The organism is Bacillus sp. S2(2019) (genome assembly GCF_005144805.1).
Taxonomy (GTDB): domain Bacteria; phylum Bacillota; class Bacilli; order Bacillales; family Bacillaceae; genus Bacillus; species Bacillus altitudinis.
Genome location: NZ_SWFL01000002.1, coordinates 862,458 through 920,128, shown reverse-complemented (window position 1 = coordinate 920,128; position 57,671 = coordinate 862,458). Strand labels below are relative to the sequence as shown.

56 protein-coding genes, 4 tRNA genes, 1 riboswitch and 1 other annotated feature (2 of these 62 cut by a window edge) are annotated in these 57,671 nt (G+C 39.4%); of the genes, 43 read left to right on the top strand and 17 right to left on the bottom strand.

The genetic code is table 11. The annotated features are described in order from the left end of the window. Positions 1–869: the 3' portion of a DUF418 domain-containing protein gene (locus FBF75_RS09795; protein ID WP_136944688.1), read on the top strand. Its footprint begins 265 nt before the window's first position; only the last 869 of its 1,134 coding nucleotides appear in the window; its start codon lies beyond the left edge, outside the window; it ends in the stop codon at positions 867–869. 14 nt (positions 870–883) lie between these two features. Then, positions 884–1,093 (top strand): hypothetical protein, encoded by a 210-nt coding sequence (locus tag FBF75_RS09790; protein ID WP_017368446.1) that lies wholly within the window; start codon positions 884–886, stop codon positions 1,091–1,093. 29 nt (positions 1,094–1,122) lie between these two features. Here FBF75_RS09790 and FBF75_RS09785 read toward each other — a convergent pair whose 3' ends face one another. Further along, positions 1,123–1,647: a peroxiredoxin family protein gene (locus FBF75_RS09785; RefSeq protein ID WP_007497396.1), complete on the bottom strand. Its 525-nt coding sequence runs from the start codon at positions 1,645–1,647 to the stop codon at positions 1,123–1,125. 334 nt (positions 1,648–1,981) lie between these two features. On the opposite strand from FBF75_RS09785, the gene FBF75_RS09780 reads away from it, so the two are divergent. The 11 genes from FBF75_RS09780 (at position 1,982) to FBF75_RS09730 (ending at position 10,116) form a co-directional block, all read left to right on the top strand. Beyond that, a tRNA-Lys gene (locus tag FBF75_RS09780) sits at positions 1,982–2,057 on the top strand. Positions 2,058–2,063: 6 nt separating this feature from the next. Then, positions 2,064–2,135: transfer RNA gene (locus FBF75_RS09775), tRNA-Glu, on the top strand. Positions 2,136–2,216: 81 nt separating this feature from the next. After that, positions 2,217–2,293, top strand: a tRNA-Asp gene (locus tag FBF75_RS09770). A gap of 26 nt (positions 2,294–2,319) precedes the next feature. Continuing rightward, a tRNA-Phe gene (locus tag FBF75_RS09765) sits at positions 2,320–2,392 on the top strand. A gap of 348 nt (positions 2,393–2,740) precedes the next feature. Further along, positions 2,741–3,448, top strand: coding sequence for a response regulator YycF (gene yycF / locus FBF75_RS09760; protein WP_017359978.1), 708 nt, complete (start codon positions 2,741–2,743; stop codon positions 3,446–3,448). A gap of 7 nt (positions 3,449–3,455) precedes the next feature. Continuing rightward, positions 3,456–5,294: a cell wall metabolism sensor histidine kinase WalK gene (gene walK, locus FBF75_RS09755; protein ID WP_007497390.1), complete on the top strand. Its 1,839-nt coding sequence runs from the start codon at positions 3,456–3,458 to the stop codon at positions 5,292–5,294. Beyond that, positions 5,284–6,663 (top strand): two-component system activity regulator YycH, encoded by a 1,380-nt coding sequence (gene yycH / locus FBF75_RS09750; protein ID WP_017359976.1) that lies wholly within the window; start codon positions 5,284–5,286, stop codon positions 6,661–6,663. The genes walK and yycH overlap by 11 nt, the downstream gene beginning before the upstream one ends. Next, positions 6,650–7,513, top strand: coding sequence for a two-component system regulatory protein YycI (locus FBF75_RS09745; protein WP_024718467.1), 864 nt, complete (start codon positions 6,650–6,652; stop codon positions 7,511–7,513). The genes yycH and FBF75_RS09745 overlap by 14 nt, the downstream gene beginning before the upstream one ends. Before the next feature lie 6 nt (positions 7,514–7,519). After that, positions 7,520–8,314: an MBL fold metallo-hydrolase gene (locus tag FBF75_RS09740; protein WP_035704178.1), complete on the top strand. Its 795-nt coding sequence runs from the start codon at positions 7,520–7,522 to the stop codon at positions 8,312–8,314. 81 nt (positions 8,315–8,395) lie between these two features. Beyond that, the gene (locus FBF75_RS09735) at positions 8,396–9,583 is read left to right on the top strand and encodes a S1C family serine protease (RefSeq protein WP_035704177.1); all 1,188 of its coding nucleotides are present in this window, start codon (positions 8,396–8,398) and stop codon (positions 9,581–9,583) included. Positions 9,584–9,651: 68 nt separating this feature from the next. Beyond that, positions 9,652–10,116 carry a GNAT family N-acetyltransferase gene (locus tag FBF75_RS09730; RefSeq protein WP_136944687.1) on the top strand — a complete coding sequence of 155 codons (465 nt, stop codon included), beginning with the start codon at positions 9,652–9,654 and terminating at the stop codon, positions 10,114–10,116. Positions 10,117–10,154: 38 nt separating this feature from the next. Here FBF75_RS09730 and FBF75_RS09725 read toward each other — a convergent pair whose 3' ends face one another. Then, on the bottom strand, positions 10,155–11,036 hold the full coding sequence (locus FBF75_RS09725) for an ABC transporter ATP-binding protein (RefSeq protein ID WP_136944686.1): 882 nt from the start codon (positions 11,034–11,036) through the stop codon (positions 10,155–10,157). Then, entirely contained in the window at positions 11,037–11,726 is a 690-nt protein-coding gene (locus FBF75_RS09720) for an ABC transporter permease (RefSeq protein WP_136944685.1), read from the bottom strand. Positions 11,727–11,918: 192 nt separating this feature from the next. Further along, positions 11,919–12,189, top strand: a binding site (T-box leader). Between the two features lie 111 nt (positions 12,190–12,300). Here FBF75_RS09720 and FBF75_RS09715 point away from each other — a divergent pair. The 9 genes from FBF75_RS09715 to FBF75_RS09675 all read left to right on the top strand — a co-directional run bounded on the left by FBF75_RS09715 (position 12,301) and on the right by FBF75_RS09675 (position 23,195). Then, positions 12,301–13,161, top strand: coding sequence for an SAM hydrolase/SAM-dependent halogenase family protein (locus FBF75_RS09715; protein WP_007497378.1), 861 nt, complete (start codon positions 12,301–12,303; stop codon positions 13,159–13,161). A gap of 14 nt (positions 13,162–13,175) precedes the next feature. Beyond that, positions 13,176–13,733, top strand: coding sequence for an ECF-type riboflavin transporter substrate-binding protein (locus tag FBF75_RS09710; protein ID WP_041508071.1), 558 nt, complete (start codon positions 13,176–13,178; stop codon positions 13,731–13,733). A 19-nt stretch (positions 13,734–13,752) separates the two neighbouring features. Next, the gene (locus FBF75_RS09705; RefSeq protein ID WP_136944684.1) at positions 13,753–15,468 is read left to right on the top strand and encodes an ABC transporter ATP-binding protein; all 1,716 of its coding nucleotides are present in this window, start codon (positions 13,753–13,755) and stop codon (positions 15,466–15,468) included. Further along, positions 15,459–16,286: an energy-coupling factor transporter transmembrane component T family protein gene (locus FBF75_RS09700; protein WP_017368435.1), complete on the top strand. Its 828-nt coding sequence runs from the start codon at positions 15,459–15,461 to the stop codon at positions 16,284–16,286. Before FBF75_RS09705 ends, FBF75_RS09700 begins: the two co-directional genes overlap by 10 nt. Positions 16,287–16,450: 164 nt before the next feature. Beyond that, entirely contained in the window at positions 16,451–16,621 is a 171-nt protein-coding gene (locus FBF75_RS09695) for a CxxH/CxxC protein (RefSeq protein WP_008360116.1), read from the top strand. Positions 16,622–16,701: 80 nt separating this feature from the next. Continuing rightward, positions 16,702–17,181, top strand: a complete 480-nt coding sequence (gene rlmH / locus FBF75_RS09690) for a 23S rRNA (pseudouridine(1915)-N(3))-methyltransferase RlmH (RefSeq protein WP_079920278.1) — start codon at positions 16,702–16,704, stop codon at positions 17,179–17,181. 94 nt (positions 17,182–17,275) lie between these two features. Beyond that, positions 17,276–18,793 (top strand): HD domain-containing protein, encoded by a 1,518-nt coding sequence (locus FBF75_RS09685; protein WP_025208312.1) that lies wholly within the window; start codon positions 17,276–17,278, stop codon positions 18,791–18,793. A gap of 360 nt (positions 18,794–19,153) precedes the next feature. Then, entirely contained in the window at positions 19,154–22,246 is a 3,093-nt protein-coding gene (locus FBF75_RS09680; RefSeq protein WP_025208311.1) for a DEAD/DEAH box helicase, read from the top strand. A gap of 100 nt (positions 22,247–22,346) precedes the next feature. After that, on the top strand, positions 22,347–23,195 hold the full coding sequence (locus FBF75_RS09675; RefSeq protein WP_136944683.1) for an MBL fold metallo-hydrolase: 849 nt from the start codon (positions 22,347–22,349) through the stop codon (positions 23,193–23,195). A gap of 68 nt (positions 23,196–23,263) precedes the next feature. Here FBF75_RS09675 and FBF75_RS09670 read toward each other — a convergent pair whose 3' ends face one another. Then, positions 23,264–23,506: a hypothetical protein gene (locus FBF75_RS09670; RefSeq protein ID WP_079920268.1), complete on the bottom strand. Its 243-nt coding sequence runs from the start codon at positions 23,504–23,506 to the stop codon at positions 23,264–23,266. A gap of 14 nt (positions 23,507–23,520) precedes the next feature. Beyond that, positions 23,521–23,769 (bottom strand): hypothetical protein, encoded by a 249-nt coding sequence (locus FBF75_RS09665; protein ID WP_058336403.1) that lies wholly within the window; start codon positions 23,767–23,769, stop codon positions 23,521–23,523. Positions 23,770–23,868: 99 nt separating this feature from the next. On the opposite strand from FBF75_RS09665, the gene FBF75_RS09660 reads away from it, so the two are divergent. The 3 genes from FBF75_RS09660 to FBF75_RS09650 all read left to right on the top strand — a co-directional run bounded on the left by FBF75_RS09660 (position 23,869) and on the right by FBF75_RS09650 (position 25,484). Then, the gene (locus FBF75_RS09660; protein WP_098680398.1) at positions 23,869–24,459 is read left to right on the top strand and encodes a Crp/Fnr family transcriptional regulator; all 591 of its coding nucleotides are present in this window, start codon (positions 23,869–23,871) and stop codon (positions 24,457–24,459) included. A gap of 71 nt (positions 24,460–24,530) precedes the next feature. Next, on the top strand, positions 24,531–24,872 hold the full coding sequence (locus FBF75_RS09655) for a darcynin family protein (RefSeq protein WP_136944682.1): 342 nt from the start codon (positions 24,531–24,533) through the stop codon (positions 24,870–24,872). Positions 24,873–24,977: 105 nt separating this feature from the next. Further along, positions 24,978–25,484, top strand: coding sequence for an LURP-one-related/scramblase family protein (locus FBF75_RS09650; protein ID WP_096882109.1), 507 nt, complete (start codon positions 24,978–24,980; stop codon positions 25,482–25,484). Positions 25,485–25,567: 83 nt separating this feature from the next. Here the strand turns inward: FBF75_RS09650 and FBF75_RS09645 are convergent, their stop codons facing one another. Together FBF75_RS09645 and FBF75_RS09640 are read right to left on the bottom strand one after the other, a co-directional pair. Then, positions 25,568–25,873: a nucleotide pyrophosphohydrolase gene (locus FBF75_RS09645; protein WP_098680399.1), complete on the bottom strand. Its 306-nt coding sequence runs from the start codon at positions 25,871–25,873 to the stop codon at positions 25,568–25,570. Next, positions 25,839–27,512, bottom strand: a complete 1,674-nt coding sequence (locus tag FBF75_RS09640; protein WP_136944681.1) for a DUF2075 domain-containing protein — start codon at positions 27,510–27,512, stop codon at positions 25,839–25,841. Before FBF75_RS09640 ends, FBF75_RS09645 begins: the two co-directional genes overlap by 35 nt. 153 nt (positions 27,513–27,665) lie before the next feature. Between FBF75_RS09640 and FBF75_RS09635 the strand changes: the two genes are divergently transcribed. After that, positions 27,666–28,526: a LysR family transcriptional regulator gene (locus FBF75_RS09635; protein ID WP_136944680.1), complete on the top strand. Its 861-nt coding sequence runs from the start codon at positions 27,666–27,668 to the stop codon at positions 28,524–28,526. Between the two features lie 39 nt (positions 28,527–28,565). Here the strand turns inward: FBF75_RS09635 and FBF75_RS09630 are convergent, their stop codons facing one another. Beyond that, a complete protein-coding gene (locus FBF75_RS09630; protein WP_136944679.1) occupies positions 28,566–29,462 on the bottom strand; it encodes a PhzF family phenazine biosynthesis protein in 897 nt (298 codons plus the stop codon). Between the two features lie 327 nt (positions 29,463–29,789). Here FBF75_RS09630 and FBF75_RS09625 point away from each other — a divergent pair, with 327 nt between their 5' ends. After that, positions 29,790–30,353 carry an Imm64 family immunity protein gene (locus FBF75_RS09625; RefSeq protein ID WP_052321089.1) on the top strand — a complete coding sequence of 188 codons (564 nt, stop codon included), beginning with the start codon at positions 29,790–29,792 and terminating at the stop codon, positions 30,351–30,353. 39 nt (positions 30,354–30,392) lie between these two features. On the opposite strand, the gene FBF75_RS09620 is transcribed toward FBF75_RS09625, so the two are convergent. Next, complete coding sequence (locus FBF75_RS09620; RefSeq protein WP_017359955.1) at positions 30,393–31,103, bottom strand: GntR family transcriptional regulator; 711 nt, start codon at positions 31,101–31,103, stop codon at positions 30,393–30,395. Positions 31,104–31,258: 155 nt separating this feature from the next. Between FBF75_RS09620 and FBF75_RS09615 the strand changes: the two genes are divergently transcribed. The 9 genes from FBF75_RS09615 (at position 31,259) to FBF75_RS09575 (ending at position 42,453) form a co-directional block, all read left to right on the top strand. Beyond that, positions 31,259–33,157, top strand: coding sequence for a beta-glucoside-specific PTS transporter subunit IIABC (locus FBF75_RS09615; RefSeq protein WP_136944677.1), 1,899 nt, complete (start codon positions 31,259–31,261; stop codon positions 33,155–33,157). 9 nt (positions 33,158–33,166) lie between these two features. Then, positions 33,167–34,606: a 6-phospho-beta-glucosidase BglA gene (gene bglA, locus FBF75_RS09610; RefSeq protein ID WP_025208295.1), complete on the top strand. Its 1,440-nt coding sequence runs from the start codon at positions 33,167–33,169 to the stop codon at positions 34,604–34,606. A gap of 373 nt (positions 34,607–34,979) precedes the next feature. Next, positions 34,980–36,215 (top strand): TerD family protein, encoded by a 1,236-nt coding sequence (locus FBF75_RS09605; protein WP_025208293.1) that lies wholly within the window; start codon positions 34,980–34,982, stop codon positions 36,213–36,215. A gap of 240 nt (positions 36,216–36,455) precedes the next feature. Then, a complete protein-coding gene (locus tag FBF75_RS09600; RefSeq protein WP_136944676.1) occupies positions 36,456–38,135 on the top strand; it encodes a T7SS effector LXG polymorphic toxin in 1,680 nt (559 codons plus the stop codon). Positions 38,136–38,145: 10 nt separating this feature from the next. After that, positions 38,146–38,475, top strand: coding sequence for a hypothetical protein (locus FBF75_RS09595; protein WP_072368311.1), 330 nt, complete (start codon positions 38,146–38,148; stop codon positions 38,473–38,475). Positions 38,476–38,805: 330 nt separating this feature from the next. Continuing rightward, positions 38,806–39,345, top strand: coding sequence for a DUF2247 family protein (locus tag FBF75_RS09590; RefSeq protein WP_072368310.1), 540 nt, complete (start codon positions 38,806–38,808; stop codon positions 39,343–39,345). Positions 39,346–39,365: 20 nt separating this feature from the next. Continuing rightward, positions 39,366–40,028: a hypothetical protein gene (locus tag FBF75_RS09585; protein ID WP_136944675.1), complete on the top strand. Its 663-nt coding sequence runs from the start codon at positions 39,366–39,368 to the stop codon at positions 40,026–40,028. A gap of 465 nt (positions 40,029–40,493) precedes the next feature. Beyond that, positions 40,494–40,970 carry a YxiF family protein gene (locus tag FBF75_RS09580; RefSeq protein ID WP_136944674.1) on the top strand — a complete coding sequence of 159 codons (477 nt, stop codon included), beginning with the start codon at positions 40,494–40,496 and terminating at the stop codon, positions 40,968–40,970. Positions 40,971–41,259: 289 nt separating this feature from the next. Further along, positions 41,260–42,453, top strand: coding sequence for an MFS transporter (locus FBF75_RS09575; protein ID WP_136944673.1), 1,194 nt, complete (start codon positions 41,260–41,262; stop codon positions 42,451–42,453). Positions 42,454–42,500: 47 nt separating this feature from the next. Here the strand turns inward: FBF75_RS09575 and FBF75_RS09570 are convergent, their stop codons facing one another. From FBF75_RS09570 to FBF75_RS09560, 3 genes are all read right to left on the bottom strand, one after another. Then, positions 42,501–43,403 (bottom strand): shikimate 5-dehydrogenase, encoded by a 903-nt coding sequence (locus FBF75_RS09570; RefSeq protein WP_008344408.1) that lies wholly within the window; start codon positions 43,401–43,403, stop codon positions 42,501–42,503. Positions 43,404–43,421: 18 nt separating this feature from the next. After that, complete coding sequence (locus FBF75_RS09565; RefSeq protein ID WP_007497314.1) at positions 43,422–44,603, bottom strand: MFS transporter; 1,182 nt, start codon at positions 44,601–44,603, stop codon at positions 43,422–43,424. 648 nt (positions 44,604–45,251) lie between these two features. After that, complete coding sequence (locus FBF75_RS09560) at positions 45,252–46,268, bottom strand: LacI family DNA-binding transcriptional regulator (protein ID WP_136944672.1); 1,017 nt, start codon at positions 46,266–46,268, stop codon at positions 45,252–45,254. Positions 46,269–46,544: 276 nt separating this feature from the next. Continuing rightward, positions 46,545–46,624: riboswitch (glycine riboswitch) on the top strand. Between the two features lie 162 nt (positions 46,625–46,786). Between FBF75_RS09560 and FBF75_RS09555 the strand changes: the two genes are divergently transcribed. Together FBF75_RS09555 and FBF75_RS09550 are read left to right on the top strand one after the other, a co-directional pair. Continuing rightward, complete coding sequence (locus tag FBF75_RS09555; RefSeq protein WP_048001796.1) at positions 46,787–48,133, top strand: amino acid permease; 1,347 nt, start codon at positions 46,787–46,789, stop codon at positions 48,131–48,133. A gap of 88 nt (positions 48,134–48,221) precedes the next feature. After that, positions 48,222–49,088, top strand: a complete 867-nt coding sequence (locus tag FBF75_RS09550) for a hypothetical protein (protein ID WP_048003524.1) — start codon at positions 48,222–48,224, stop codon at positions 49,086–49,088. A 78-nt stretch (positions 49,089–49,166) separates the two neighbouring features. Here the strand turns inward: FBF75_RS09550 and FBF75_RS09545 are convergent, their stop codons facing one another. Together FBF75_RS09545 and FBF75_RS09540 are read right to left on the bottom strand one after the other, a co-directional pair. Then, positions 49,167–49,847 (bottom strand): DUF3169 family protein, encoded by a 681-nt coding sequence (locus FBF75_RS09545; RefSeq protein ID WP_048001215.1) that lies wholly within the window; start codon positions 49,845–49,847, stop codon positions 49,167–49,169. Then, a complete protein-coding gene (locus tag FBF75_RS09540) occupies positions 49,844–50,050 on the bottom strand; it encodes a helix-turn-helix transcriptional regulator (protein WP_025208285.1) in 207 nt (68 codons plus the stop codon). The genes FBF75_RS09545 and FBF75_RS09540 overlap by 4 nt, the downstream gene beginning before the upstream one ends. 170 nt (positions 50,051–50,220) lie before the next feature. Here FBF75_RS09540 and FBF75_RS09535 point away from each other — a divergent pair, with 170 nt between their 5' ends. Beyond that, positions 50,221–50,844 (top strand): NUDIX hydrolase, encoded by a 624-nt coding sequence (locus tag FBF75_RS09535; protein WP_058337144.1) that lies wholly within the window; start codon positions 50,221–50,223, stop codon positions 50,842–50,844. Between the two features lie 10 nt (positions 50,845–50,854). On the opposite strand, the gene FBF75_RS09530 is transcribed toward FBF75_RS09535, so the two are convergent. Together FBF75_RS09530 and FBF75_RS09525 are read right to left on the bottom strand one after the other, a co-directional pair. After that, a complete protein-coding gene (locus FBF75_RS09530) occupies positions 50,855–51,343 on the bottom strand; it encodes a DUF4188 domain-containing protein (RefSeq protein WP_017359934.1) in 489 nt (162 codons plus the stop codon). A 4-nt stretch (positions 51,344–51,347) separates the two neighbouring features. Next, positions 51,348–51,899 (bottom strand): PadR family transcriptional regulator, encoded by a 552-nt coding sequence (locus tag FBF75_RS09525; protein WP_008347390.1) that lies wholly within the window; start codon positions 51,897–51,899, stop codon positions 51,348–51,350. Positions 51,900–52,081: 182 nt separating this feature from the next. Between FBF75_RS09525 and FBF75_RS09520 the strand changes: the two genes are divergently transcribed. The 4 genes from FBF75_RS09520 to FBF75_RS09505 all read left to right on the top strand — a co-directional run bounded on the left by FBF75_RS09520 (position 52,082) and on the right by FBF75_RS09505 (position 57,516). After that, positions 52,082–52,975 (top strand): hypothetical protein, encoded by an 894-nt coding sequence (locus tag FBF75_RS09520; protein WP_136944671.1) that lies wholly within the window; start codon positions 52,082–52,084, stop codon positions 52,973–52,975. Positions 52,976–53,305: 330 nt separating this feature from the next. Further along, a complete protein-coding gene (locus tag FBF75_RS09515; protein ID WP_017368397.1) occupies positions 53,306–55,165 on the top strand; it encodes a beta-glucoside-specific PTS transporter subunit IIABC in 1,860 nt (619 codons plus the stop codon). 4 nt (positions 55,166–55,169) lie between these two features. Beyond that, a complete protein-coding gene (locus tag FBF75_RS09510) occupies positions 55,170–56,636 on the top strand; it encodes a glycoside hydrolase family 1 protein (protein WP_017368396.1) in 1,467 nt (488 codons plus the stop codon). A gap of 31 nt (positions 56,637–56,667) precedes the next feature. Then, positions 56,668–57,516, top strand: a complete 849-nt coding sequence (locus FBF75_RS09505) for a PRD domain-containing protein (RefSeq protein WP_008347382.1) — start codon at positions 56,668–56,670, stop codon at positions 57,514–57,516. A gap of 93 nt (positions 57,517–57,609) precedes the next feature. Here FBF75_RS09505 and FBF75_RS09500 read toward each other — a convergent pair whose 3' ends face one another. Then, positions 57,610–57,671 carry the 3' portion of a response regulator aspartate phosphatase gene (locus FBF75_RS09500; protein ID WP_025208279.1) on the bottom strand. Its footprint extends 1,117 nt past the window's final position, so only the last 62 of its 1,179 coding nucleotides appear in the window; its start codon lies off the right edge, out of view; the stop codon is at positions 57,610–57,612.

The window sequence follows — 57,671 nt, the reverse complement described above, 5'->3', positions numbered from 1 at the left end:
GTACATATTTATGGATTCTTTTATTTTTATTTATTGAAGGCTTTGTCCATTTTGCGCTAGTGATGGAATATGATGTGCTCATGAGTTACGCCGTCACGGGTTTGCTTGTGGCGTTTATTGTCCGTGGAGGGAGTCGGCGCATCAAAAAAGGCATGATTGTCTCGGGTGTCATTCATTTGTTGGTGACGGCTTTTCTCGTTGTATTTTCTTTCTCTGAATTGGAAAATGAATCCTATGACGAGAGCAGTGAACCAGCGTACGAAGAACAACTGCCGGAGACATGGATATCTCAAGTTCAAGACCGATTACAGCACTTTTTGATGTACCGAGAAGAAGCAATCTTTATTATCCCAATGAATACCTTTTTGTTTTTATTAGGTGTGCGGATGATGAGAGCCGGTGTATTTTATGCAAATGAGCGTGGGCAAACTCTGCGGAAAACATTGTTCCGAATGGGTTTGTGGATTGGACTGCCGCTGAATGCGCTCGTCTTTGTACCAAATGACATAGTGGAATTCGTGGTGCGCTATGTGTTTTCGCCATTCCTCTCTATTTTCTATATTGCTGTCGTGGCGAAGCTTCTAGCACGCACGGAGTCATGGTTCATGTGGACTTGGTTTGAATATGTAGGGAAAATGGCGCTTAGCTGCTATATCCTGCAAAATGTCATCTGCTCGCTTCTTTTTTACAGCTGGGGATTGGGTCTTGGCGGTCAAATCAACGCCCCCCTTATCGTCTTGTCATGGTTGTTGATCTCCCTGCTGCAAATCGCCATTTCAGCATGCTGCTTAAACGTCTGGGGAATCGGGCCAATGGAATATATTCGTTCACGGGCACTTCGCCGGGTGACGATGAAAAAAGCATCATAAAGGGGATAGACACAATGTTTTTTAAAAAAATGACGAAAAGAGAACAAGCGAATACACATAAAGCAGCTGTAACAGCATTTGTCTTTTATCTTCTCGCATTAGGAGGACATGCGCTGTACATGTATTTCCAGGGTAATAAACCACCTGTCACTTTTATCATTCTCATGGCGGGTCTCTTTGTTTTTTTTACCGCAGATTGGCTATATAATAAAAGGCGTTCATAAAAAAAGCCCTCATCACGAGGGCTTTTTCCTTACTTCAGGCTTTTATATTGGCCTTTTAAATTTTTACGAATGTATTGAATGATTTTGCGCAGTTCGTTGGCGTGCGGTCTGCCAAATGGACTTGTTTGTCTTTGCTGATAGAGGACTTGGCCTTTTTCATTTAATAAGAAATAGGCAGGTTCTCCGTGCACCCCATGATCTTCGTATGGGGCATCTTCCCCGTGATAGAAGACTTCATAGGCTTTCAATGATGTGAGGTCTTGGTCAGACATGATGGGGAAAGAAAGTCCCTCTTTGTCTGCAAATTCTTTCAAGTCTTCAGGGTTATCCGTTGAGATCGTCATTAAGTGAATATCCTTGTCTTGAAAATAGGATTGCTGTTTTTCCAGCTCTTTTAATTCCTCGACACATACTGGGCACCATGATCCTCTAAAGAAAACGATAAGGTGCCAGCTTTGATGCTCCTCTAAATGTTTGTAAAACTCAATGTGATCGCCCTGCACTGTTGGCAGTGAAAAATCGGGCATTTTATCTCCTAATTTAAATGAACTCATCCTATGCTTCCTCCTTTTTCAATCACCATGCTGTTTGTTTCTTGTATAACCAATATTGGTCGGAATCAAACGTTTCTGTGTGCTGGATTGGGCAGTAGCCATTGATTGAATGAAGGCGCTTGCAGGATTAGGCGGTTTAACAGAAGATATCAAATCCGACACTTTTTTTAAAAAAATGTCGAAAAACGTATTGCCATATGTAATTACTCTATGATATTATAAATCTCGTTGTTGCAAAGGTCTCTGAAACTTGTTAGGATGCGATGTTCCAGCTTTTTTAAAGCGATTGGTTTGACGCAGTACAACTTCTTCAGAATTACTTTTCACAAACCGAGAGCCATTAGCTCAGTTGGTAGAGCATCTGACTTTTAATCAGAGGGTCGAAGGTTCGAGTCCTTCATGGCTCACCATGTTTTGGCCCGTTGGTCAAGCGGTTAAGACACCGCCCTTTCACGGCGGTAACACGGGTTCGAATCCCGTACGGGTCATTGATTTACTTTAGCGTTAAGCTAATTTTTCCTCACTTGCTTGAAGGAGCACCACGATTGCTTTTTCGGGCAAGTTACTGAGGTCCGGTAGTTCAGTTGGTTAGAATGCCTGCCTGTCACGCAGGAGGTCGCGGGTTCGAGTCCCGTCCGGACCGCCATTTATACATATTCATCTTTTGATGATGGCTCGGTAGCTCAGTTGGTAGAGCAACGGACTGAAAATCCGTGTGTCGGCGGTTCGATTCCGTCCCGAGCCACTTCCAAACGCATCTGCAATCGCAGGTGCGTTTTTATTATGAAAAGAAGGCATAAAAAGGGAGAAGCCGGACCTAGGTAGGGCCCGGCTCCATAAGAAGAAGACGTTACATGTATATAGACGTTTGGTGACTGGAAAAGTTTCAATAAAAAAGGAAAAAGTCATCAAATCTTTTGGGTGAAGTTCTTCTATCCAACGTTTACTAGCAAAGAAAGCCGTTATTATTTTTATCTTTGCCTCTTAAAACGTTATAATAGACAGTGAGCCTTTTTTTTCGTAAATGAAGAAGGCGTAATGAGACATGCAAAATGGAATGACATAGATGCTAAAAATGCAGGAGGAAATCACAATGGAAAAAAAGATTCTTGTCGTAGATGATGAAAAGCCGATTGCGGATATATTGGAATTTAACTTAAGAAAAGAGGGCTACGAGGTTCATTGTGCGTATGACGGAAATGAAGCCCTTGAAATGGTAGAAGAAATTAAGCCAGACATCATTTTGCTCGACATTATGCTGCCGAACAAAGATGGCGTTGAAGTATGCCGTGAAGTGAGAAAGAAATATGATATGCCGATTATCATGCTGACAGCAAAAGACTCTGAAATCGATAAAGTCATTGGTCTTGAGCTTGGCGCGGACGATTATGTCACAAAGCCATTCAGTACACGCGAGCTGCTTGCACGTGTAAAAGCAAATTTAAGAAGACAGACGGCTGCTCCGCAATCAGAGGAAGAATCTGAATCAAATGATATCGAGATTGGTTCACTTGTGATCTACCCAGATGCGTATGTCGTGTCTAAGCGTGACGAAACGATTGAATTAACGCATCGTGAGTTCGAATTGCTTCATTACTTAGCGAAACATATTGGACAAGTCATGACACGTGAGCACTTACTGCAAACGGTTTGGGGCTACGATTACTTTGGAGATGTCCGTACAGTAGACGTGACAGTCCGCCGTCTTCGTGAAAAAATTGAAGACAACCCTAGCCACCCGAGCTGGATCGTAACAAGACGAGGCGTCGGCTACTATTTAAGAAACCCAGAGCAGGACTAAGATTCTTATGAGTAAAGTAGGTTTTTTTCGCTCGATTCACTTTAAATTGACCTTGATTTATGTGCTGCTGATCATTGTCGCCATGCAGATCATTGGCGTGTACTTTGTGAAGCAGCTAGAGCAGTCCTTAATTAATTCCTATGATAATTCCTTGAATCAGCGAATCTACTCGTTATCGTATTACCTAGAACAAGATTCATCGAAAAGCAAGGCAGAATTAAAAGAGGATGCTCAAAAGATCTTAAACGATTTTAACAACAAAGATGAGTCTAATGAAATTTCTGAAGTCAGCTATATTGACGAAAGCAGAGAGGTCATTGCCTCTGTGAATAACGGCAGTCAAGAGATTGCCGGGAAGAAAATCACAGATCAAATCATTAGCCGTATTTTCGCGGTTGGCAAAGACTACGAGAAAAAATTCTATGACCCAGAATCGAATAAACGAGTCCGCATATCAGCGACAGCCGTGAAAAATGAGAACCAAGAAACCGTTGGTGTCATTTATGTGGTCTCATCCATGGAAAGTGTTTTTAACCAAATGCGAACGATCAACACCATTTTGGCGACAGGTACACTCATCGCACTTGGGACGACCGCTCTACTTGGTATATTCATATTCAGAACCATTACACACCCAATTTCGGATATGAGAAAGCAAGCGATCGAGCTCGCCAAAGGGAACTTTTCCAGAAAGGTCCGAAAGTATGGACATGATGAGATTGGTCAGCTAGCAACGACATTTAACCATCTGACGAGAGAGCTGGAGGAAGCGCAGCTGATGACAGAGGGTGAGAGGAAAAAGCTTTCTTCTGTTATCGCCTATATGACCGATGGCGTCATTGCCACGAATCAAAATGGGGCCATTATTCTATTAAACAGCCCGGCACTAGAGCTTTTGAATGTTTCACGTGAAACAGCTCTAGAGATGCCGATCACATCCTTGCTTGGCTTAGAAGAAACTCATACATTTGAAGATTTAGTCGAAAATCAAGACTCCATGCTACTAGAAATTGAACGTGAAGATCAACTGTCTGTTTTGCGTGTCAATTTCTCAGTGATTCAGAAAGAGCATGGGAAGATTGATGGCTTGATCGCGGTCATTTATGACGTAACCGAGCAGGAAAAAATTGATGCGGAACGTCGTGAATTCGTGGCGAACGTATCCCATGAGCTGCGCACACCGCTTACGACGATGCGAAGCTATCTTGAGGCTCTCGCTGAAGGTGCGATTGGTGATAAAGAGCTTGCGCCAAGGTTCCTCAGTGTCACGCAAAATGAAACAGAGCGCATGATTAGACTTGTGAATGACCTGCTCCAGCTGTCTAAGTTCGACAGCAAGGATTATCAATTCAATCGTGAGTGGACGAATTTTATTAGGTTTATCTCGCTCGTCATTGATCGTTTTGAAATGACGAAGGAGCAGCATGTCGATTTCATCCGGAACCTGCCGCAGCGTGAAATATATGTGGAAATTGATCAAGACAAAATCACACAGGTGCTCGATAATATCATTTCCAATGCTATGAAATACTCGCCAGAGGGTGGACACATTACGTTCACTGTCGATTTGGATGAGGAGCAAGGTCTTGTGTTATTCAGTGTCAAAGATGAAGGAATCGGTATTCCGAAGAAGGATATGGATAAAATCTTTGAACGTTTTTATCGAGTGGATAAGGCAAGAACAAGAAAACTTGGCGGAACCGGCCTAGGTCTTGCGATTGCAAAAGAAATGGTTCAGGCTCATGGCGGAGATATTTGGGCTGACAGCATTGAAGGAAAAGGAACAACGGTAACCTTTACCCTTCCGTACAATGAAGAACAAGAGGATGATTGGGATGAAGCGTGAGACCTTTAAAACCATTATATTGACAATCCTAATTGCGATCAGTCTTGTGTTTACGTGGAATATTTGGATGTTCCAGCCCGTCATGCAGGATCAGGCGGATGCCGGTACACAGGTCGTGGAAACGAAGAAGATTTCAAGCGACGAGCCTCGGAGTCTCATTGATGTCGTGAAACCGCGTGAGATGTTCATCCATTCCAATGGAGAGCATTTCAAAGTGGATCAAAAGGAACTCTTCCAAAACTTTTGGAATGATGTGAGCCTGTGGGATGTCAAAGAGATTGCCGATGTGTCGGACCAATATTCCGAGCAGAAATTTAAGAATTTCTTCTATGGACGCGAGGGGCAAGGCAAAACATTGGATCTTGTGTTCAATGATCCGATTCCGATTGATATTTTCCAAGCGCTGTTTAAATGGCCAAATAAATCCATTGAATACAACTCATTTGACCGGATGATTGTGCCGTTCGCTCAGCCGGATAAGGCCAATAAGAAAGTCTATTTGGTTTCATACAGCAAGGAAACGGTGCTTGAGCTGACGATTGAATCAGCCAACTATCGTAATCTGATGGATAGTATTGCAGCCGCTCAAAACGAGATGCCGCGCTATGATCTATATACTTTCTCTACGAATTCAAAACGAGATTTCCTTCTGCCGCAGAAGCAAAAGCAGCTTGAAGCGAAAATGTTCTTTATCGAAACGATTAAGACAAGCAAATTCAAGGACGCTTTGTTTACAGACCCAAGTCTAGTTGGGGAGGAGTCTAATTTAAACCGGACGGTATATACAGATGGAACGAGTCGTCTTGAAGCAAATCAAAAAGACCACCGCATCCAATATCAGCATCGTAATATCAATTCTAGTACCGTATTCCAAACGGGAGATTTGATCAAGCGAAGCGTGAAATATTTCAATGATACCGGAAGTTTTACCGATAATTATCAATACTTCGGCATTAACAGCAACCAGCAGCTGTCCTTTAATATGTTTATGGATGGACTGCCGATCGTCAACAGCACAAAGCATCCATTTGGTATGACATCACTTGAAGTACAATGGGCGAATGATGACATCTTGAGTTATAAGCGTCCAAACTACATTCTCGGCAACAAAGCGAGTCAGAGTGAACAGGTCAAACTGATGAATGGGACAGAGCTGAAAAACTTGATCATCAAGCAGACGAAGTATGATGATTTAGAGAAAATTGAACAGATTTTCCCTGCCTATCAAGCGACATCCACGGCATCAGATCAGGATCAAGCGATGTTTGTCTGGCTAGAGCCGGTATGGTGTATGAAATATAACGGGAAAACCGTCATTTTATCGAATGATTTGCTGACAGAGGGGAGCGAGAATCATGGAGTGGAATAAGACCAAAACGATCTTTATCCTAGCCTTTCTCGTTCTCGATATCTTTCTAGGTTTTCAATACTTTGAAAAGCGATCGACCGATCATTTTGCGATTATCGAAAAAACAGATACGCTGGAAGAAATGAAGGCAGACGGAATCAAATATGGCAATCTATCAGATGAAGCGAAGATTGGATACCGTATTACAGCTGAGAAAAAGCAATATACGAAAAAGGATGTCGACGGATTAGCTGATCAAAAGACGAAAAGCACATTCCCGAAAACCGAGAAAGATGATCCTGTCACCCTGCTTGAAATGACCTTCAATAAACCAGTCGCATTGCCGAAAAAAGATATGAAAACAGCAGCGACCAATCTTGTGAGCCAGCGTTTGCTGGATGGCAAGAATTATAAGCTCTGGAGCATCGATGAAGAAACAGGTGAAATCGTCTTTTTCCAAACGTATAAAGGAAAATACATCTTCCAAGAAGGTCTTGATGACACCGAAACCATTGGGAAGATCACATTGGATGTGAACGATCAAAACGAGGTCGTCTCGTATCGGCAGTCGATGGTGACATCGATTAATGAAGTGAGAAAAGAGACCCTTGTCCCGGCGCTTGAAACGGTGAAGGACTTATATACACAAAATATGCTGAGCCAAAACACGACAGTGAAAAAAGTGGAGCTTGGCTACTACACGCAATACCCAGGTGCAAGCACTCAAGTAATGGTTCCTGTATGGCGAGTAGAGATTGAAGGCGTGGCAACTGGTTCAAAGAAAAAGACAGAAGAAGAATATTTGATCAATGCCATTGATGGCTCAACACTTGATCATATAGAGAAAGAAGACAAATCTTCATTGGAGTGAGAGAACATGAGCTTGCAGTTCAGTGTACTAGCGAGCGGAAGTACGGGGAACGCTTTTTATTTAGAAACAGACGAGCATGCTTTTTTAGTAGATGCGGGCTTAAGCGGCAAACAGATGGTAGAGCTGCTTGGTCAAATCGATCGCAAGCCTGAAGACTTGGACGGAATTTTTGTCACACACGAGCACTCAGATCATATTAAAGGACTCGGTGTGATGGCAAGAAAGTACAAGCTTCCTGTCTATGCAAATGCGAAAACATGGAAGGCGATGGAGTCACATATTGGGAAAGTGGATACGGAGCAGAAATTCCACTTTGATATGGAGACGGTTCAATCATTCGGCGGACTCGATGTTGAATCATTTGGCGTATCACATGATGCGGTAGAGCCCATGTTTTACGTATTCCATTATGGCGGGCGTAAACTTGCCCTTATGACGGATACAGGCTATGTGAGTGACCGGATGAAAGGGATTATTAAATCAGCCAATACGTTCGTATTTGAGAGCAACCATGATGTCGGCATGCTGCAAATGGGGCGCTACCCCTGGAGTATTAAACGCAGAATTTTGAGCGATGTCGGACACGTATCCAATGAAGATGCAGCTCTTGCTATGACAGACGTGATTGGAGACGCCACCTCACGCATTTATTTGGCCCACTTGAGTCAAGACAACAACATGAAGGACTTAGCCCGTATGGCGGTCCAGCAGACGCTTGAAATGAAGGGCTTTGTTGTAGGGGACGGCTTTGATTTATATGATACGGACCCGAAAAAAGCAACCCCGCTTTGCGCCGTATGATTTTTACAATCGTATGATTAAGATAAGAGCTTCTTACCAACACTATATACATCATCTATTCACTGAAAGGAAGGAAACATAGTGGATTATCGCGATGTAGAGTGGAAGCCGAGACGAAGCAGAAAAGGATATTTCCTATCTGGTCTGATCGGTGTATTGGTAGGAGCTTTTTTAATGGGATTCTTTTTCCCCTATGTGTCTGGACAAAGCGGCAGCCCCTTTGGCTGGCAATCAGCTGGAGATCAGCAGGCATCAGATGGCCCTTTAAAGACCGTCAATGTGAACGTGAATGATGCGGTCACAAAAGTGGTATCGAGTATGTCAGATACAGTTGTCGGCGTCATTAACATTCAAAAGTCGAGTTTCTGGGAAGAAGGCGGTGAAGCAGGCAGCGGGTCAGGTGTGATTTATAAAAAAAAGGGTGACACCTTTTATATCGTGACCAACCATCATGTCATCAAAGGCGCAAACCAGCTTGAAGTGAGCCTTCAGGACGGGACAAGGATCGGGGCAAATCTTGTCGGAAGTGATCAGCTGATGGATTTAGCGGTACTGACGGTCAAAAGTGATAAGATCAAAAAAACCGCTGCCTTCGGCAATTCAGACCATGTCAAACCAGGTGAGCCTGTCATCGCCATTGGAAATCCATTGGGCCTTGAATTTGCTGGCTCCGTCACACAAGGTGTGATTTCTGGAACGGAGCGTGCGATCCCTGTTGATTCTAATGGGGACGGACAGACGGATTGGAATGCGGAAGTTTTGCAAACGGATGCCGCCATTAATCCTGGGAACAGCGGCGGAGCCTTGATTAATATGGACGGCAAAGTGATCGGCATCAATTCAATGAAGATTGCTGAGTCAGAGGTGGAAGGGATTGGGCTGTCTATTCCTGCGAATCTGGTGATCCCTGTCATAGAGGATTTAGAGCGCTATGGAGAGGTGAAGCGTCCGTACCTTGGTGTTGGGATGAAATCACTAGCAGATATTGCGAGCTATCATTGGCAGGAAACGTTAAAACTGCCATCAAAGGTCACAACCGGAGTCGTCGTGATGAGTGTCGAGCCTTTGTCTCCAGCAGGGAAAGCAGGGTTAAAAGAGCTGGATGTCGTGACGTCGTTTGACGGCAAGGAAGTACAAAATATCGTCGATCTGCGTAAATATCTTTATCAAAAGAAAGTAGGCGACAAGGTAAAGGTGCAATTTTACCGAAGCGGAAAGAAAAAATCAGTCGAGATCAAACTCTCCCAAACCGATCAGTTCGGTGGCTAGCCAGTTCCTATAAGGGACTGGCTTTTTTTTCATGCCCAGCATATGATAAAGAAAAGGGGGAGATACGATTGGTCACATTACAGCCAATGTCAGAAACGGATTATGACGTCTTGATAGAGAAGGACATTAAGCGGTACGCAGAAGAAAAGGTACTCGCAGGGACGTGGAATCAGGAAGAAGCGCAAAAGAACGCAGAGGAACAATTTGACCGGTTGCTTCCTGAAGGTCTTCAGACAGAGGATCATGAGCTGTGGAACATCTTACATGGAGAAGAAGCCATTGGATGGGTATGGCTTTGCTATGATCCAGATCATCCCCAGCATGAAGGATTTATTTATAATTTTATTTTGTTTGAAGCGTATCGAGGAAAAGGGTTGGCAAAACAGGCCATGACGGCATTAGAAGAGCAGGCAAAGTCATTAGGTGTGAAAAAACTATCGCTGCATGTCTTTGCCCATAATCAAATCGCCCGCTCACTTTATGAGAAAACGGGATTTGCTGAGACTGGGATTTACATGAGTAAGCCTTTATAAAAAAGAGAAGTACCGTGCGGCGAGCGTACGGTACTTTTTTATGTGGACATCATGGCATCTTGCGCCGTGACTCGGTATAGGTCGACTTTGCATTTCACAAACGCACGGATGATGGCTGGGACTTGAGCTTCTGAACGAATCAACAATGAGGTCTCGTCATCTCTGATCACAAGGTCTGTTCCCACACTTTGTAAGTACTGCGTGAGAACAGGCTTCACCTCATCATCAATCCATGCATGCTTGAAGGTGGCACGAATGGTTGAGGACGTGATGGTTTTCTCTTGAGGATGAGTACTTGAGGACACGACTTTTCCTTCAGATATGAAAGCTGTTTTGGTACAAATAGGCTGGGTGAACCTTGGCTCGTCTGCTGTTAAAAAGACAGTTTTTCCTTCAAATTTTAACGATTCAATCACCCGCTGGATATGTAAGATAGAATCTGCATCAATATCCGCAAAAGGCTCATCAAGTAAAATAAAGTCAGGCTGATGAGCGATGGCTTGAGCCATTCCGAGCCGCTTCTTCATCCCAGGTGTAAAGGCACCGACTTTCTCTTGATGATAACGATGTAAGTCAACAAATTCGAGTAATTCTTCATAATAGCTCGTTTTTTGGCGAGTACCCGTAATTTTCGATAAATAGGCAATATGCTCAATAGCAGTCAGCCCTTCATATAAATCTGTATATTCAGGCAGAACACCGATATGATGACGTACTTTTTTTAACGACGTCATGTTCATCATGATAAATGTGCCAGAGGTGGGGCGGGAGATCCCTGTAATGATATTAAAAAAGGTCGTCTTACCAGCACCCTTCGGTCCAATGAGGCCGAAGATATCCCCTTGATGGATATCAAGATCAATATGATCTATTGCGACTTTTGTCCGATATTTTTTTGTCAGCCCTTTTGTGTGAAGCACTTAGACATCCCTCCTCTGAAACAGTAGTGCCGTTCCAACGAGTAAGACAACAGTCAATGCGGCATTCATCAGCACATAGGTCAGCGGTTCACTCCAGCGCGCATAATAATAAGGCGTCACGTATTGGAACCAGTGAATCAACCGTTCTGAAGAAAGAACAGACATCATGCTCATGATTGGAAATAGAAAGGAAAACAACATGCCAACAAACATCGATTTCTGTGGTGTTGGAAAGAGCATGGACAAAAACAAAGCACAGGAGATGCCGACACTGATAAACGTTAATATTTTTAAGGCATCAGAGAACAGAAAACGATGTGAAATCACCATATTTAATATATATGTGGTCATAATGCAACTGAGCCAAAACAGCATCAGCCCAAGATATTTCCCGATGACAATGTTTAAACGGGTCGTTTTGCTGACGAGAAAACGAATGGTTTTCAAATGAATTTCGCGGCTCAAAATATCATGAGATAATAAAAAAATAAGGAAGAAACCAAATAACGAAATCACTAGTTCATTCCCAATGGAATAAGGGTCCTTTGCCTGTTCCCACTTCCCTTGATAAGCAGCTATAAATGGAAGACTTGATACAAAAGTAGATAAAACGAAAATAATAACAATAGTTAAGATGGATTTTGTGCTTTTGAAGAGCTGCTTAAATTCATTCATACAGATGGTCCACACACACTGTACCTCCCTTCATCTTTATTATACCGCTAGAAAAGAAAGACACCATATCTCGCTCTTTAACATTTGCTTAAATTTTATAAAAAAGAAGACTCTTCCAGAACAGTTAACTCATTTTTAAAAATGTTCAGAAAAATATCTTGATTTATCAAAAAACATCATGTATGATAGCTTTAATTCAAGATAGTTAAACAGGCAATGACGAGAGAAAGTACAATCATCAATTTTTCCACAGAGAGCTTCGGTAGCTGAAAAGAAGCAAAAATAATGATTCGAAAAATGGTCTCTGAGCCTCGTGCTGAACATATCCATGATATTAGTAGGTGACGACGAGAGTTGGTACTCGTTATCAAAACCACAGTATATGAGCCAAATTGGAGCTTTGTACTTGTAGAGGCTGTTTAGCGCGAGCAAACAGTAAATAAAGGTGGTACCACGAGACAAATACCTCGTCCTTATGATTCATAGATAAGGATGGGGTATTTTTTATTGTCCACTTTTTTTCATACAAATGTTCAAATGTTCCACGTGAAACACCACAACCATTTTTTCAAATGAAAGGGAGATTAACATGAGTGAACATGCATTGGTTTTACAATCAGATTTCGGTATTGATGATGGAGCGGTCAGCGCAATGTACGGCGTAGCCAATACAGTGAGCAGCGGCATCCGCATTTTTGATTTAACTCACAACATTCCCCAATACGACATTTGGGAAGCGTCTTATCGCTTGCTTCAGACGGTCACATATTGGCCGGAAGAAACGGTATTTGTCTCCGTTGTTGATCCAGGCGTTGGATCAGAGCGAAAGAGCCTCGTCGTCAAAACAACAAGCTCACACTACATCATCACACCTGATAATGGGACACTTACGCATGTCGCACAGGATATTGGTATCGTGGAGGCTCGGTATTTAGATGAAACCATCAACCGTCTGCCGAAGTCAGGAAAATCACATACTTTCCATGGTAGAGACATTTACGCCTATACAGGCGCGAGAATTGCTTCAGGTGTGATTTCTTTTGAAGAGGTCGGGCCAAAGGCGAATATAGAGGACATTATTCACCTTCCAGTCGTACAAGCTTATGCGGAAGAAGAAGTGATCACAGGGACGATTGATATTTTAGATGTGCGGTTCGGAAACCTATGGACAAACATTCATCATACGTTATTTGAACAGCTTTCAATCAATTATGGGGATGCAATAGAAGTTACCATTGCCAACGGGCCAAAAAATGTGTATAAAAATATCATGACCTATGGACGATCTTTTGCCGATTTAAAGGTAGGCGAACCACTCGTATATGTCAATTCACTCGATCATTTAGGCGTGGCGATCAATCAAGGGTCATTTGCAAAGGCTTATAACATCGGTACAGGCACAGGCTGGCGCCTTTCGATTCGCAAAGCTCCGCGCATTATATACGAATAAGAGGAGGAAACATCATGGCAGGTAAACAACTTTCAACGAAAACTGTCGTTGCCATCGGAATTGGCGCAGCCGTCTTTGTCATTTTAGGACGCTTCGTCTCCATTCCAACTGGGATTCCGAATACACAAATTGAAACATCGTACGCGTTCCTTGCGTTAATGGCCGTGCTATTTGGTCCTGTTGCAGGCGCATTGATTGGATTTATTGGTCATCTCATTAAAGATGCCACCACATTTGGACCTTGGTGGAGCTGGATTATCGTTTCGGGTGTGGTTGGTTTATTGATCGGCCTCATTTCGAACCGTTTAAAAGTAGAAGAGGGCGACTTTGGCTGGAAAAAAATCACGCTCTTCAACGCCGTCCAAGCCGGCGCACAAGCTTTAGGCTGGTTTGTCATTGCGCCGGTACTCGACATTGTGATCTATGCAGAACCTGCAAATAAAGTGTTTGTTCAAGGTATCGTGGCAGGAATCTCAAACATCATCACAGTCGGTGTACTAGGCACCATCATCATTGCGGCTTATGCGAAAACAAGAAGCAAAAGCGGCAGTCTATCGAAAGAAACATCATGAAGCAAGGTGGAACACATAAATGAAGAAACCGATGATTCAATTCGAACATTTCGGATTCAAGTATCGCAGTCAGGCAGAACCAACATTGAAAGATATCAACCTGACCATCTATGAAGGAGAAAAAGTCCTCATCGCAGGCCCGTCTGGATCGGGAAAAAGCACACTAGCCCATTGTATCAATGGGCTAGTTCCTGCGTCTTATAAAGGTTCTATGGAAGGAAGTCTTCACATTGGCGGGAAAAATGCAAAGAAAGAGAACATTTTCTCCCTCTCACAGCTCGTCGGAACGGTGCTGCAAGATCCTGATGGACAATTTATCGGGCTGACCGTTGGAGAAGATATCGCGTTCACACTAGAAAATGATCAAGTCACACGCGAAGAAATGAAAACACGTGTCGAGAAAGCGGCAAAATTAACAGAGGTAGACGGCAAACTGACATCATCCGTGCATGAGCTGTCAGGCGGTCAAAAACAACGTGTCGCCATCGCAGGCGTACTTGTCAACGATGTCGACATTTTGCTGTTTGATGAACCACTGGCAAGCCTTGATCCCGCAACAGGCAAAGAAGTGATCGATCTCATTGACCGTCTGCAAAAAGAAACAAAAAAAACGGTCGTGATGGTGGAACATCGATTGGAAGACGTCCTCTTCCGCCATGTCGACCGCATCATCGTTGTCAATGACGGCACGATTGCAGCGGATATGACACCAGATGAATTGCTCGCCTCAAATGTATTAGAAGCGGCGTATTTACGTGAGCCTTTATATGTGAGAGCGATGAAATATGCAGGTATTCCGATTGCAGCAGGAGATCAGATCGCTAATTTACAGCACCTCACCTTAAATGACGAGGCAAAAGAGAAAATCGAACAATGGATGGAAGCATCTGAGACATCAGTCGAGCAGAATGAAGCGCAGGATTTACTAGAAGTGCGTGAGCTGAGCTTTGATTATCCGACAAGACCCAACACACTGAATAACATCTCTTTTACCGTCAAAAAAGGAGAAATGATCAGCATTGCCGGTGCCAATGGCGCAGGCAAGACGACACTATCCAAGGTGCTTTGTGCATTTGAAAAGCCAACAAAAGGGACAATCCTTTTAAATGGCGATGACATCACAGGAGACACCATCAAGCAGCGCTCCGAACGAATCGGCGTCGTCATGCAAAACCCAAATCAAATGATTTCGAAACAAATGATTTTTGATGAAGTCGCCCTCGGTCTCGTTTTAAGAGGCGTAAAGGAAGACGACATCAAGGATCGTGTAGAGCGGGTTTTAAAAGTATGCGGGCTATATCCATTTCGGAACTGGCCGATCTCAGCCCTTAGTTTTGGACAGAAAAAGCGCGTCACCATCGCATCGATTCTTGTGTTAGAGCCAGAAATCATCATTTTAGATGAGCCAACGGCCGGTCAAGATTTTAGACATTACACAGAGATGATGACGTTTTTAGAGCAATTAAATCAGCAGGGAGTCACGATCTTGATGATCACCCATGATATGCATCTCATGCTCGAATACACAACAAGAACCATTGTCATTTCAGATGGAGAAAAAATCGCAGATGATACACCAGCCAAAGTACTGACAGATCAGTTGCTAGTCCAAAAGGCGAGCTTAAAGGAAACGTCGCTATATGAACTGGCGCTGAAAGCTGATTGGCCGAATCCAAATGAACTCGTGGATCGCTTCATTGAGGTTGACAGAAAGGAACGAATGACATGGCTGTAGACATGCTGTCTTATATCGATCGCCCGTCGCCGATTCACCGGCTGACAGGCGCCACCAAACTCATTTGCTTTATCCTCTGGTCATCCGCAGCGATGCTCACATATGATACAGGCGTATTAGTGTTTATGCTAGTTGCCAGTATCGTGTTCTTTCAGCTATCAAACATACGATTTCGTGATATCTCTTTCGTAGTGATTGTCCTGGCGATTTTTCTTGTGATCAACAACATCGCCATTTACATCTTTGCTCCCCAGCAAGGTGTCGCCATCTATGGAGCGAAGCACGAGCTGTTTCACATTGCAGGCTGGTACAACGTCACACTTGAACAGCTTTTCTATCAATTGAACATTACACTGAAATACGTGACCGTGATGCCAGCGGCGCTATTGTTTATTGTCACAACAAATCCAAGTGAATTCGCCTCATCGCTCAGCAGAATCGGGGTCAGCTACCGGATTTCGTATGCGGTAGCGATTGCTTTGCGCTATATTCCAGATATTCAGCGTGATTTTCGCACGATTGCCATTTCTCAGCAAGCAAGAGGCATTGATTTATCGAAGAATGAAAAACTGGGGAAACGGATTAAAAATGCGCTTTCGATTGTGATGCCATTGATTTTTTCTAGCCTAGAGCGGATTGAAACGATCAGCAATGCGATGGAACTGCGCGGGTTTGGAAAGCATAAAAAACGCACATGGTTTACGGCGAAAGACTTTCAAAAAGCAGATTATGCGGCGTTATTGTTTGTTGGCGTGGTGCTGATTGTGTCGCTAGTGATTACATTTGTTAGAGGAACGAGATTTTACAATCCGTTTTGATAGAAGGAAGCCTTCACAAGAGTGGAGGCTTTTTTATTTGGTTTGTGGATAAAAGGTGTGGAAAATGGTAAAAGACTATTAACATGTGAATAAATCGGTTATATTGAACAATGAGCGAAACACTTGTGCATAACCAAACAACATATTGGAGGAATTAGAAACTTATGAACAAATCACTTTATGCTTGTGCAGAACATATAGAAACCGTACTAGACATGTACATAGATGATCACGAAACACCGCCAGAATTCAGAAAAATCGAACATACACACAGCTTATCCACAACCTGTGAATTGTGCGATGAACCTGCAATATATATAGTGGGGAACGAATGATCGGACACAAAATACACAAATTTTATCCACAATTGTTGATAACTTATATGAATAACTTGTTCTTAAGGTGGGGATGACCTGTGAATATATCAATTATCACAGTAGGAAAATTAAAAGAGAAATATTTAAAGCAAGGCATAGCCGAATACACAAAACGATTACAGGCATACGCAAAAATCGACATCATTGAGCTCGCAGACGAAAAAGCACCCGAGAATCTCAGCGAGCAAGACATGAAAATCATCAAAGACAAAGAAGGCGAACGCATCCTAAGCAAAATCAACCCAGACGCCCACGTCATCGCCCTCGCCATCGAAGGAAAAATGAAAACTTCCGAAGAATTAGCCGATACAATAGATAAGCTGGCAACATACGGAAAAAGTAAGGTGTGTTTTGTCATAGGTGGGTCACTTGGGTTAAGTGATGCTGTGATGCAGCGTGCGAATGAGAAGTTGTCGTTTTCGAGGATGACGTTTCCGCATCAGTTGATGAGGCTGGTGTTGGTGGAGCAGATTTATCGGGCGTTTCGGATTGTTCGGGGGGAGCCTTATCATAAGTGAGATGTATTTTAAAGAATATATCTTAATCTTTTTGAAAAAGTGGTTCTTTTAGTAAGTATGGAAATAAAATAATAAATACGAAAAGGGGTAAAAAATGATAATAGTTACTGATCAATTAAATAAAAGTATATTAGATCCAATACATGGACTAGTAAGAATGACTGAAGATGAAATGAGAATTATTTCACATCCGCTTTTTAATAGGTTGAGAAAAGTTAAACAGAATACCTTTTTATATTTTGTATTTCCTTCTGCCAATCATACAAGATTTGAACATTCTATTGGTGTAATGCACTTAGCAAGTGAGATGTTTTTAAATGCATTCAGTAATGCTAATACCTTGAAAAATAAGAGAATAAAATACGGTCTTGATGGGAATGGAAATATCTTTGATAATGAATACTTTTCTAATCAAGAATTTATAGATGTGTTTTTAAATTTACGTATTGCAGCACTCTTACATGATATAGGGCATGGACCAATGTCTCATTTATTTGATCAATTCGCACCAAAAAACTCTGACTTTTTAGAAATGATTTCGAACGATACAAGTATTAGTTTTAATACTGAATTCGCTAGTTCATTAAAAGAGTTAATAAAAGACAAAGCATTAGAATATGTTGAACATGAATTTGTATCTTATTATTTTGCTGCAAAGGTTTTATCAAGTATAGGATTTACTGACGAACGTATTAAAATTATTTTAACTATTATGAATGAAAAGCTTAATCTAAAGAAAATTAATATAAAAAAATATAATCTTACACCATTTCTTAACCAAATTGTAGCTGGTGCACCTTTAGATTGTGACAGAATGGATTATTTATTAAGAGATAGTTATTTTAGTGGGGTAAAGTATGGGACTTATGATCTCAACAGATTATTAAAATCTTTATTGCCGTTTATTGATAAGGAAAAAACAAAGATAAAGTTGGGCATTAAAAAAAGCGGATTACCTGCAATAGAAAATTTCCTTCAAGCAAGGTATGAACTTTATGTTCAAGTTTATTACCATAAGACAAATCAAGCGTGTAATACCATGTTATCTCATGCTACAAATGATTTAAAAGAAAAGGGATATTGCTTTGTTAATTGTAATACTGGCGATGATTTTATATCTTCGTACTTGGAACTTTCAGATGAGAAGTTTTTAGATAAGGTACAAAGAGAAGTTCCAGATGATAATGATAAACAAACAATAAATGAATTAAAAAATCGGAAACTTTGGAAGAGAATATACGAATATTTCCCAGAAGATGGAGAAACTAAAGAAATTATAAAAAATGAAACTAAAGATATAGTTAATTATATAACTAATAATAATTTGGAATTAAAATCTTTTGTCTCAGATAGTTTTACTTCAATTGATTCATTAAAAGATTTAAATGGAGAAGAAGCGGTATTGCTTAATAAAGATAATGATGAAAATTATATAGAGACTCAAAATGAGTGGAAAGCTGATTCTAAGATATTCAATGCATTATCTAGTATATATCAAGTAGGAAGAGTATATATGCGTGCATCAACTGAAAATAATAAGGAAAGGGAGTCTTTCAGAAATATAAAACAAGATTTATATAAATATAAAATTAAAAACAGTAATAATAATTAAGAATGTCCTTTTCATACATGCTCACTATTTTTATATAATTAGATCAGAAATAGGAAATCTAGGACTTGTTTAAGCATTTAATATTAATATGGGGGTAAATAATATTCAAATGTATAGAATTTTTCGTATCGTAGAGTAGAAGTCAATTTATCAAAAAAGAAGCTATTGAATTATGAAAAAATAATACAAAAAATCGTCATTTCTAAAGAATGACGATTTTTGTATTATTAGAGTATTACTGTATATTGATTTTGAGTGATATTAGAAAATTGCATTACTATTGAATGTTAATATATTAAAAAATTTTAAAAAATTAAAGGGTATTATTATTTTAAATTGCACGATATTAGGAGATTCAATATGAATAAAAAGGAAGATATTCTAAATGCATGGATTACAATAGAACAGTTAACAGAAGGATCAATTAACAAAAGTGGCAAAGGTTTAAAGACATTTTATCGTATTGAACAAGATTGGCAACAATTCTTTATGAATTTTTTATCTCATCAAAAACGACAAAATAATATGTCAGATAAATCCTTTAAAAAGTCTGGAATTGTATTTTACTTTGGTATTTTCAATTTCCAAGAAGTTGTTGATATTTTGAGAGAAAAATATAATATTGAGAAAAATTATGAGGAAATCAGTCATTCGGAAAAATTTACTTTCGCTTTATATTTTGATCATCAACTCAACCTGGTGGCTGATAAATTGTTTTTAACAATGAGCGGTTTTATCCGCGAACATGGCCATTTACCTGATGATTTTTTAAAAGTTGAAACTTTATTTAGAGAAGAATTAGATCGAAAATTTGAAGAGGGTTTTCATCATGTGTTTTCTAAACTTATACAAAAGTATCATGTGTCAGTAGATAATTTCCGTTATAAATTCATACGACATCTGGATAATGAGAATATTAATCTACATTCCTTCTTTATTGAAGATTTAAAAATGGCAAAGTTAATTAATACTGAAAATATAAACAGATATTTTAACGGATTTACTGGAAATAGAAGAAATCTAGACAGTCATAAAGAGTCTGAGCATTTTAATGCTTATATTTTTGAGGAGATTGCTTTAAAACCAAAATATTATCCGTTAGGGCGCTTTCCATCAAATCCTGATTATGCTTCCTACTTTATGCAACAAGTTGCTGTCAATTTAGCTTTAAACGACAAAAACGATATCCGAAGTATTAACGGGCCACCAGGAACAGGCAAGACAACATTGTTGAAGGATATTTTTGCCGATTTAGTCGTACAACAGGCACTAGCTATTTCAAATCTTTCTAATAAAGTGATTCAAGGCAGTCTGACCTATTGGCAAAATGCTAAGCTTGGCATTTTACCACGATCTATTTCTGATAAAAATATTATTGTGGCAAGTTCAAATAATGGAGCAGTCCAAAATATCGTTAATGAATTACCGGTGAAAGAAGAGATTCCAAAATGTTTTCAAGATCAATTAGAGAAAGCAAATTATTTCAAAGATATTTCTAATTCTCAACTAACAGGAGAAGGATTTGGAAAAGATCGATACATTATAAGTGAACTGCTCAATGACAAAAATTGGGGTGTTTTTTCATTAGAAGGTGGAAATTCAATCAACATGAATAAATTGCTTCTCAATATAGAGGCAATTGAAAAAGATTTAGAGGAAGATGATCAATCGAATACTGGAGTATATCAGGAATTCAAACGGCTTTATAATAAATTAAAAGTTGGAAGAGACAAAGTAGAAAAATATAGTCGAAAATTTTATGAAATCCGAAAACTAAATATCAAATATATCAATCAAGTTAAAGAATTTGAAAATGAGAACAAAGAAAAACATACAGTTTTGACTAGTAATGAAAAAGAAGCAAAAGCTGAATTAGAGAGGCTTAGAGAAGAGGAATTAAAGTTTCAAAAAGTTTTATCTAATGTTTCTGTTGAACTTGAAAATTTATCAAGGGCAGAAGTACAAGCTGAACGAAATTATCATGTTCTTACTTCACAAAAACCTAGTTTTTTATGGTTTCAGAAAATATTTAATAAATCTAAAGTTGAACATTATTTCAAAAAGCTAAGCAGCGTGAATGAACACTTAAATGATCTAACTCAACAAAAAACAACACTTACAAATGATTATAGACAGCTTGAAAATGATCTAGAGAAAAATGCTGTTAAAAAAGAGCATACTCAAAAACAAATGATGGAAAGAAAATCTACCTTTGAACGATGGGTGAATGCTAAGAATAATGATCTGGGAAAAATGAAAAAAGAAATTGATGCATTTGAAAAGGTCAAATCACAAAGTGGAATTAAGGAAATAGATTTTTCTCTATCATACGAAGAACTTCAAAAGTCTAATCCTTGGTTTACAAAGGAGTTTCGTATTTTACAATCAGAATTATTTATTTCGGCTTTAAAAGTTAGAAAGCAATTCCTCAATGAGAACGTAAGAAATTTAAAAGCGGCAAGGATTATCTGGAATAAACAATCAAATTACATTGCGAAAGAGAATGGCCATGAGTTAATTTCAGAAGCATGGCAATGGATCAATTTCACTGTGCCAGTTATCAGTACTACTTTTGCAAGTTTTGGTCGAATGTTTAAAAACCTCAAAGAAAATTCAATAGGCAACTTATTTATTGACGAGGCTGGTCAAGCACTACCACAGGCTAGTGTTGGAGCCATTTTTAGAAGTAAAAAAGTAATGGTTGTTGGGGACCCCTCACAAATAAAGCCAGTATTAACTTTAGATCCAAATGTTTTAACTTTGATTGGAAGAAACTATAATGTAGACGAAAAGTTTGTCTCTGCTGATGCATCCACTCAAACAATAGTAGACGATACTAGTCAGTATGGATTCCAAAAAAACGAAGACGAATGGGTTGGTATTCCACTGTGGGTACATAGACGTTCAAACTATCCGATGTTCACTATTTCTAATGAAATATCTTATGATGGTTTAATGGTACAGGGTAAAAATAAAGATGAGGTACAAGGGATATCAGAGTGGCTTCATTCTACTGGAAAAGCCAATGATAAATATGTTAAAGAACAAGCGGATTTACTAAAAAAACAAATTACTGAGCGATTACAAGTGAATTCAGATTTAGCTGATGAAATCTATGTGATTTCTCCATTTAAAAACGTGGCTTACCAAGTTGCAAAAGTTTTAGAAGAAATTGATTTTACTAAGAGTCAAGATGGTAAGGCTACAAATGTAGGAACTGTTCATACTTTTCAAGGAAAAGAAGCGAAAATTGTCTATTTTGTCCTAGGAGCAGATTCCAATAGCAGTGGGGCAGCAAAATGGGCTGTTTCAGAGCCCAATATAATGAATGTTGCGGCCACTCGAGCTAAAGAAGAATTTTATATTATTGGTGATAAGAAATTGTATGCATCTCTTGGAAGTGAAGTTGCAAACAAGACTATATCAATAATTAATGACTATAATAATAAGTAAATTTCCGGGCTTATAATATATATGTACAACTGAACCACGCTTAGGGGCGTATTTAGAAGACATAAGTAGTTCAATATACATTAAAGAAAGCAGGCACACCATGCACACAATCAAAAAAATAGGCAAAACCTTCTCCTACATCACACCAGTATCACTCACCGACCGCCCCATCCTAGGCGTGGTCGAAGGCAATAACAAAACATTAATGATCGATGCCGGTAATTCAGAAGATCATGCGAACTATTTTATCCAAAAGACCTTAAAACAAGAGAACGCCACGCCGGATATGGTTGTCCTCACGCATTGGCATTGGGATCATATTTTTGGTCTGCCGGCGCTGCCTCATGCGGTTTCGATTGCTTCTGCAAAAACCAGAAAAGAAATGGGGAAGCTTCTTCCGTTTTCTTGGTCAGATGAGGCGATTGATGAGCGGGTGAGGGAAGGAACGGAGATTGAGTTCTGCGCGAAGGCCATCAAAGAAGAATATAAGAATCATCGAGAGATTCAGGTGGTTTTACCGGATGTCACGTTTGATCGTCGGATGGAGATTGATCTTGGCGGGGTCACTTGTGTTGTGCAGCATGTTGGGGGCGATCATGCTGCAGATTCAGTGATCGTGTATGTGAAAGAGGAAAAAATCCTGTTTCTTGGTGATTGCATTTATCCGAAAATGTATGCAGAAAAAGTACATTTTACGGTAAAAGAAATTTTGCGTCTTTTAGATGAGTTAGATGCTTTTGATGCGGAGACGTATATTCCTTCACATCAAAGACCGTGGACAAAAGAGGAGTTTCGTCAGGAAACAGACAAGCTTCGGATGATGGCGAAATACACTGATCTTTATGGGGGAGATCAGGAGAGGATCAAGAGTGAATATCAAGCACATGTGAACAGAGAACTGAAAGAAGATGAACTAGAAACCATTGATTACTTTGTAAATGGTTATTAAATAATTATGGTGACTAAACAGAAAAAGTCTCATTTGAGTGATTTTCCTCAAACGAGACTTTTTTATTTCTATGGTAAACCTACAACGTCTTCTGCATCACGAATTGTGACCGACTTGTTTTTGGCATTAATAATGATGACACAATCCCAAGTAGGTTTAATTTGAAGTTCATCATTCTCATCAATACAGATAATCCCTTTAAATTCAATGGTCTGTTCTAGAAAAACCATTTTCTTTTCTGTATCATCTTTGACTGCTGTTAAATGGTCAGGATAGTGAATCGTCCAATCATAAAAAGCGGTTTTCTTCATAGTTCCTCCTATTTTCATTCGTACACATCTCCGAATACTTCTTTTGTTTGCCGGATTGTCAGTGATTTATTGGTTGGATCAATTGAAATGACACAATCCCAAGTAGGTTTGATTTGTAGCTCGTTGTTGTCATCCATCCAGATGATGCTATTTAGTTCAATGGATGGCTCTAAAATGACCATTTTCTTTTCATAATGATCGGTAATCGCTGTTAAGTCCGCTTGTAAATGGACGGTCCAGTCAAAAAAAGTGATTTTTTTCATTGTTTCTCCCCTCATCATCGCTTATATTTCCATTATAACTTGAGTGTTTCCTGATACAATTTTTATCAAGTCTTCCATTACTAGAGAGGTAACTTACAGATGGATAAAATAACTAACCCATACGACACGTTCAAAACCAAAATATCGAAATATCTTATTGAACATAAGCATTGGCAAGCCTTTAAAGATGGAACAACGATTAAACAATTAAAAGCGGGTACATGCATAATCAAGGCTGGCGATCCAGTGAAGCATGCCTATTTCTGCATAACAGGTCTCTTCCGTCTCTTCTATTTGTTACCGGATGGAAGGGAGTACAACGTGGCTTTTACGTTGGAAGATGATTTTGCTACTTCTTATGCAAGTATGATCAACGGGCAGCCTTCTCCTTATTCGATTGAAGCGATGGAGGATTCTATCGTGATTGAAATTCCGTATGATCTACTTCAAATGTTGATGGACAGAAGTCATATGTGGGAGCGGTTTGTTCGGGTGAGGGTTGAAAGGCTGTATACGAGAAAGGAAGAGCGTGAGAGGGAACTGCTCTATTTGCCAGCCATTGAGCGATATCAGGCGTTTTTATTGAAATATCCCGGGTTACATCAGCGTATCGCTCAATATCATATTGCCTCATATATCGGTATTTCTCCAGTTTCGCTGAGCAGGCTGCTGCATCCTGCTGAACATTAACCTATGTTAATGCACATTCTCTAGATCTGGCGTACAATCATCACATCATAGAAGAATCGAGGGGCTTGATGATGAAATATATGATGGTTGTTTTATTAGAGTTCTATCCATCTTGGCTTGCTTTACCACGAGAGGAGCGCAGAACCCATGCGGCTTCGCTGCAAGAGTTGCTGCAGAAATATGAGGAACATGTGACGGTGCGCTTTTTTGATGCTGAAGCTCTTCCAGGTAAGGATTACACAGATTTTGTGATGTGTGAAACAGATGACCTGAAGTTCTATCATTTTATGTGGGAAGAGATTAGAGATTCTATTCCTTATACAAGTGGTTATGTCAAAATGAAAGAGGTCATCATGGGAATGGAAGATGCTTTTCAAACATATGAAAAAGAATCTCTGAAAATGGATCAGTAATCGAAAACCACCTGCTATCAGGTGGTTTTTTGCACATTCTATCTTTTGGTATAATCAGGGGTAAGGGAAGAACGGATAAATTTTTGAACGGAATCGGAGGTACATATGAAGCAGCTGTATATGAAGCAAAAGGTATTTAGTCTGAGCGGCAGGTTTACGGTAAAGGACCAACAGGAGAATGATGTATATGTGGTCGAAGGCAGCTTTATGAAGGTGCCAAAGACGTTTACCATTTTGAATACAGAACGAGAAGTCATCGCTGTAATTACGAAGAAAATGTTTAGCTTTTTACCGAAGTTTTTAGTAGAAGTCGGTGGGCAAGAGGTATTGACGATCAAAAAAGAGTTTACGTTCTTCAAAGCAAAATATTCAATTGATGCCGCTGGTATCGAAGTACAAGGGAACTGGTGGGATATGAATTTCCAAGTGCTGCAAAGCGGCGAAGTGATCGGTCAGGTAAAGAAGGAATGGTTTACTTGGGGGGATAGCTACAAGGTGGATATTTTGAAAGAAGAGATGGAGCCTGTGATGATTGCATTGGTTGTTGCGATTGATTGTGTGAAAGCGGATGAAGCAGCGTCTAGGTCTTCGTCGACGACAACGATGAATTAAATTATAAATTTAAAATAAAGGCCGAAATGAAGAAGAGTGTTATGAGCCTCTTCTTCATTATAATTAAAACAAATCAGGTTTCTTTACTTCTCAATGGGATATTTCTGTCCATTTTTTATTAACTTGTCTTTAATTATTTCTTTCACATTTAGATTAAGGTCTGAGCAAAGCATTAGTGAATATATTAAGATATCTGCTATTTCCTCTCGAATATTAACTTCGTTTGCCTCAAGAGCTTCCTCATTATTTTTCCATTGGAAGTCTTCAAGCAGCTCAGCTGCCTCTATCGAAATTGATATGGCCAAGTCTTTTGGATTATGATATTTTCTCCAGTTTCGATCATCTCGAAATTGATTAATCGAATGTATTAAATCTTTGATCTCGGTCATATATGCCTCCCCCTCTTAATTCTTGTAATTTTCTTCTCAATTTTTCATCTGTTGCATAAATATAAAGCCCGTGAATGCCTCTCTTCATCAGAACGTTAATTGAGTTTAGTATAATCTTTTCTTTTGCCTGTTTGATTTCCTCTTCTGACATGTCACTTCTGGATGTGAATGCACCTGTATCTTTATAATTTGACGTGTCAATGAGAAGTTCATCCTTTTCTTCATCATAGCTGATAGAAGGGCCAAGTATGACGCCGACATAATTTAAATCAAATCCTTGAACTGTATAAATTGAGCCCACTTCTCTAACTGAATCTGCATGTTCAGCCCATGTCCATTTATCATTTGTAAAATTCCATGGCATATTGATACCGTCTTCATCTACGATATAGGCAGCTCCATCTTTTTTATGTAAAAAGTCAAAGGTAGATACAATGCGGGACAAGCCTACTTCATTATCTTTTTCTTGAATGGCAGTTTTAAATTGATTAGGATTCTCAAAAATTTTGAGTTCGAAAGATTCTTGTTTTTTAGGCAGAGTTAATAATCGTTTTGAGACAAACTGATCAATCCATTTCAACGTATCAGTATCGGCATGCATACGCATCTGTTCTGTAAGTTTCACAGTCTTGGCATGGTATCTGTTTGTTATTTCCTCGAGTAATTTTTCATTCCAGTAGCTCTTAATTTTGAGTACCTGTTTTGGATCAAAAATGACAATGGTGATTTTACTTCGTTTGATAATCTCCTCTAGTTGGTTTTGATAATGGAAGTTATTGTACTTATCATCTTTTGTTAATAAAAGGTGTGCTTCATCAATTAACACGATGTCAGCCATATCACCTGACTTTGTCATCTGATTGATAAACGAGGTTGGTCTCATAATTTGTTTTTTCTTCAGATTTGGCAGACTTTTTGCGATATTTTGATATGTTTTAAGCATTTCCGCATGATTCACAAGTAAATAATTGTTCTTTTTGTTTAAGATAGATTCCATATCGTTTGATAAGTCTTGGATCGTATTAAAGAGAGAACTTAGTAAAACACTTTTCCCAGTTCCTGCATCACCCTCTATCGAAATCACATGGTGACCGGACTGTTTGATATGCTCTTTACAAAAAGATAAGATTTCATTTTTAATTTCTACTTGTTGAGGTGATAATTCTTTATAGGGAGACAGTTTATAAATATCTCTATTTTTTAATGCATCAATTGAATGAGTAACGATCTCCTCTTTTTGAAGTTGCGTCCATATCTCATTAAAGACATATTCATTGTAAAAGTCTTTCTGATAATAATGGTGCATCTCCCTGGATCGTGTCTGGCTAACATTTTTTAATTGAAAACGATTTTCCGCAATAAAGTAGTTTATGAGATTTGTCTCAATATTATAAGAGGCAGATTGATGAAAGCGTTCATGTCCGATCAGAATGGTTTTGGTCAGTTTATTCTTATTCTTGTCTTTCAAATGATCTTTCAAACGCCTGCTAGCTTGGACTGACTGACCTATATAAGCAGATGGTCTCTTCTTTTCATCATAAATAATATAGACAATAGGTTGATTATGAAATACGGTGGTTCGTAAAGATTGAATTTGATCTGTCATAAAATCGCGTTTTTCAATAAAAAGTTCACTCATTTAGCAAGCCCCTGTAGTCTTTTTGCCTATTATCGTATCATAAATTTAGCAAAATATCTCAGTGGTTATAGGTGAAAATTGAATTTCGGGATGAATCAGACATTTTGATCTATTTTTCAAATTACAATATGAAAATACGAGGTGAGCAAACGAATGACATTCCCATACAAAGTATTTCAAACAGTCGTCGAATGCGGCAGTTTTACAAAAGCCGGTGAGAAGCTTGGGCTGACGCAGTCCGGGGTGAGTCATAATATGGCGAAGCTTGAGTCAGAACTTGGGATTGTGCTGCTTCATCGGAATCGAAACGGGCTGTCGCTGACAGATGCAGGTGAGCGGGTGATGCCGCATATTCGCCAAATCATTCATCATGCGTCATTGCTTGAGCAGGAGGCGGCGTTGATTCAAGGGACGGAAGTTGGGAGTATCAAGATCGGCACGTTCTCTAGTTTTTCTTCAAAAATGCTTCCACAGCTCATTCATCGTTTTACGAAAAGCTATCCCAATATCCAATTGGAGTTATACGAAGGCGGCTATGAAGAGATTGAAGAGTGGATCGCGTCTGGCACAGTTGATCTTGGGTTTTTAACACAGCCATCTAGAGATTTGGAAACTGTTCCACTGTTTCAAGATGAATTGGTGGTGCTCATGCAAGAGGGTCATCGTTTCCATACAAAGAAGGTGATGGAAGTGGCTTCGTTCCAAGATGAACCATTTATTATGCCAAAAGCGGGCTGTGATCAACTCATTAAGAAATTATTAAAAGAAAGCGGCGTAAAACCCCATGTTTTATTTGAGATTGGGGACAACAATACGCTCATCTCTATGGTTCAGGAAGGCCTTGGGCTCACGATCATTCCGAAATTGATGTTGCCGCCTCAGGTGCCTCATGCGAACGTAATTCCACTTGAGACCCGTGTTTATCGCGAAATCAATATGGCGTTTAAATCTTTTAACGCAGCCTCTCCCTCTACTAAAAGATGGATTGAAGCAGTCAAAGATCATTTTAAATAGATTCAGCTTGAACGAGAGTCTCTATTCAAGCTGATCAATTTATAGCGTGACCACCCCGCGAATGGTAATAACCGCTGCACCTGCTACTTTAATGACCGGCTTTGTTTCATTCGGAATGACCGTGATACGAAGCAATCCTGGTCTGCTGATTGCATCACCTTGAGCAATGCGTAGATGAGTGGTTTCTTGCTGAGAAATGATCCCTTCCAAATACAGATATCCGGCCAATGCCCCGTTGGCTGCTCCCGTTACAGGATCTTCGGGTATACCAATGCCAGGTGCAAAATCCCTTGTATAAAGATCACAGTCCTTTATGGATTGAAACGTATAAAGATGAGTCGTTGTGATACCCTGCGCTTTATTCATTTTCCCTAAAGCTGCTAAGTTTGGTGCCGCTTGATCAATGTCATTCTGGTGTTTCAGCGGAACAAGGAGATGCCAGTTTCCGGTGTTTGCTAATTTTATAGGATAGGATGGATCAATCCTGTCACTGCTTATACCGAGAATATCACTAAGCTCTTCTACATCGATGATAAAATCTCGCGTCTTTGGCGTGACCTGTGTCATCTCCACATCCACAACTTTGCCATTCTCTTCGTGCCATACAACGGGAACATGGCCAATCTTTGTTTCTAACACCACCCCTGATTTTTCTTTAGCCATCCCTAGCTCCGTCGCTAAAAGCCAAGTCAACCCAACCGTCGCATGCCCGCAGAAATTGACCTCTTCCGTTGGAGTGAAATACTTCACTCGATAATCGGCTTTCTCATCATGTGCCGGTAGCAAGAAAACGGACTCGGGTAAGTTCAACTCCTTGGCGATATTCTGCATCTCATCCTCCGTTAACCATTCCGCATCCAACACCACCCCAGCGGCATTACCTCCAAATTTCTCAGTTGTAAACGCATCAACATGATACACCCTAATATCTTTCATCTGACGAATCCTCCTAAACATGTTGTTATGTTCATCATAAGTGTGTAGGATGCATTCGTAAAATGAATCTTTTGAATGTGATGAATTGGAATTGTTCATGCAATACAATATCAAACAACTAGGCGCTAAGGGTGGGAAAGTCTACGTTACCATTACAAGAAAAGGAATGTCAGAGAGTGGTAAGACGGTAAAGACGTTTAAGGGAAAAAAATAATGATGGATCAAAAGGGAGGTACGAAGGAACCTGCTTTTTTGTAGTATGCTTGAACAAAACAAAAAGAAAGCGAGGGGTTCAGCATAGCTTTAGGGGGATATATCAATATCGGATTGGTATTCTATGATGACATTCATTTAATAACCACTTTTCACAAACTGACTGACTATTTAACAAAAAAAGGAATGTCAATAACAAAAGTAAAGTTTAGTCAGGACGCTAATGGCGAAGCATGGATCGAACATGATGTAAAAGAGAATAAAATCAAAAACAATTACTTGGAAGGTTTTTATACAGAATTTGAATTGGCGGGAACATGTCTAAAACATACAACCATGAACATACAAAAAGAAGCTGGTTTTGTGGGATTCGTTCTATATTTAAAGTGGACAGAGGTTGTTTCACATGATGTCGTTCGTATTCAACAGGAGATCGTACAGTGTCTTGTAGAACTTTATCATACTCTTCCGTTTGAGTATGCATTCATTGGTCATGAAATGGAAGTCGAGATTCATCCAGATGATGTTGAAAAGAGTCTGCAAGAACATCATGCTTTTCCAGTTGTTCTTATAGGTAAAGGGGATTATTTAGTCACTTTTTATGGTGATACTGCCATTGACGGGCTAACTACTCAAGAGAGAGGGAAGAAATATTTAAAGGTTAAAAGAGAACAGTAGAAAAGCCTCCTGAATGTCTCAGGAGGCTTTTTCCATCCATCACCCATAATAATTATTCGCCTGAATAAAAAATTGGGATTGCATGTAGTTATATGTGATTTTCGAGAAGTCGAAGGGCTGGCCGTTAGTGAGATGAAAGACGGTTTCGACACGAAGAGCAGGATCGTCTTGTTTAAGTCCGAGGTGCTTCGCTTCAGTTTCGTTTAGTTTGCCAACTTGCAGGTACATGTCAGAAAAGCCCACTTTAAGACCAAGGCCTTCACTAATGAATTTAAATACAGAATCGGCTGCAATTTCTGTGTTGAGGTAAGGAATAATGGTTTTCCGGTAATAGGACTCTTCTAAACATAAAGTTTGTCCATTGATGTAACGAATGCGTTTAAGGTAGAAAACATCCTCATCTGGTTCAATGTTTAAATTCAGCGCAGCTTCTTCTGGCGGTTTGACGGTATCTAACGTGAGAACTTCTGATGTCAGTTGAAATTCCTCTAAATCTTTTTTGAACCCTTGGTTGGATAAAAGGCTGATATAGCCTTTGCGCCTGTGCCTTCTCACAAAGATGCCGCTGCCCCTCACCTGATAGACAATCCCTTTTCTTTCGAGTAAATCTAATGATTTGATAATTGTACTTTTGCTCACAGCAAATTGATTCATGAGCGTCTCAAGCACAGGAAGTTTGTCTCCTTGCTGTAGCTCATGTGTGACAATATATTTTTCAATATCGCTCGCAATTTGTTGATACTTTAACATAGCCATTCCTCTTTGTTTTCACGATTTATTGTCTTTGTATTATAGCACATCCCGATTTCTCTTTGATATGCAAACTCAAATTATATATGTATTGATAAATTGTACCGGTATAATTATAATGTACATATACTAGTAGTGATAAAGGGGGGTTTTATATGTCAAAAGTGAGGGATTATCAAAAGCTTGCAGAAGACATCTTAGAAGCAGTTGGCGGAGAAGAAAATGTGGTGAGTGCCGCAAGATGCGCCACGAGGCTGCGTTTGGTGTTGAAGCGTTCTAATCCAAAGGCAAAAGAAGCGGTCAACGCCATGCCTGGAATCATTACAGTGGTGGAAAACGGTGGTCAGTTTCAGGTTGTGATCGGTCAGCATGTAGGTGAGGTATATGAGCATTTTTCCAACCTTGTTCAGCTCCAAACGTCGGATGATGATCAGCCGAATGAAAACAAAGGAACGATACTGAATCGGGTCATTGCGACCATGTCCGCTGTGTTTGCGCCATTTGTGTATATTTTAGCCGCAGCTGGTATTTTGCAAGGTGCACTTATCTTAATAAATTTGATATTTCCAAGCTTCTCGAAAACAGGAACTTATGAAGTGTTTAGCTTTATTTCTTGGGCACCGTTTACGTTCCTGCCTATTTTTATTGCGATAACTGCAGCCAAGCATTTCAAAACGAATATGTATATCGCGGTTGCTTGTACAGCTGCGCTTGTCAGTCCTTCTTGGACAGAGATTGCTGGACGTGTAGCATCAGGGGAAGGTGTGACCTTTTTAGGGATTGCTTTATCTGAAACGGTTTATACATCATCCGTCTTGCCACCGCTTTTCTTAGTATGGATTCTTTCCTATGTAGAAAAATTCTTAAACAAACGAATTCATGAAGTCGTCAAACCGCTATTTGTCCCATTTTTATGTATGGTCGTCATGGTTCCGTTAACTATTCTATTAATCGGTCCTCTTTCGACAGCAGGTGCAAATGGAATTGCAAACGGATACAATGTCTTAGCTGAAAATGTACCAGCTCTGGCAGGGGCCATTATCGGCGGTTTCTGGCAAGTACTCGTGATTTTCGGTGTTCACTGGGGCATCACGCCAATGGTACTTGCGAACTTTGAACAATATGGACGTGACTCTTTTCAGGCATATCAAACCATCGCTGTTATCGCTCAAGTCGGTGCGGTGCTGGGAGTTATTTTAAAAGCAAGAAATCGGGAAACACGGAAAGTTGGGGTTTCAGCTGGAATCACAGGACTCTTCGGTATTACGGAGCCTGCGATTTACGGTGTCACCTTACGTTTTAAAAAGCCGTTTATTTTCGGGTGTATTTCTGGAGCAGTCGGTGCCATTGTGGCCAGCTTCTTTACGCCTTATTACTTTGCATATGCAGGGCTGCCTGGCCCTCTGACCATTGTGAACGGAATCAGTGCAGATTATCCAACGTCTATCATTGGTATTTTGATTGGTGTGGCCATTGCGCTGATATTACCAGTTGTGCTTATTCAATTGTTCGGTTATGGGGAAGATACGGTAGACCAGCCAGCTGGTGAAACACCTGTTAAAGATCAAGGCGGAGAAACGACACAAGCTTCTATGAACAATGAAGAAATGATCACGGCTCCACTTACAGGAAAGGTGCTTTCGTTATCTGAAGTGCCAGATGCCGTATTTAGCTCTGGAGCGATGGGGAAAGGCTTTGCCATTCATCCGACCGATAACAAACTGTTTGCACCGTTTGATGGCAGTGTCGTCATGCTTGCACCAACAAAACATGCGATTGGTCTGCGTTCTGAATTTGGTGTGGAGTTACTTGTTCATGTAGGAATTGATACGGTCTCTCTAGATGGATCGGCATTTACACTCAATATCAAAGAAGGCGACAAGGTGAAAAAGGGTGACTTGTTGATGACATTTGATCAGGAAGCAATTGAAAGCAAAGGATTACAAACAATCACACCTGTTATCCTTACCAATACCCAAGCATACGAAGATGTGATTGTAGAGAAACGTTCGACATGTCAGCCAACTGACGTCATGATGACAATTGTGAAATAGGAGGAATAGATAATGACTTTACCAAAAGATTTCTTATGGGGCGGGGCATTAGCCGCTCATCAATTCGAAGGTGGATGGAATGCAGCTGGCAAAGGGCCGAGTGTTGTAGATGTCATGACAGCAGGTGCTCATGGTGTTCCAAGACAGATCACGGAAACGATAGAAGAAGGAACTTTTTATCCAAACCATGAAGCCATTGATTTCTACCATCGTTACAAAGAAGATATCGCCATGTTTGCTGAAATGGGATTAAAATGCTTGCGAACATCGATCGGCTGGAGCCGAATTTTCCCTAAAGGGGATGAAGAAGAGCCGAATGAAGCAGGCTTACAGTTTTATGATGATGTGTTTGATGAACTGATTAAACATGGCATCGAGCCTGTCATTACACTGTCTCACTTTGAAATGCCCCTCCATTTGGCAAGAGAATACGGCGGATTCCGAAGCAGAAAAGTCGCTGAATATTTCGCGAAATTCGCGGAAGTTTGCTTCAATCGTTACAAGGACAAGGTCACGTACTGGATGACATTTAATGAAATCAATAACAAAATGGACGTCAACAACCCGTTGTTCCTTTGGACAAATTCAGGGGTATCTGTCAAAGAAGGCGAAAATGCCAAAGAAGTCATGTATCAAGCGGGCCATCATGAATTGCTTGCAAGTGCATGGGCAGTGGCAAAAGGAAAAGAGATCAATCCGTCCTTTCAAATTGGAGCGATGGTGTCCCACGTGCCAATTTATCCATATTCCTCAAACCCAGAAGATGTCATGCTGGCAGAAGAATATATGAGACAGCGCTATTTCTTCCCAGATGTCCAAGTGCGTGGCTACTATCCAAGCTACGCGTTAAAAGAATTTGAGCGCGAAGGCTATCATATTCCATTTGAAGAAGGCGATGAAGAAAGTTTAAGAAAAGGAAAAGTAGATTACCTTGGCTTTAGCTATTATATGTCAACAACGGTCAAAAGCGATGCAGTATCTGATCACAAAGGAGACATTGTCAATGGAGCACTGCCACATGGTGTAGAAAATCCGTATATCAAATCAAGTGACTGGGGCTGGTCCATTGATCCGACAGGTTTAAGGTATACATTGAATCGTTTTTACGATCGCTATCAAATCCCGCTATTCATTGTGGAAAATGGCTTTGGTGCCATTGATCAAGTGGAAGAAGACGATTCTATTCATGACCCAGAGCGAATTCAATATCTCGCTTCTCATATTCAAGCACTGAAAAAAGCGGTTGAATATGACGGTGTGGACCTCATCGGCTACACACCTTGGGGCATCATTGATATCGTGTCATTCACAACCGGTGAAATGAAAAAACGCTACGGCATGATTTATGTTGACCGTGATAACAAAGGTAATGGTTCAATGAAGAGACTCAAAAAAGATTCGTTTACTTGGTATCAAAACGTCATCGCAACGAATGGTGAAGAAGTGTAATAAAGAAATGACTGGACCGGATGAGCGTGGGATTCGCTTGTTCGGGTTTTTTTATTTCCTATGCTTCAATGTAGCCTGAATACAAAGAAAAAAGAGAGTGATCACAATAAAATAATTCATTGGATTGTGAAAGATATTGATGCTAAATGCTAATTGAAGAAGAATCCAAAAACCGAATATCACTGTAACAGCTGGGATGATTTTTTTATACACATTGATTCTCCTTTCGAGAGTAGTTTGTTTTTAGGTGGCATTGTCTCATATCATTGCAGAGATGAAAAGAGAGAAAGATATTAATAGGTTCTATTGCATAATTTGGTATAATTGGTCTATAAAAACGATAAATGGTAGATAAAGAATAGGAGTTGTTGAAATGAATCAAACTCTGCAAATGGGTGCCAATACCGTACTAAACTCTCCAAAGGGGCAATTATCCATCAGTTATGAAGTCTCATCTGCAATTGATATTTCTTTAACGGCGTTTCTCTTAACAGATTCAAATCTAGTTCAAGGAGATAATGGCATTATTTTTTACAATCAGCCGGAGAGTACTACGGGTGTCGCGACACTTTTACCAGCAGAGATATCAGATCAGTTGAAAAGACATCAATTGAATTTTGATATGAGCAAAGTGCCTGTCGGAATCACAAAGATGGCTATTACACTAACAGAGGATCGAGGAATCGGCTTTTCTCATGTGAAGAATCTGCAAGCAGAAATTCGAACAGGTGATGAGGTGCTATACCTAACACCAGTAAGCTTTACAAATGAAAAGGGTATTGTCGTAGTAGAGCTATACATAAGAAATAGTGAAACGAAAGCACGATCCATCTGGCGTGGCTTCGATTCTGGATTGGAAGGGCTATGCAAGCTTTATGGGGTGGAGGTTGAACCTGATGAACAGGATGTTTCTACACCTCCTCAAATGGTTTCTGAAAAACAAATTAATGAGCCTGCTCCAATGAACACAGCCGCTAAAGAGAAAGTCTCTGCACCTATTAGCTTAGAGAAAGTTCAAGGTAAAATAAGTCTAGACAAAGGTCATAAACCGATCATCATTGACAAAACACCAGAGATTACGGCTACAGTATCTTGGGAGTCTGGTACCGATTATGATATTTACGCGTTGATCTATACGAAGTCAGGAAAACAAATAGATGTGGCCATGTTTGGCGCAAAAGGTGTTCCCGCTCTCAAAAGTTACGGTAACGGGGCTGTTGAGCATATGGGAGATGTCGGTAGAGATCGTGAATCAATGAAAACAGAAGTCATTAAACTAAGGTTAAATGATGATATCCTTGCGGTGGTACCCGTTGTTTACTCTGCTCAATCAAATGGAACAGGTTCTTTCTATAGATATAGAGTGTCTATGAGTATCGATAATCATCAAGGAACGTCTGTCACGATTTATGCAAAACATGCAAATGACAATGATCGAATTTATTCTTGTGTTCCTGGTATACTTCAAAACACAAATGATGGCGTGATCATCCGTCCACTAGAGCTTTACAGCAAGCCGAATTCCGAGCGCAGACCTAAATTAAAAATGAAGTCTTCAAATGAAATTGATGTTTTGATGGATAAAGGACCAATCAATGACTATAAGTGACGTGAACATGTGGCTAGACAGAGTATAATGAACTGTCTGGCCTTTTCTATATCTCTACAATGGATAAACTCGTTTATCCAAATTAGAGGGTAAATTGAATAGAAAGTCCATTCCATTTTTTATGTCATTTAGCCTATTTTTCCGTTTTGGAGGTCACGGTAAAATAGACTTTATGATCAATAATGGAGGGAGTGGCTTCTTCTGGGCAAGATACTTGATGCAAAAGCACTAACCAGTGCCATGGATACAAGGGCAAAACACTATCAGGAACTCCGCGAACAAATGATAGATTTAAAAAAGGCATTACAAGGTGTTGCCAACCTCGGTGACGACTTCACTGGAAAAGGTGCCGATAACATTAAAAGCTTCTACAAAGAGCTCGCAGGAAATGTGGACATGTTTATTAGCTTCATTGATAAACAAAAAGCCTTTCATGAAGGTGTTTCTGGAACGCTTGATGATACAAACTTTGGCGGCGATACCTTTGTAGAAGAACACTTTTTAGACAACGCTGTACATATGGGCATCAAAAACGCCAAAAGCATTGTAAAGGATCAAAAAAAGGCACTCAAAACGATTTTTCAAGATATTGATGACCTCATTTCTCTGGAGGTATTTGATAGTAAAACCTTTGACGAAAAGATTGCAGATGCGGAAGATGAACGCAAGAAAACGGTTAAAGATTTAATAGAACTTGATCAAAATCTAAAAGATGAATATGCTTTGTCAGAGACTGAGGAGAAGGCTACAATGGCATTGTACGCAGAAATGATCAATGCCACAAATGACGGAAAATCCATTTCGCCTATGAATTTTGACAAGAAAGCGTATCAAAATAGCGAAATCTACAAGGCAAAAAGCGATATTGAGAAGCAAACTTCTGAATATCTAAAAATCAAAAAAGATCAAGAAGAAGCCCGCAAGATCGCAAAGGAACAAGAAGCGCTCGCCAACCGTCCGTGGTATGAAAAAGCTCTTGATTACGGTGGGAATATCGTTAATGAGCTGACAGGCGTGAACGATGCAAAACGTGCCGCAACAGGTGTCGATCCGATCACAGGTGAAGAACTCACCGCAGGCCAGCGAGTCGCCGCAGGCGGCATGGCAGCAGCAGGCTACATCCCGATCGTCGGCTGGGCAGGACGTATTTTCAAAGGCGGAAAAGCCGTCTATAAAACGACTCAAGCCACGTCCGCCGCAGTCAAAGCCGTCGACATTTACAAGACATCACAGAAGTCTTTTGACGCCCTAAAAACATCTCAAAAAGGCTTATATGGCCTCACCGCAACTAACGGCTTCAGCGAAGCGATTACGGGTCGAGATATGTTTGGAAATAAAGTCTCGAAAGAACAGCAGGAAGCGAGTATGAATGCGGCTTTGGGGATGCTTTTGCCATTTGGGGCGAAAGGGTTTCATGGGAAGATGGGTGTGAAAGATAGTTCAGGGAAAGGTGGATTTAAACATAAGTATTCTGACAATAGCAAAAATCATCTAATTCGACCAGAAGGTGTTAGTAAAACAGGTGTAAGTGGTGGTCATAATGAAAAGGAATTTTTCAATTATTTAAATGAAAAGGAAATTCCCTATAAATTGGAGAGAAAGGAACGCCATCCTTCGGTCCATGGAATAAATGATGTGTACTATAAAATAGCAAAACAAGAGCGTGGTATGTATACAAAAGAATTTAAAGCCTCTACTCATAAGAAGACTGTTTATGATGATAATGTATTTACTGATGAACAAATTTACCAATTTGGACAAGAGGCAATGGAAAATGGTACTGAGTATGTAACTAGAGGCGGTCAACATGTAATACAAGGTACATCAAATGGTTTAAAATTTGAAGGATGGAAAAATCCAAAAACAGGGGAAATTGAAAGTTTGTATCCAGTATTAGAATGGAAAAAATATAGTAATTAGGAGGATCTTGATGTTAAATAATATGCAGCCAATAGTTCAAGACTTTTTTTCTTTTTTGAAGAATGATTTATTTGAGGTGTTAGAGTGTTTGTCCCATAGAGAACCTTGGCAAGATCATATGATGGGATACGAACTTCCAGAGCATTCAGAGGACGTTGAATTTAATAATGGAGTAATGATATTTATGGACACAGCATCTTATCATGAAATTGTGATGGATAATCTAGATTTCTATAGTTGCTTGGAAGAAATTTGTATGGAGTATGTTGCTGAAACTCCAGAACAGAAGGCACAAGTTTATTTACTTTTGGACAAGGTAAAGACTACTTTAAATTTGTGAAAATTAAACCTAACTGAGTAAACCTTTAATACGAAGGTTGATTAACTTATATGAGGTATTCATATGAATTTAAGGAGCAATAATACTACCAGAATAAATAATTATTCTTTATACAAGATATTTCAACAGTAGAAGAAGTAGATCAGTATATAAGATAAAGTATATGAAACCTTTGACATTTACCAGAAACACAGGAAGTTAGGGGGTTTAACATTCACTAGCAGAAAGGGTATTTGATGTTTACTATTTCGAAGTGTAGGGCAGAAATAAAAATCTTTAAAAATATCTAATTTATTAGTTTGTCTAATCACAAAAGGAATGTATTAAATTATGTATTTTTCATTAGAGCATTTAAAACATCACAAAATAAAAGTTGATTGGAAAACTATATATGTAGGAATTAGGCTAGATTTGATCTCATACAAAGAAATAAGCAAGTATGCAGTGGAATACTTATCTAATCATACTGAATGTGAAAATTCTTTAATCCTAGAATTAGCTTGGGGTGCTGGCGATCCAGATGAGGATTATAGAAAACTCCAAATGATATTAGTAGAATTATACAATGATTTGGTAGAAGAAGAATCTAGCCAATGGGACATTGAAAAAAGGAAATGGAGATATGGTATAATGTCTCACTTAAAAGAAAAAAATAAGAAGTCACCTGAAGAGTTATTGGATGAATTGTGTGAAGTATACGCTGATTTTGGTTACCCTGAGGATATGGAACCATTTATTCATTATATGCCTCCTTCATATGGTTATAATCCGTTACTATATTCAAAAGAAGAGAATATAAATAGATTAGTATCTTTTTTTGATGAGTTTTTACAAAAAGAAAAAGCAGTTGTCCAATTCGAGCAATTTTAATTACTGATTAAAGGTGACTAATGAAAATAAAACTTGAATTCGAACAAGGTGTGACAAACTACTATAAGTGGTTAGATCAGAAAATAAATGAATTTAAACAGTTAAGTGTATATAGTATAAACGGATATCACTTTTTAAATGATGGTGGAATAGAGGCTTTTCAAAGTTATTGTCAAAATGAATTAATCGAAATTTTTAGCGGTCAATTAACTAATTACCATTTTTATATCTTTCTAAGTAAGAAAGTAAATGATGTACATTCGCGAATAGAGAGATTCCGAAAAGTATGGAAATCGATTGATTCGGAAATAAATACTTCAGGTTTTGAAAAGGGGCCAGAATTACTTTTAGATGAACAAGAAAATCAATTTTATGTCAGTATGGCCAAAGTACCTCAACCTGATTTAGATAAGGCATTGCGAATAATGGATCAGTATCAATCTAGTTTCATGATTGCCAGTAGGGATTCTATGCTCTCAGAGGAATCTATAAAAGATTTGTTTTACTCAGGATTGGATCAGAATAGTCATGAAGTAGATTATCAAGCGCTTTTTTTGAAGTATGGTTTGAATAGTGAAATTATCTTTAGATGGGGATCTGTTCTAAATGAGGCCGAATTGGCAATGATTTTAAATCAAGATCATACCCAGAAAATACAGGAGCGAATACAAAGCCATTCATAGTATCTCAAAAAGAGAATAATCCGTAATATTTTAAACAATCCCCACATTTGGGACTTGCCCTCCCGTTTTGTGAGACTGGGAGCAAAACACCGTATGAAACAGCCAGTTGTCGAAACTCTTTCGGTGACTGGTTGTTTCATTTCCATTGAACTCGAATATTGGTATATGTATTTTATAAAATCGCTGCGTAGTGATTGTCAGGTGGTGAAGATGATAGAACCCTTCTGATTTTAAATTGGAGTGGAAGGTTTCGATGTGGGCAACTTGTTTATGAAAGCGATGATGCTCCCCATAATGTGTAATATTCTTAATTCCTAGCTTATAATGGAAGGTTAGCTGCAAGTCTGTTGTGAGTTGTTCGCATCTATGAATGAAGATGCATTTTAACAAATTAATTAATTATCTAATAAGGTATTTATCGTAAGGATAAATACAAAATGGAAAGGAGATGTTGAACTGGCTAATATGAATAAAAACCAAAAAACAAAAATCGAAACCTTAAAAAGAAAAAGCAGAAGAAAGCACTTAATAAACGAATTAAGCTATATGACACTTCCAGAACCCCCTTTTTTGGAGGTCGAAGAGAATCAATTTTTTTGTCAGAAGGTATTTATTTTCCTGCAATCGAGAGAACATAAAAGTCAAATACATGGAGACAACTATCTAGAGCATATTGAAAAGTCTACACAAATGTTAAATGAAATGGTCGGGAGGATAAAAGAGACTCCTAAACAAGGGAGATTGCTTTTTTTCCGAGATCATGAAATTGAAGCGCTTTTAGTGAATGTGGATGAAGTGTTTCATCATTTAAATCAACTTCTTGAGCAAACCAAATTTTTAAGTGGATACGGAGATTTCATTTTAATAGCAGAGGATTTTCATTTTGGATTATGCATAGAGCGTACAGAATATTCTTATGAGTTTAGTTTTTGGGGAATGTGAGTTTAGATCAAGCTTCATTTCAAAAAATGACAGGGATTTTTCTCTATAACCATTTCCCTCAAATTTAAGCAATTCACTATCATTACCTTTCACATTCATATAAAATAAGAGCTAGTGAAAATTTGAAGAGATGCTTGATAAATGAAGGGCATGTAAGCTGTGAGCCGCATGAAATGATGAGATGTTTCAAGTACGTGAAGGTTGCAAAGCTGTTTCTCCTCACGCATGAATCTTGTAAGCGTAACCATTATTTGTCACTTCATTGCAATGTGTTGAGGGGTGTGTCAGCATGAAGAATCCGTATTTGAGAACGGCTTCTAGTCTTTATATCAATTATTTTTTATTAGGTATGGTCAATATTATTTTGGCTTCTAATATGCCATTTTTGATCAAACAATTAGATACAAATAGTGCGGGGATAAGTTATATGATATCTGCACTCGGTATTGGCAGGGTGCTCACGTATGGTTTATCGGGCGTACTGTCAGATCGTTTTGGACGAAAGCCGGTCATTTTGGTTTCGGGGGTGCTGATGGCGGTGTTCCTCATTGGAATCCCATTGTCTCCGAATTATCAAATCGCGTTTGCGTTTGCGATTTTGGCAGGGGTGGCGAATTCGGCGATGGATGCAGGGACGTATCCGGCTTTAATGGAAGCTTTTCCTCAAAACTCGGGATCTGCAAATGTGATGGTGAAGGCGTTTATTTCGATTGGGGCGACCATTCTGCCGCTCGCTATTTTCTTTTTAGCAGAGCATGATCTGTTTTATGGATTTGCGTTTTATTTACCTGCTTTTATCTATTTAGTAAATGTGATCATGCTGTGGACATTGCCATTTCCGAATCATCGCAAGGTGGAGCAAGTTCAGGTGACGGAGCATGATGGACTTCCACGCTTCTCATCAGAGCCTACGTTTTGGAGAGAAGGGGTCGCACTGATTGTGATCAGTTTTACATCAAATGGTCTGTACGCCTTGCCACAAATTTGGCTGCCTACGTACGGTGAGGAAATATTGGGAATGGCTTCTGGCAGTGCTGTGAAGCTGCTTAGTTACTATAGCATGGGCGGTTTGCTGTCTGTCTTATTGCTCGCATTTCTTTTGCGCCGCATTGTTCGTCCGGTCACCGTGCTGCTACTCTATCCGATCATTACATTAGCCTCTATCTGTGTGCTATTGGTGGTGAAGTCTCCAGTCATCGGGACCGTCAATGCATTTGTATTGGGCTTTTCAACAGCGGGTGTCTTTCAGCTGACGTTAACCGTAATGGCTGAGTTCTTCTGGAAAAACAAAGGGACGATGACAGGAATTATCTCAACAGCAGGCGGAGTGTCCGCCATTGTGATTCCGGTCGTCACTGGTTTGATCGAAACCCACGCTACGATTTTGCAAATCTTTATATTTGATGCGGGTGTCGCTGTTGTTGCGATCATCGGGGCGATGTATATCCTCAATCGATATCGCCGGATTATGATACACGAATAAAAAAAGACGACTTCCAAAGCGGAGGTCGTCTTTTTTCTGTGTTTCGTTTAGAAACGGTCATTTTCAAATAGAATTTGTTTCACTTGTTCAACAGGCATATCCTCGCCAGTAAACAGTTTGTACGCAAGGGCACCTTGCCATAGCATCATGCCAAGACCGTTAATCGTTTTGGCACCAGCTTCTTGTGCTTGAGCAAGAAGTTTTGTTTTTTGCGGGTTGTAGACGACATCTGTCACGATTAAGTCTTTGCGTAATACATCAAGGGTATCGTCAATAATGCTAAGCTCATCTAATGGTTTCATGCCAAGGCTTGTCCCGTTTGCTAAGATCGCACTTTCAGCTACTTCACGACGGAAAGCGTCTTTGTCTTCAAGTGGGAAGATATTCGCTTTGACACCGAATGATTTCATTTCGTTGTTGATGTAATTTACATTTTCCTCTGCTTGAACAAAGTATTGATCATTACGAGCAAAAATACTAATTTCACGAATACCTGATTGTGCAAGCTGAATGGCAATCGGAGTTGCAGCGCCGCCAGATCCAACGAGTGTAACCTTTTGTCCAGCTAATTCAACGCCGTGTTCAATTAAGTTTCTTACGTAACCAAGACCATCTGTATTGTAGCCAACCAGCTTGCCATCTTTGTTCACAACTGTGTTGCTTGCACGAGTATATTTTGCAGAATCATCTAGTTCATCTAAGTAATCGAGCACTTTCATTTTGTTCGGCATGGATACGTTAAATCCAGCTGCACCCATCGCTTTCATCCCGTTTACTGCTGCTTCTAGTTCATCATTTCCTACCTCAAAAGCAAGGTAAGCATAGTTGATTCCTGTTAGTGTATAGCCAAGGTTGTGCATCCGTGGTGACAGGCTGTGTCCGATTGGTGTTGCAAGAAGACCGACTAATTTTGTTTTTCCATCAATATTACGTTCGTGTATGTTTGTCATGATTGACATCTCCTTTAATTATCTAAACAATTTTTTCATGCGTCGTAAAACAAAGACTGCTAACAATACGCTGATGACCGCAATGATCATATCGAAGAATAAAGTCATTTTAATATCGTACGTGCTAACGAGTCCGCTTGTAATCAGCGGAACAAGGATAAACGCTGAGCTTGCCGCAATGTTGACATATGATGAAGCCGTTGCTTTGTTTGTAGGGAATAATTTCATCATGATACTCATCGCCAACTGGAAAATGCCGGCTGTAAATAATCCTAAGAAAAAGGTACTAACAATGACAATGCCGTACGTTTCAATTTGAAATAGTGAAAGCATGGCAAGGAATGCCCCGATTGGGTAAATAATGGCGACCATAATCGGTGAAATGAATTTATCTAATACGATTGAAAGCAATAGAACAGATACGAGTGCACCAATACTAAAATAAGAAAGAAGCTGTGTCGCTTGTCCTGAGCCAAGCCCAATCAATTTCAACCCGAGCTGTGGAAGCCAAGTTTGCCATACAACAAATAATGCAGTAGACGTGAATCCCATAAGTACAACAGCTAAACCTTCACCAAACATTTTCGGTTCTTCCTTCATTTGCTCTTGAACGGGAAGATCGTTTTGAGAAGCCGTTTGCTTATGATTTGGGAACGGCATAAAGATCAAGTAAATGCCTACAAGTAAATAAAGAAGTCCTAGACCAAAGAATGCCCAGCCCCAGAAGATGTCATGTGCAATAAGGAATGCCAAGATAAATGGAAGAACAGTCGCACCAATTGATACAGACGCCTTCACTAATACAGAAGCTGAACTTGCTTTTTTAGGAAATGACTCTGTCAAAGCAGGATATGTCCCTGAATCAAGCAATGAGTTTGCAATCCCTGCGGAAATGGCAAAAATGAAAGCCAATGTATAATTGGTCGTTGTTGGAATCCCAATTAAGAATAATAAGTAAAGAAAGTTACCTGTAATAATGACAGGTTTTCGCCCCCAGCTGTCTGCCAGCCGGCCAGAGAAAAAGAGAGCAATTAATTTACCGATCCCGATTGCTGATACAAGCAAGCTGATTTTTGGAATATCTACATGGTAGCGTTCAGATAAGCTTTCCATGTTTGATGCCACAATAATATTGATCATGCCTAGCATGAAGTAGTTTAAATACATGCCAAGTGATGATTTAATGTATGGATTTTTCATGTTCCCACTCCTATATTTGAAACCCTGTTCGGGCCAAATTCTTGTTACCCTTTGTTATTTCCTTAAACGTAAATAATATTAAGTCCATCACAACACCCCTTGTGTGATTGATGAAAAAATAATGAATATTCATCTGTTCTTCAAATAAGTACATCGTTCTACTAAATAATTAAAAATAATAACAGTTATCATAAGTTGATGGACTTCCTCGATTTGATCAGAATCAAAAGATCCATCTTTAACTGTAGTTGATATCATAAATAACGATATGTTCATAAAAGGTATAACGATATACTAAAAGAAGCAACGAGATAAATATACTCCTGTGTATAAAATGTGTCAAGTTTATGACTTTGCGATTTAAAAAAAGAAAAATGTAATAAAGAAATAGTTGACTTGCTCAATAAAAAAAGGAGAATCGCTTTGCAATTCTCCTTTCAGCGTGTAGACAAACCCTCGCATTCTTTGTCAGTCCTGCGCTCCGGTGCTCACGAATGTCAAATTCGCTCTGCTCCGGTGCTCGTCCTTCCTAGACTGCAAAGGTTTTCTATCACGCTGAAAAGAAGACAAAGGGCTAAAATAAGGTTCATTTTAGCCCTTTGTCAACAATCTGAAAGGAGAATCGCTTTGCAATTCTCCTTTTCATGATCATGTCGAGGTTTCTCGAATATGAAGTTGAGGCTTTAATATCAATCGCTGCAGTTCTTTATCCTGCTCATTCATTTTATGATACAAAAGGTTGGCTGCTTTGACTCCAATGGATCGTGGAAATGATGAGACTGTGGTGAGCGGCGGGTGATACATCTCCGCTTCAGGGATGTTATCGAACCCAACTATATCAATGTCTTCACCAGGCTTGATGTCATGCGCTGCCAATTCTTGAATCACCCCAAACGCCACTAAATCACTGAAGCAAAAAATAGCAGTAGGTGGTTCGGGAAGGTCAATCACTTGGGCAAGGGCTTCTTTCCCGCCTTCACGGGTAGGCACCATATCGATAATAAGAGATTCATCCATCGTCAGGTCCTCATCATCATAGGCTCTTTTGAACCCTTTCATCCGTTCAATCCAAGTCGAGGAGGATTTGATTCCACCTAAAAAGGCGATGCGGCGATGCCCTTTTTGAAGAAGATGACGCACCGCCATCCAAGTACCTTGTTCATAATCAACGCCGACATAATCACAATGGACATCTGCTAATTCACGATTTGCCAATACTTTTGGTGTGCGAATGTTGTTTAATTGTTTCACCGTTCGTGTCGAGCTCTTCGATGCTGGATTTAAGATAATTCCACCCACTCGGTGCTCTACCATTGTGGAGATGAGACGCTCCTGCTTATCTACACTATCAAAGGTTGTCCCAAGTAAAACGGTATAGCCAAGTGATTCAAGTGTGGTTTGCACTCCAATTAAAAATTCAGAAATAAAGGTGTTTGAAATATCCGTGACGATCACACCCACAATATTTGAACTTTTCGACCGCATGTTGGCAGCGACGCGATCGTACACGTATCCCAAATCCTCCATGGATTGCAGCACTTTTTTCCGGGTGGCTTCAGAGATCCTAGGGTTGTTGCGAACAACGAGTGAGGCCGTTGAAGTCGATACACCGGCATGCCGAGCGACTTCTTGTAATGTCACACGCTGTTTGTTCATTTTTTTCATTTGTCTTCACCAACTTCATTGGATTGCCTAACTATGGTTCATCATCAAGATGGATGTCTCCACCAAACTAGCCGAACATTCTTTGTTTCATTATACCTTAATCAAGGGGTGTTGATGAAGTGATGTCATATCGGCTTCAGATAAGGAGGAAACAACATCTTAAAAGATTACCATTGACAGCTTTCTTTTAGAGGCGTAAAATATAAAATTATTCAGAAATAGCAACATTTAAAGTAAATATCGAAGGCTATGATTGCTGTGGGTCACACTATGGCAGGAGCAGCTTCTGGAGAGACCGCATGTATGTGCGGCGCCGAAGGGTTCACAATCTCAGGCAAAAGGACAGAAGAGTACGAAATATTGTATTTGTGATGCATAGATCATACTGTGTATTGCTTTTCTCTATTTTGCTATTCTTTTATGACCGTGAGATTGGAGCGCATCCAATCTCTTTTTTTATGGACTTTTTGAGAGTTCATTATTTCAGTATAGGATCGTGTCGTAGGAGGGTGTTGAAATTGGCACAACAAGAGTTAAAGCGAGATTTATCAAACCGTCATGTTCAATTAATTGCCATTGGCGGAACGATTGGAACTGGGCTATTTTTAGGGTCTGGAAAGGCTATTCAATTGGCAGGACCATCGATCATTTTTGCGTACTTAATTGTCGGAATGGCCATCTTTTTTGTCATGAGGGCACTTGGAGAATTGCTCTTATCTAAGGCGGGCTATCAGTCTTTAACGGATATAGCAGAGGATTATCTTGGACCATGGGCTTCCTTTGTGACAGGATGGACGTATTGGTTTTGCTGGATTATGACAGCGATGGCGGATGTTATTGCGGTCGGGGTGTATGTGCAGTACTGGTTTGATATTCCGCAGTGGATTCCTGCTATTATTTGTTTATTGATTTTGCTAGGATTTAATTTATTAACGGTGAAGCTTTTTGGAGAAATGGAATTTTGGTTTGCACTTATTAAAGTGATTACGATATTACTGTTGATTGGCGTTGGAATTGTCCTGTTAATCATTGGTTTTCAAACAGATGCAGGGCCCGTGACGGTAACGAATCTGTGGTCACACGGAGGATTATTTCCAAATGGTGTGACAGGCTTCTTATTGTCATTCCAGATGGTGATTTTTGCGTATGTGGGCGTGGAACTTGTCGGTGTGTCAGCAGCAGAAACAGCGAATCCGCAAAAAAATATTCCGTCTGCGATTAATAAAATTCCATTAAGAATTCTCTTTTTCTATGTAGGTGCGATTTTTGTATTACTATGCATCAACCCATGGACAGAACTCAGTGCATCAGAAAGTCCTTTTGTGAAAACCTTTGGGCTCATTGGGATACCAGTAGCGGCGGGACTCATCAACTTTGTCGTCCTGACATCTGCGGCGTCTGCTTGTAATAGCGGTATGTTCTCAACGAGCCGAATTTTGTATAATCTCAGTCATCAAAAACAAGGACCGGCATCTTTTGGCCGACTAAATAAGCATGCTGTTCCAAGTAATGCCCTGTTTGTTTCGACAATTGTGGTGTCAGTAGGGGCTCTTTTAAGCAAGCTGATTCCTGAACAAGCCTTTGGTATTGTGACAACGATCAGTGCCATTTGTTTCATTTGGGTATGGAGTATTATTTTAATATGCCATCTGAAATATAAGAAGACACGTCCTGAACTGCATAAGGCGTCTACCTTTAAAGCGCCATTTACACCTTTTGTGAATATAGCGGTTCTTGTGCTCTTTGCTGCTATTCTTGTCATCATGCTTTTCGCTGATGCTACACGTCCAGCCCTGTTATTGACACCTGTATGGTTTGGGTTTCTATTTTTGATTTATGCACGAAAGAAACGCCGTGCTGTTTAATGAAAAAGCCGTAATAGGCTTTTTTTTGAATCCTTTTTTCTTATGAATCGTAATAATCTTAGAAATATTTAGGGGGAGGAGGATAAGATTGGGTATAATATTATTTGGTGTTATTTTTATACTTCTATTAATACCTGTTATAATAACAAGTTTATTTTATATGGAAAGGTATTATAAAATCATTTTGAAGTTTTTCCGTGGTGTAAATTGGAGAGGAATTAAATTTAAAGGTAACTTAAAATGGGTTGATTTAAAAAAATTAATAAAGAGTGCTGTGATAAAATCTCTCTTTATTAACAGTAAAGGGAAATGGACAGTTTGGTTTGCCTTTTTTCTATTTTTCCTTCTTCTATCTGTGCAATTTTTTAACATAAAAGAGTTATATTTTTATGTTGGAATATTATTCTTGCTATTAATAGCTTTCATGTTTGCATATAAACATGATAATAAGGATGTCAATATTGTAGGCTATATCTTTAAGGTATTTATACTATTGCTGTATCCACTTACTCTTTTATTAGAGTTTTTGGATAATTTATCTAATATCAAGTTAATGATTACAATAATTTTTTTCACTACTGTATATACATTTGTATTTCTAAAAAATGTGATGGATATTTTTAGATCCACTTTTGTTCATTTAACAAATTTTATTTTTGTATATCTCTTTTTTATTACTGTAGTTGGTGTTGCCTTCGGAGCCTTTTACTATAATAATAATAATATCTTTGGATTTTTTAATAGTATGGAGTATAAGAGCGACGAGAGTCTTTTAATAATATATAAAGGTTTAGAGTTCTTTTATAATTATCCTACTATTATTATCAAAAAAGGGATTTTTGGTTATATTCCCCTGTTTGAATTTATTTTAGGCAACCTCTTTAATATTATTTTTGTCGGAATATTTATTTCATATTTTGTAAATAAATTATCAACTAAAAATGAAAGAAGTTGATCAATCATTCATTTCAAATTCGATACTCCGCCATTTACTCAAAGCACAGCCTTTTTAAATGGCTGTGCTTTTGCTTATTTAACGATTTCGAATCTTCAACATATAGTATGCATTAAGAATGATCAGAACAAGTCCAACGACGATGATGGAGAAGAGCTGAGAGTGATTGGCGCCAAGAGAATAGACAATCAAAATAAACATGGCACCGGTCAATAAAATATTCATCATTTGGAAAGTGTGAAAAAGCCCATCGAGCATCACATGCTTTTCGCCTTCATCAGAAATGGCGAGCAGTTTTTTGCCATAATCTTTATCGGTTGGACTAGGTAGGTGACGATTAGGATAGACGAGCTTTAGGACAGAGGTCGACACATAAGAAAGAATGACGGTGATCAAAAATAAGGCAGCATTTGTGAGAATCAGCCAGAGTGGCTGCTCAGTCACGATGGAAATACCAATTGCAATGATCGATAAAATGGTACTCACCGTATTAGCTAACGTTACATCAGTAAAAGTTCGGTACTGTTTTACCTCGAGTTCATCCTCCTCATCACCAGATACTGAAAGAGAGACTCTTTTCTTCATGCGCGAAATGCCTGAAAAACAATAAATGATGAATAGAACTGTCAAGCCAGTGATGACAAGAGTCGCTTCAAATGCTGTCTGCAGAAGTGTCATCTCAAATTCGGATGCCAGCAAACAGTAAGCACCGAGAAAACCAAGGAGAGCACCTAAGAGCATTTTGTATACAGTTTTCATGTGAGTTCATCCTCCTCGAATAGAAAAATTTGTTCAATGGGTTCTTGAAAAATACGTGAAAGCCTCATAGCAAGTAAGAGAGACGGCATTAATTCATCTCGTTCCATTAAGCTGATCGTCTGGCGGGAAACCTTTGCCCGTTTCGCAAGCTCCGTTTGGTTTAAACCATCACGTGCTCGCAGCTCTTTTAGCCGATTTTTCATTCTGTCACCTCAACTCTGATCAAAATGTTATCTTGATTGTAAAGTATTATATTCATTTTGACAAGTATAATTGTCAAAATGATAAAAATAATTGTCAGAAAGATCGCCTTTATTCAAAAGGGAATCAATGATACGCTAAAGAAAAGAGAAACAGAAAATAGGTGATGCCCATGTTCATTGATCAATTAAAAAGTGATTTACATCAATCACAGCCGCTATTTATCGGAGAAGAGACAGCGTTCAAAGCGGCAGTCCTTGTCCCTTTGGTGCAAGTCAACGGGGAATGGCATGTTTTATTTGAAGTGCGATCACTGACGATGAGAAAACAGCCTGGCGATATTAGCTTCCCAGGAGGCAAACTCGACGGCGGCGAAACCGCACAAGAAGCTGCACTGCGGGAAACATATGAAGAACTAGGGATTCCGCCCGAATCCGTCAAGGTGTTAGGACAGCTCAGTCCTTATATTGCCTCTCCATCCTTTGTGGTATATCCATTTGTCGGAATCATTGATGAACAGCAGGTCAAACATTCCTTTAATCAAGAAGAAGTAGAGGAGACCTTTACTGTGCCTCTATCATGGCTCAGCCAATACGAACCATACTTACACCATGTATCGGTGCAGCCAACACCAGGAGAGGATTTTCCTTATGGAAAAATCATGAATGGTGAAAAATACAGCTGGGGGAGTCGTTCGATTGAGGAGTGGTTTTATGATTACGATCGTTACACCATTTGGGGATTAACTGCCCGTATATTAAAACATTTTGTGATGGTTGCAAAAAGAAATTCCTAGAGAATCAGCTCTAGGAATTTGTTGTAGAAAGGCGTTCTTTTGCGGTTTCTTTTCCTTTCCCTTTTCCAATTAGGATGGGTGCTTTCGCTTGGCTCAATCCATATGAAGGCATGTTCACGTAGATAGATTCATATGAGCCGGCTTGAATTTGATACGTTTCATGATAAATTCCGACCGCGTCATTATTTCGTGCTTTTTGGTTAAATCCTTTCCAAGCAGCCAAATGCTTCTCCATCTTGGCGTAGGCAAGGAGGTCCTCTGTTGATTTCCAATATTGGATCATGGTGGTGGTGCGTAAACCGAAGTAATTTTCTGTCCCGAGAAAACCAAGTTCTTCTTGATGTGTATAAAGTTCTTTGATCATCCCCGGCATCGCCTTAAATACTGGCAACCATTGATGGACAGCCCAGCGTTTATTGATTCTCATTCCGATAATGAACACAACAATCGGCTCAGAATTGTCTGTTGTATACCTGCCAGCACGTATATTTTTTTTCATTTGTTCATCCTTCTTTCTTCATCGATTCACAGGTCTCCACGCACCAATCAATTCCAGCCTGCGCCACTTTCTTTCCGTAATCTAACGTATACAGCCAATACTTCGCATCAGCTTCATCTGGATACAGCTCTTGAATGTTTTGTTCAATCGCAACATATGTCTCATAACGGATACGGAGCTGCCTCTCATAATCCTGTAAAAGCACCAATTTTTTCTCAAACGAAAGATATTGACCAAAGAATAACTTTAATAACACTTCATTTCGTTCTGATGGTACTTGATCGAGCGGCTGCGCCAGCCATTGCCTCAACGTGTCCAGCCCTTTTTCAGTCAGATGATACTCCCGCTTGTCTGAGCGCCCAGTTGTAGAAGCGGGTGAAACCTTCGCAAGCCCTTCCTCGACTATTAACTTTAAAGCTGGATAAATTTGTCCATAACTAATTTTCCAAAAGTGATGCAAGCTCCTATCAATTAATTGCTTCACTTCATACCCAGACTTACAATCTGTCGTTAAAATCCCCAAAATCGCATACGTCGTATCATTGTATTTTTTCATTGATCAACACACCTATCTAAGAGATATATCATTTAGATATATAATAAACGATGTATAACTGCAGATACAAGAGGTATGAGAAAAAAATAAATGCTAGAAAGGAGGTGAAGAGATCACTGATTGGTTAATCAATAAGATGAATCCTTCATATAGAGTGAACGATCATAGTTTGGAGGGGACATATGAGTAAATCAAAAATCTGGATCATGACTATTCTGGCGGTACTACTGATTGGTGGAGGCGGCTGGATAGCCTATCAAGCAATCGCAAAAAAGAGTGGTTTGAATCATCCCTACGCCTTTGCATATAAGACTCATGATCGTGTGAACTGGTTCAAGGTAACGGAAAGAAACGGAAAAGTAACAGGTCATCTGAATGAAACCATTTTAGAGGAAAATCCGAAAAGGCATTATGATCCCAATCTATTTATCAACAAATATCAATTAACTGGGAAATCAATTGAAAACGGTTACGAATTTTATGTGAAGCAAGGGAAAGAAACGGTCACATATGAAATTCACCTTGCCGAAAAGAATCTTTTTGTGAAAAAACAAGATGAAAAGCACAGCATCACATACAAAGCAGTTGATCAAAAAAAACTACGTGCTGTTCAACAGGACATTCATACTCGATATGAGAAACTGATGGATGACACGGAAAATAGATTTCATGATTATGTACGAAACTTCATCAAGAAAGTAACAGGCGCTTATGGTTATCTGTATACGGCAGAGGATGGTTCATACCAACTATTTCTAAAAGTAAAACGAATGTATATGCAGTCTGAATGGGCAGGTTCTTTTCTAATGAGAAAGGCCCCAGGAGATGGTGGTGAACCTTATAAAGAAACGAAACATACAGCAGGTGGAGTTTCAGATGGGATAATGTTTGATTTGAGTACTTATCCTGCAATTGAAAAGGGTTTTATTTTAGGGGAAACTGACCGAGACGCAACATACATTAAATTTCCTTTTAAAATGGCAGGCGGGATTATAGAATTTAAAGCGGTCACGAAAGAGGAATATCAAGAACAAACGGAAGCATTTAAAAAGAAAGCAGAAGAAAAGAGAAAATAGGCATCTTAAACCAGATGAGTGAATCAACTTATCTGGTTTTTTATGGAGAAACATTTTGTTGATTGATGATAGAAGGAACAAAAGAGTTGCTTTAAGTAAATAAAGAAAAGTATTTTGGGTATATAGACCTTAATAAATTTCAGAAAAATAAATGTTGACGCTTTCATATAATCAATATATACTGAAAACAAATCCAATATAAATAAATTAGACATGTGACTGGTCATGCAGGCAGGATCTAAAAACGATGAATTTCTTTAATTTGTCGTTTTAGATCCTTTTTTTATTGCCAAAATATAGGTCTCATGTATGAGAAAAGGAGGAGAAAAAATGGATTACACACAAGTCGCCAAAGATGTTTTACAGCATGTAGGTGGTAAAGAAAACATTGCGCACCTTGAACACTGCTCAACAAGACTTCGCTTCACACTAATTGATCAGAAAAAAGCAGATGTACCAGCATTAGAAAAAACACCAGGTGTCATAGCTGTCAGAATGTCAGGACAATGCCAAGTGGTCATTGGGAATGACGTGATTGAAGTGTATCAACAGGTAACAAATTTAATGGGCGGCAGCTCGTCTGGGCAAAGCATGCCATCCAATCAGCCAAAAGAAAAAAGAAAAGCAGGCACAGTTCTATTAGATTTCATTGTGGGTGTCTTCCAGCCGCTTGTTCCGGCTATCGCAGGCGGAGGGATTTTAAAATCATTTCTTCTCCTCTTCTCTTTATTAGGATGGGTGGATGCAAAAGGCCAAACCTATCAAATACTGAACATGGTGGGTGACGCACCACTATACTTCCTGCCATTACTAGTCGCTGTCACAACGGCAAATAAACTAAAGGTAAACCCACTGGTCGCATTATCAGCAGTCGGTGCACTCCTTCTTCCGAACATGACAGCCATGCTTACTGAAGGTGCGCAATTAATGTCATTCGACGTAAAAAATATAGCTTATGCGTATCAAGTGTTTCCAGCAATCCTTTCTGTATTGCTTTACGCTCAAATGGAAAAATTCTTCACACGATTTTCACCAAAACCAATTCGGATTTTCTTTGTCCCAATGATGTCATTAGTCATTACTGTACCCGTTACGTTACTGTTATTAGGACCACTTGGTTTTACAGCAGGACAAGGGTTTTCATCCGTTATTCTTGCGATGTTTAATACAGTAGGCTGGGTAGCTGTTGCAATTTTAGCAGCGGTACTCCCGTTTATGGTTGCATCAGGCATGCACAAAGCAATGGTCCCTTATGCAGTGACAACGATGGGGAACCTCGGGAAAGAAGCACTTTATTTACCAGCATCACTTGCGCATAATATTGCGGAAAGTGGAGCATGTTTCGCAGTGGCACTACGCACGAAAGACAAGGTACTCAGATCAACAGCTATTTCGGCAGGAATTTCAGCATTTTTTGGCATCACAGAGCCTGCTTTGTATGGTGTGACACTTCAAAATAAACGCGTACTTGGAAGTGTCATGATTGGTTCGTTTGTTGGCGGGATCTTCATTGGATTAGTTGGTATACAAGCTTTTGTACTTGTTGGTCCTGGATTAGCAAGTATGTCGATGTTTATATCAGATGAGCTTCCACGAAATCTAATGTTTGCTGTCATTGGAGCTGTCATTTCCTTCGTTGTTGCTTTTATCGCTGCTTTTGTATTAGGTAAGGATAAAAAAGTAGAAGAAAAGACAAATGATCAAGATGCATTTGCTGAACAAATTGGAGCAGGGGAAACTTTCAAAAGCCCTGTGATTGGTCAAATGATCTCTCTAGCTGAAGTAAAAGATGATATTTTCTCTTCAAAGGTCATGGGAGACGGAATTGCCATTATTCCTTCAGAAGGAGCGTTATATGCACCAGTAGATGGTGAGGTCACCTTGCTGTTCGAAACAAACCATGCACTTGGTATGAAAACGGACAAAGGGGTTGAAGTATTATTCCATATTGGCATTGATACTGTACAGTTGGAAGGACAGTATTTTTATCCAAAAGTGCAGGCAGGAGATCGTGTACAAGCAGGGGATTTACTCATTGAATTTGATGTAGAAAAAATCATGGAAGCAGGATACGATCCAGTTACGCTTGCTGTCATCACGAATACAGATCAATATGATATTAAGGTACAGCCATTACAAGAGGTCAATCGCCAAGATACATTGATGGTTATCACCCAATTAGGAGGCTAAACATATGACGACAATAAAAGGTTTTCCAAAAGGATTTTTATGGGGCGGCGCCATTGCCGCCAACCAAGCAGAAGGCGCTTGGAATGTAGATGGAAAGGGCCCATCTGTTGCTGATATTGCGATGTACCGGTCTAATTTGAGTGTAGAAGATTATGAAGGGCATCTAGCTGTTACTTCTGAAAATATAGATCGAGCGATGAAAGACCCAGATGATAAAAAGTATCCAAAACGCAGAGGTGTTGATTTCTATCATCACTATAAAGAGGATTTGGCTCTATTTGCTGAAATGGGTTTTAAAACTCTTCGCATTTCTATTGCATGGAGCCGTATCTTCCCAACTGGAGAAGAGAACGAACCAAATGAAAAAGGACTCCAATTTTACGATCGTGTATTTGCAGAAATGAAAAAACACAACATAGAACCGATTGTGACACTGTCACATTATGAAATGCCGTTAGCACTGAGCGTGAAATATAATGGCTGGGTTGAAAGAAAAGTCGTTGATCTCTTTGTTAAGTTCGCCAATGTATGTTTTGAACGCTATAAACATGATGTGAAATATTGGCTGACCTTTAATGAAATAGATAGTATTCACCGCCACTCTTTTATTACAGCAGGAATTATTCCTGATCGCTGCCCAGAAGGGAAAGAGGAAGAGACGGTTTATCAAGCACTCCATCATCAATTCATTGCCTCTGCACTCGTAACAGCAGATTGTCATCGCATCATACAAGGCAGTCAAGTAGGGTGTATGCTGACAAAATTAACAACGTATCCGCACACTTGTCATCCGAATGATGTGGAGCGGGCATTGAAACAAAACTTAGAAAACTATTTCTATGCAGATGTTCAGGTATTTGGTGAATACCCGCCGCTTATCAAGCGCATGCTTGAGAGAAAAAACATTCATATCCAAATGGAATCAGATGATCTTTCTATTTTAAAAGAAAATACAGTAGATTTTATCTCGTTCAGCTACTATATGTCTTTAACTGAATCAGCTGATGAAGGATTAGAAAAGACGGATGGAAATACCATCCGTGGGGTCAAAAATCCTTACCTTCCATCTACTGATTGGGGATGGCAAATTGATCCGGTTGGTCTGAAAATTTCTTTAATAGAATTATATGATCGGTATCAAAAACCACTGATCATTGTAGAAAACGGCATGGGTGCAAAAGATGTTGTTGAAAGTGATGGATCAATTCACGATGATTATCGTATTAACTATTTCAAAGAGCATTTCCGCCAAATGAGAGAAGCGGTGGAAGAAGGCGTTGACCTCTTCGGATATACGAGCTGGGGCTCAATTGATATTATTAGTGCAGGTACATCACAGATGTCAAAACGATACGGGTTCATTCATGTAGATCAAGATGACGATGGAAACGGTACATTAAAACGTTCTCGTAAAGACTCATTTTATTGGTACAAAAAGGTCATTGAAACAAATGGTGAATCGCTTGATTGAAAAACCACAATCATGAAAACAGGTGATGACGATGTTTAAAATCAAAAAAGTTTTAAACTCGAGTGTGGTTCTGGCTGAAGATCAGAACCAACAGGAGATGGTTCTATTCGGCCGTGGGATTGGTTATGGACAAAAACCAGGTCAAATGATTGAAGAAAAGAAGGCAGATCAAGTGTTTATGTCTGTCGATAACATGAGAGCGAAGGAATTTCTCCAACTATTAGATTCAATGCCACAAGAGTTTATCGATTTAACTCAGCATATTGTTCAATATGCTGAAAAACGCTTAAACTCAAGTCTGAATTCTGGTGTCTATTTTACCTTGATGGACCACTTGAATTTTGCAGTAGAACGGCACAAGAAGAATATTAATATTACAAATCGAGTATACTGGGAAATCAAAAACTACTATACCGAAGAATTTGAAGTAGGTAATTATGCGCTTGAGTTAGTCAACAATACATTGGGCATACAATTACCAAAGGAAGAAGCGGCCAATATCGCTTTCCATTTAATTAATGCGTTAGGTGAAGAGTCCGATTCTAAAGATGGCATGAAGTATGCCAAGATGATCGGAAGTATTGTGAATCTCGTCCGCTATACGTTGAATATGAAAATGGATCAAGAGAATATTCATTACAGCCGATTTATTACACATGTGAAATTCTTTGTTGAAAGATTTTACGCAAATAAATTATTATCAGATCAAGAAAATGAGTTGTTTGAACAAATTGCACACTTGTATCCTCAAGCGATGGATGTAGCTTTCAAAATCAAAGATTATATTAAACAGGTGCATAGTATTGTTATTCCAAATGACGAACTTACGTATCTGGCGGTACATATTCACCGCCTCATTTCTTATCAAGAACTAAAATAAATGTGGACCACTTGCCTTGTAATGAGGCAAGTGGTTATTTGTATTGTATCGGTTTATGTTCCGATAGGTCGTTCTGTTGGGTTAAGATTTGTATCATTTAACGAATTGTAAGACACCGTTTGTCCGAAAACAACGATGGCTAAAGCGAAAATGAG

Bases quoted from the DNA above. Each gene is read 5' to 3' on its own strand.
- FBF75_RS09650 (WP_096882109.1), top strand. From the start codon at position 24,978: ATGAAGCAGCTGTATATGAAGCAAAAGGTATTTAGTCTGAGCGGCAGG.
- FBF75_RS09525 (WP_008347390.1), bottom strand. From the start codon at position 51,899: ATGAAAAAATACAATGATACGACGTATGCGATTTTGGGGATTTTAACG.
- FBF75_RS09655 (WP_136944682.1), top strand. From the start codon at position 24,531: ATGAAATATATGATGGTTGTTTTATTAGAGTTCTATCCATCTTGGCTT.
- FBF75_RS09700 (WP_017368435.1), top strand. From the start codon at position 15,459: ATGGCTGTAGACATGCTGTCTTATATCGATCGCCCGTCGCCGATTCAC.
- FBF75_RS09670 (WP_079920268.1), bottom strand. From the start codon at position 23,506: ATGAAGAAAACCGCTTTTTATGATTGGACGATTCACTATCCTGACCAT.
- FBF75_RS09710 (WP_041508071.1), top strand. From the start codon at position 13,176: ATGGCAGGTAAACAACTTTCAACGAAAACTGTCGTTGCCATCGGAATT.
- FBF75_RS09620 (WP_017359955.1), bottom strand. From the start codon at position 31,103: ATGTTAAAGTATCAACAAATTGCGAGCGATATTGAAAAATATATTGTC.
- FBF75_RS09540 (WP_025208285.1), bottom strand. From the start codon at position 50,050: ATGAAAAATCGGCTAAAAGAGCTGCGAGCACGTGATGGTTTAAACCAA.
- FBF75_RS09590 (WP_072368310.1), top strand. From the start codon at position 38,806: ATGTATTTTTCATTAGAGCATTTAAAACATCACAAAATAAAAGTTGAT.
- FBF75_RS09630 (WP_136944679.1), bottom strand. From the start codon at position 29,462: ATGAAAGATATTAGGGTGTATCATGTTGATGCGTTTACAACTGAGAAA.
- FBF75_RS09785 (WP_007497396.1), bottom strand. From the start codon at position 1,647: ATGAGTTCATTTAAATTAGGAGATAAAATGCCCGATTTTTCACTGCCA.
- FBF75_RS09740 (WP_035704178.1), top strand. From the start codon at position 7,520: ATGAGCTTGCAGTTCAGTGTACTAGCGAGCGGAAGTACGGGGAACGCT.
- FBF75_RS09530 (WP_017359934.1), bottom strand. From the start codon at position 51,343: ATGAAAAAAAATATACGTGCTGGCAGGTATACAACAGACAATTCTGAG.
- FBF75_RS09640 (WP_136944681.1), bottom strand. From the start codon at position 27,512: ATGAGTGAACTTTTTATTGAAAAACGCGATTTTATGACAGATCAAATT.
- FBF75_RS09635 (WP_136944680.1), top strand. From the start codon at position 27,666: ATGACATTCCCATACAAAGTATTTCAAACAGTCGTCGAATGCGGCAGT.
- FBF75_RS09570 (WP_008344408.1), bottom strand. From the start codon at position 43,403: ATGACAAACATACACGAACGTAATATTGATGGAAAAACAAAATTAGTC.
- FBF75_RS09580 (WP_136944674.1), top strand. From the start codon at position 40,494: ATGAATAAAAACCAAAAAACAAAAATCGAAACCTTAAAAAGAAAAAGC.
- FBF75_RS09585 (WP_136944675.1), top strand. From the start codon at position 39,366: ATGAAAATAAAACTTGAATTCGAACAAGGTGTGACAAACTACTATAAG.
- walK (WP_007497390.1), top strand. From the start codon at position 3,456: ATGAGTAAAGTAGGTTTTTTTCGCTCGATTCACTTTAAATTGACCTTG.
- FBF75_RS09505 (WP_008347382.1), top strand. From the start codon at position 56,668: ATGTTTAAAATCAAAAAAGTTTTAAACTCGAGTGTGGTTCTGGCTGAA.
- FBF75_RS09665 (WP_058336403.1), bottom strand. From the start codon at position 23,769: ATGAAAAAAATCACTTTTTTTGACTGGACCGTCCATTTACAAGCGGAC.
- FBF75_RS09575 (WP_136944673.1), top strand. From the start codon at position 41,260: ATGAAGAATCCGTATTTGAGAACGGCTTCTAGTCTTTATATCAATTAT.
- FBF75_RS09565 (WP_007497314.1), bottom strand. From the start codon at position 44,603: ATGAAAAATCCATACATTAAATCATCACTTGGCATGTATTTAAACTAC.
- FBF75_RS09600 (WP_136944676.1), top strand. From the start codon at position 36,456: ATGGATACAAGGGCAAAACACTATCAGGAACTCCGCGAACAAATGATA.
- FBF75_RS09515 (WP_017368397.1), top strand. From the start codon at position 53,306: ATGGATTACACACAAGTCGCCAAAGATGTTTTACAGCATGTAGGTGGT.
- FBF75_RS09685 (WP_025208312.1), top strand. From the start codon at position 17,276: ATGATAATAGTTACTGATCAATTAAATAAAAGTATATTAGATCCAATA.
- FBF75_RS09535 (WP_058337144.1), top strand. From the start codon at position 50,221: ATGTTCATTGATCAATTAAAAAGTGATTTACATCAATCACAGCCGCTA.
- FBF75_RS09520 (WP_136944671.1), top strand. From the start codon at position 52,082: ATGAGTAAATCAAAAATCTGGATCATGACTATTCTGGCGGTACTACTG.
- FBF75_RS09675 (WP_136944683.1), top strand. From the start codon at position 22,347: ATGCACACAATCAAAAAAATAGGCAAAACCTTCTCCTACATCACACCA.
- FBF75_RS09695 (WP_008360116.1), top strand. From the start codon at position 16,451: ATGAACAAATCACTTTATGCTTGTGCAGAACATATAGAAACCGTACTA.
- FBF75_RS09680 (WP_025208311.1), top strand. From the start codon at position 19,154: ATGAATAAAAAGGAAGATATTCTAAATGCATGGATTACAATAGAACAG.
- FBF75_RS09560 (WP_136944672.1), bottom strand. From the start codon at position 46,268: ATGAAAAAAATGAACAAACAGCGTGTGACATTACAAGAAGTCGCTCGG.
- FBF75_RS09545 (WP_048001215.1), bottom strand. From the start codon at position 49,847: ATGAAAACTGTATACAAAATGCTCTTAGGTGCTCTCCTTGGTTTTCTC.
- FBF75_RS09615 (WP_136944677.1), top strand. From the start codon at position 31,259: ATGTCAAAAGTGAGGGATTATCAAAAGCTTGCAGAAGACATCTTAGAA.
- FBF75_RS09715 (WP_007497378.1), top strand. From the start codon at position 12,301: ATGAGTGAACATGCATTGGTTTTACAATCAGATTTCGGTATTGATGAT.
- FBF75_RS09595 (WP_072368311.1), top strand. From the start codon at position 38,146: ATGTTAAATAATATGCAGCCAATAGTTCAAGACTTTTTTTCTTTTTTG.
- yycH (WP_017359976.1), top strand. From the start codon at position 5,284: ATGAAGCGTGAGACCTTTAAAACCATTATATTGACAATCCTAATTGCG.
- FBF75_RS09660 (WP_098680398.1), top strand. From the start codon at position 23,869: ATGGATAAAATAACTAACCCATACGACACGTTCAAAACCAAAATATCG.
- yycF (WP_017359978.1), top strand. From the start codon at position 2,741: ATGGAAAAAAAGATTCTTGTCGTAGATGATGAAAAGCCGATTGCGGAT.
- FBF75_RS09705 (WP_136944684.1), top strand. From the start codon at position 13,753: ATGAAGAAACCGATGATTCAATTCGAACATTTCGGATTCAAGTATCGC.
- FBF75_RS09645 (WP_098680399.1), bottom strand. From the start codon at position 25,873: ATGACCGAGATCAAAGATTTAATACATTCGATTAATCAATTTCGAGAT.
- FBF75_RS09790 (WP_017368446.1), top strand. From the start codon at position 884: ATGTTTTTTAAAAAAATGACGAAAAGAGAACAAGCGAATACACATAAA.
- FBF75_RS09510 (WP_017368396.1), top strand. From the start codon at position 55,170: ATGACGACAATAAAAGGTTTTCCAAAAGGATTTTTATGGGGCGGCGCC.
- FBF75_RS09605 (WP_025208293.1), top strand. From the start codon at position 34,980: ATGAATCAAACTCTGCAAATGGGTGCCAATACCGTACTAAACTCTCCA.
- FBF75_RS09745 (WP_024718467.1), top strand. From the start codon at position 6,650: ATGGAGTGGAATAAGACCAAAACGATCTTTATCCTAGCCTTTCTCGTT.